This window comes from Lentzea aerocolonigenes (assembly GCF_000974445.1).
GTDB classification, from domain to species: domain Bacteria; phylum Actinomycetota; class Actinomycetes; order Mycobacteriales; family Pseudonocardiaceae; genus Lentzea; species Lentzea aerocolonigenes.
This window is the reverse complement of record NZ_BBOJ01000014.1, coordinates 112,320-169,820: the sequence shown is the minus strand read 5'-3', so window position 1 is coordinate 169,820 and position 57,501 is coordinate 112,320. Positions and strand designations below refer to the sequence as shown.

54 protein-coding genes, 1 tRNA gene and 1 riboswitch (2 of these 56 running past the window's edge) are annotated in these 57,501 nt (G+C 68.5%); of the genes, 18 read left to right on the top strand and 37 right to left on the bottom strand.

What is annotated here, in order from left to right:
* On the top strand, nt 1-425 hold the 3' portion of the coding sequence (pth, locus tag AOM45_RS26350) for an aminoacyl-tRNA hydrolase (protein WP_030467619.1). The gene continues 139 nt to the left of window position 1, outside the view; the window shows 425 of its 564 coding nt (coding positions 140-564); its start codon lies beyond the left edge, outside the window; the stop codon is at nt 423-425.
* Nucleotides 426-556: 131 nt separating this feature from the next.
* Here the strand turns inward: pth and AOM45_RS26345 are convergent, their stop codons facing one another.
* Nucleotides 557-2,170 carry a fatty acyl-AMP ligase gene (locus tag AOM45_RS26345; RefSeq protein WP_030467620.1) on the bottom strand — a complete coding sequence of 538 codons (1,614 nt, stop codon included), beginning with the start codon at nt 2,168-2,170 and terminating at the stop codon, nt 557-559.
* A 100-nt stretch (nt 2,171-2,270) separates the two neighbouring features.
* Here AOM45_RS26345 and AOM45_RS53665 point away from each other — a divergent pair, with 100 nt between their 5' ends.
* Nucleotides 2,271-3,560: a DivIVA domain-containing protein gene (locus tag AOM45_RS53665; RefSeq protein WP_304607982.1), complete on the top strand. Its 1,290-nt coding sequence runs from the start codon at nt 2,271-2,273 to the stop codon at nt 3,558-3,560.
* Nucleotides 3,561-3,605: 45 nt separating this feature from the next.
* Here AOM45_RS53665 and AOM45_RS26335 read toward each other — a convergent pair whose 3' ends face one another.
* The 10 genes from AOM45_RS26335 to metG form a co-directional block, all read right to left on the bottom strand.
* Complete coding sequence (locus AOM45_RS26335) at nt 3,606-5,378, bottom strand: ABC-F family ATP-binding cassette domain-containing protein (RefSeq protein WP_030467621.1); 1,773 nt, start codon at nt 5,376-5,378, stop codon at nt 3,606-3,608.
* Nucleotides 5,379-5,421: 43 nt separating this feature from the next.
* Nucleotides 5,422-6,426, bottom strand: coding sequence for a hypothetical protein (locus tag AOM45_RS26330; protein ID WP_030467622.1), 1,005 nt, complete (start codon nt 6,424-6,426; stop codon nt 5,422-5,424).
* 106 nt (nt 6,427-6,532) lie between these two features.
* A complete protein-coding gene (locus AOM45_RS26325; protein WP_174517931.1) occupies nt 6,533-7,498 on the bottom strand; it encodes a 4-(cytidine 5'-diphospho)-2-C-methyl-D-erythritol kinase in 966 nt (321 codons plus the stop codon).
* 54 nt (nt 7,499-7,552) lie between these two features.
* Nucleotides 7,553-8,344: a MetQ/NlpA family ABC transporter substrate-binding protein gene (locus AOM45_RS26320; RefSeq protein WP_030467624.1), complete on the bottom strand. Its 792-nt coding sequence runs from the start codon at nt 8,342-8,344 to the stop codon at nt 7,553-7,555.
* A gap of 92 nt (nt 8,345-8,436) precedes the next feature.
* Complete coding sequence (locus AOM45_RS26315; RefSeq protein ID WP_030467625.1) at nt 8,437-9,120, bottom strand: methionine ABC transporter permease; 684 nt, start codon at nt 9,118-9,120, stop codon at nt 8,437-8,439.
* Nucleotides 9,117-10,115, bottom strand: coding sequence for a methionine ABC transporter ATP-binding protein (locus tag AOM45_RS26310; RefSeq protein WP_030467626.1), 999 nt, complete (start codon nt 10,113-10,115; stop codon nt 9,117-9,119). Before AOM45_RS26310 ends, AOM45_RS26315 begins: the two co-directional genes overlap by 4 nt.
* Before the next feature lie 210 nt (nt 10,116-10,325).
* A riboswitch (SAM riboswitch) is annotated at nt 10,326-10,419 on the bottom strand.
* Between the two features lie 88 nt (nt 10,420-10,507).
* A complete protein-coding gene (gene rsmA / locus AOM45_RS26305) occupies nt 10,508-11,338 on the bottom strand; it encodes a 16S rRNA (adenine(1518)-N(6)/adenine(1519)-N(6))-dimethyltransferase RsmA (RefSeq protein ID WP_035910272.1) in 831 nt (276 codons plus the stop codon).
* A 154-nt stretch (nt 11,339-11,492) separates the two neighbouring features.
* On the bottom strand, nt 11,493-12,902 hold the full coding sequence (locus tag AOM45_RS53660; protein WP_035910238.1) for a resuscitation-promoting factor: 1,410 nt from the start codon (nt 12,900-12,902) through the stop codon (nt 11,493-11,495).
* A gap of 302 nt (nt 12,903-13,204) precedes the next feature.
* Nucleotides 13,205-14,029: a TatD family hydrolase gene (locus AOM45_RS26295; protein ID WP_030467629.1), complete on the bottom strand. Its 825-nt coding sequence runs from the start codon at nt 14,027-14,029 to the stop codon at nt 13,205-13,207.
* Nucleotides 14,026-15,816, bottom strand: coding sequence for a methionine--tRNA ligase (gene metG, locus AOM45_RS26290; protein WP_030467630.1), 1,791 nt, complete (start codon nt 15,814-15,816; stop codon nt 14,026-14,028). Before metG ends, AOM45_RS26295 begins: the two co-directional genes overlap by 4 nt.
* A 53-nt stretch (nt 15,817-15,869) precedes the next feature.
* Between metG and AOM45_RS26285 the strand changes: the two genes are divergently transcribed.
* The 3 genes from AOM45_RS26285 to AOM45_RS26275 are packed head-to-tail and all read left to right on the top strand — an operon-like array spanning nt 15,870 to nt 18,115.
* A complete protein-coding gene (locus AOM45_RS26285) occupies nt 15,870-16,421 on the top strand; it encodes a PadR family transcriptional regulator (RefSeq protein ID WP_030467631.1) in 552 nt (183 codons plus the stop codon).
* Nucleotides 16,422-16,479: 58 nt separating this feature from the next.
* Nucleotides 16,480-17,412 (top strand): ATP-binding cassette domain-containing protein, encoded by a 933-nt coding sequence (locus AOM45_RS26280; protein ID WP_030467632.1) that lies wholly within the window; start codon nt 16,480-16,482, stop codon nt 17,410-17,412.
* A complete protein-coding gene (locus AOM45_RS26275) occupies nt 17,402-18,115 on the top strand; it encodes an ABC transporter permease (protein ID WP_030467633.1) in 714 nt (237 codons plus the stop codon). The genes AOM45_RS26280 and AOM45_RS26275 overlap by 11 nt, the downstream gene beginning before the upstream one ends.
* Nucleotides 18,116-18,171: 56 nt before the next feature.
* On the opposite strand, the gene rsmI is transcribed toward AOM45_RS26275, so the two are convergent.
* Nucleotides 18,172-19,017: a 16S rRNA (cytidine(1402)-2'-O)-methyltransferase gene (gene rsmI / locus AOM45_RS26270; protein ID WP_030467634.1), complete on the bottom strand. Its 846-nt coding sequence runs from the start codon at nt 19,015-19,017 to the stop codon at nt 18,172-18,174.
* A 24-nt stretch (nt 19,018-19,041) separates the two neighbouring features.
* Between rsmI and AOM45_RS26265 the strand changes: the two genes are divergently transcribed.
* Nucleotides 19,042-20,580 (top strand): dolichyl-phosphate-mannose--protein mannosyltransferase, encoded by a 1,539-nt coding sequence (locus AOM45_RS26265; RefSeq protein WP_236703832.1) that lies wholly within the window; start codon nt 19,042-19,044, stop codon nt 20,578-20,580.
* On the opposite strand, the gene AOM45_RS26260 is transcribed toward AOM45_RS26265, so the two are convergent.
* Entirely contained in the window at nt 20,567-21,226 is a 660-nt protein-coding gene (locus tag AOM45_RS26260) for a hypothetical protein (protein ID WP_030467636.1), read from the bottom strand. The genes AOM45_RS26265 and AOM45_RS26260 overlap by 14 nt on opposite strands.
* Entirely contained in the window at nt 21,216-21,737 is a 522-nt protein-coding gene (locus tag AOM45_RS26255) for an RNA polymerase sigma factor (RefSeq protein WP_201780070.1), read from the bottom strand. The genes AOM45_RS26260 and AOM45_RS26255 overlap by 11 nt, the downstream gene beginning before the upstream one ends.
* 64 nt (nt 21,738-21,801) lie before the next feature.
* Between AOM45_RS26255 and AOM45_RS26250 the strand changes: the two genes are divergently transcribed.
* On the top strand, nt 21,802-22,392 hold the full coding sequence (locus AOM45_RS26250; RefSeq protein WP_030467638.1) for a hypothetical protein: 591 nt from the start codon (nt 21,802-21,804) through the stop codon (nt 22,390-22,392).
* A 144-nt stretch (nt 22,393-22,536) separates the two neighbouring features.
* Here the strand turns inward: AOM45_RS26250 and AOM45_RS26245 are convergent, their stop codons facing one another.
* Entirely contained in the window at nt 22,537-24,477 is a 1,941-nt protein-coding gene (locus AOM45_RS26245; protein WP_236703831.1) for a serine/threonine-protein kinase, read from the bottom strand.
* A 241-nt stretch (nt 24,478-24,718) separates the two neighbouring features.
* Between AOM45_RS26245 and AOM45_RS26240 the strand changes: the two genes are divergently transcribed.
* The 3 genes from AOM45_RS26240 (at nt 24,719) to AOM45_RS26230 (ending at nt 28,224) form a co-directional block, all read left to right on the top strand.
* Nucleotides 24,719-25,378: a Crp/Fnr family transcriptional regulator gene (locus tag AOM45_RS26240; protein ID WP_162185658.1), complete on the top strand. Its 660-nt coding sequence runs from the start codon at nt 24,719-24,721 to the stop codon at nt 25,376-25,378.
* An 81-nt stretch (nt 25,379-25,459) separates the two neighbouring features.
* Nucleotides 25,460-26,188 (top strand): hypothetical protein, encoded by a 729-nt coding sequence (locus tag AOM45_RS26235; RefSeq protein ID WP_030467641.1) that lies wholly within the window; start codon nt 25,460-25,462, stop codon nt 26,186-26,188.
* The gene (locus AOM45_RS26230) at nt 26,185-28,224 is read left to right on the top strand and encodes a hypothetical protein (RefSeq protein ID WP_030467642.1); all 2,040 of its coding nucleotides are present in this window, start codon (nt 26,185-26,187) and stop codon (nt 28,222-28,224) included. The genes AOM45_RS26235 and AOM45_RS26230 overlap by 4 nt, the downstream gene beginning before the upstream one ends.
* Here the strand turns inward: AOM45_RS26230 and AOM45_RS26225 are convergent.
* From AOM45_RS26225 to AOM45_RS26185, 9 genes are all read right to left on the bottom strand, one after another.
* Complete coding sequence (locus AOM45_RS26225; protein ID WP_156093818.1) at nt 28,212-28,766, bottom strand: hypothetical protein; 555 nt, start codon at nt 28,764-28,766, stop codon at nt 28,212-28,214. The genes AOM45_RS26230 and AOM45_RS26225 overlap by 13 nt on opposite strands.
* A 63-nt stretch (nt 28,767-28,829) precedes the next feature.
* Nucleotides 28,830-29,204: a cupin domain-containing protein gene (locus AOM45_RS26220; RefSeq protein ID WP_030467644.1), complete on the bottom strand. Its 375-nt coding sequence runs from the start codon at nt 29,202-29,204 to the stop codon at nt 28,830-28,832.
* A 71-nt stretch (nt 29,205-29,275) separates the two neighbouring features.
* Nucleotides 29,276-29,914: a DedA family protein gene (locus AOM45_RS26215; RefSeq protein WP_030467645.1), complete on the bottom strand. Its 639-nt coding sequence runs from the start codon at nt 29,912-29,914 to the stop codon at nt 29,276-29,278.
* Nucleotides 29,915-30,126: 212 nt separating this feature from the next.
* Nucleotides 30,127-31,113 (bottom strand): glycoside hydrolase family 5 protein, encoded by a 987-nt coding sequence (locus AOM45_RS26210; RefSeq protein WP_030467646.1) that lies wholly within the window; start codon nt 31,111-31,113, stop codon nt 30,127-30,129.
* Nucleotides 31,114-31,268: 155 nt separating this feature from the next.
* Complete coding sequence (locus AOM45_RS26205; protein WP_063757029.1) at nt 31,269-32,108, bottom strand: helix-turn-helix domain-containing protein; 840 nt, start codon at nt 32,106-32,108, stop codon at nt 31,269-31,271.
* 43 nt (nt 32,109-32,151) lie between these two features.
* Nucleotides 32,152-33,918, bottom strand: coding sequence for a copper resistance CopC/CopD family protein (locus AOM45_RS26200; protein ID WP_051783348.1), 1,767 nt, complete (start codon nt 33,916-33,918; stop codon nt 32,152-32,154).
* Between the two features lie 76 nt (nt 33,919-33,994).
* A complete protein-coding gene (locus AOM45_RS26195; protein ID WP_035910241.1) occupies nt 33,995-34,708 on the bottom strand; it encodes a YcnI family copper-binding membrane protein in 714 nt (237 codons plus the stop codon).
* Between the two features lie 54 nt (nt 34,709-34,762).
* Nucleotides 34,763-35,746 (bottom strand): multicopper oxidase family protein, encoded by a 984-nt coding sequence (locus AOM45_RS26190; RefSeq protein WP_081902119.1) that lies wholly within the window; start codon nt 35,744-35,746, stop codon nt 34,763-34,765.
* Between the two features lie 73 nt (nt 35,747-35,819).
* Complete coding sequence (locus AOM45_RS26185; protein WP_236703830.1) at nt 35,820-38,492, bottom strand: cupredoxin domain-containing protein; 2,673 nt, start codon at nt 38,490-38,492, stop codon at nt 35,820-35,822.
* A 604-nt stretch (nt 38,493-39,096) separates the two neighbouring features.
* Here AOM45_RS26185 and AOM45_RS26180 point away from each other — a divergent pair.
* Entirely contained in the window at nt 39,097-39,570 is a 474-nt protein-coding gene (locus AOM45_RS26180; protein WP_081902120.1) for an MmpS family transport accessory protein, read from the top strand.
* Nucleotides 39,571-39,894: 324 nt separating this feature from the next.
* On the opposite strand, the gene AOM45_RS26175 is transcribed toward AOM45_RS26180, so the two are convergent.
* The 5 genes from AOM45_RS26175 to AOM45_RS26155 form a co-directional block, all read right to left on the bottom strand.
* Nucleotides 39,895-39,967: transfer RNA gene (locus AOM45_RS26175), tRNA-Ala, on the bottom strand.
* A 58-nt stretch (nt 39,968-40,025) separates the two neighbouring features.
* Nucleotides 40,026-40,739 carry a divisome protein SepX/GlpR gene (gene sepX / locus AOM45_RS26170; RefSeq protein WP_030467653.1) on the bottom strand — a complete coding sequence of 238 codons (714 nt, stop codon included), beginning with the start codon at nt 40,737-40,739 and terminating at the stop codon, nt 40,026-40,028.
* Nucleotides 40,740-40,894: 155 nt separating this feature from the next.
* Entirely contained in the window at nt 40,895-41,548 is a 654-nt protein-coding gene (locus AOM45_RS26165) for a GNAT family N-acetyltransferase (protein ID WP_030467654.1), read from the bottom strand.
* Between the two features lie 13 nt (nt 41,549-41,561).
* Nucleotides 41,562-42,785, bottom strand: coding sequence for a molybdotransferase-like divisome protein Glp (gene glp / locus AOM45_RS26160; protein WP_030467655.1), 1,224 nt, complete (start codon nt 42,783-42,785; stop codon nt 41,562-41,564).
* Between the two features lie 30 nt (nt 42,786-42,815).
* Nucleotides 42,816-43,700, bottom strand: a complete 885-nt coding sequence (locus AOM45_RS26155; protein WP_156093819.1) for a UTP--glucose-1-phosphate uridylyltransferase — start codon at nt 43,698-43,700, stop codon at nt 42,816-42,818.
* A 38-nt stretch (nt 43,701-43,738) separates the two neighbouring features.
* Between AOM45_RS26155 and AOM45_RS26150 the strand changes: the two genes are divergently transcribed.
* From AOM45_RS26150 to mscL, 4 genes are all read left to right on the top strand, one after another.
* Nucleotides 43,739-44,305, top strand: coding sequence for a 5-formyltetrahydrofolate cyclo-ligase (locus AOM45_RS26150; RefSeq protein WP_030467657.1), 567 nt, complete (start codon nt 43,739-43,741; stop codon nt 44,303-44,305).
* 94 nt (nt 44,306-44,399) lie between these two features.
* A complete protein-coding gene (locus tag AOM45_RS49840) occupies nt 44,400-44,702 on the top strand; it encodes an FmdB family zinc ribbon protein (RefSeq protein ID WP_081902121.1) in 303 nt (100 codons plus the stop codon).
* A 72-nt stretch (nt 44,703-44,774) separates the two neighbouring features.
* On the top strand, nt 44,775-45,329 hold the full coding sequence (locus AOM45_RS53550; protein WP_051783352.1) for an SAF domain-containing protein: 555 nt from the start codon (nt 44,775-44,777) through the stop codon (nt 45,327-45,329).
* The gene (mscL, locus tag AOM45_RS26135; RefSeq protein WP_030467660.1) at nt 45,329-45,769 is read left to right on the top strand and encodes a large-conductance mechanosensitive channel protein MscL; all 441 of its coding nucleotides are present in this window, start codon (nt 45,329-45,331) and stop codon (nt 45,767-45,769) included. Before AOM45_RS53550 ends, mscL begins: the two co-directional genes overlap by 1 nt.
* A 539-nt stretch (nt 45,770-46,308) precedes the next feature.
* Here mscL and AOM45_RS54025 read toward each other — a convergent pair.
* The 8 genes from AOM45_RS54025 to AOM45_RS26100 form a co-directional block, all read right to left on the bottom strand.
* A complete protein-coding gene (locus AOM45_RS54025; RefSeq protein WP_081902122.1) occupies nt 46,309-46,500 on the bottom strand; it encodes a hypothetical protein in 192 nt (63 codons plus the stop codon).
* Nucleotides 46,487-46,987 (bottom strand): MogA/MoaB family molybdenum cofactor biosynthesis protein, encoded by a 501-nt coding sequence (locus AOM45_RS26130; protein ID WP_030467661.1) that lies wholly within the window; start codon nt 46,985-46,987, stop codon nt 46,487-46,489. Before AOM45_RS26130 ends, AOM45_RS54025 begins: the two co-directional genes overlap by 14 nt.
* Before the next feature lie 5 nt (nt 46,988-46,992).
* Nucleotides 46,993-47,892 carry a sensor histidine kinase gene (locus tag AOM45_RS26125; protein ID WP_030467662.1) on the bottom strand — a complete coding sequence of 300 codons (900 nt, stop codon included), beginning with the start codon at nt 47,890-47,892 and terminating at the stop codon, nt 46,993-46,995.
* On the bottom strand, nt 47,877-48,560 hold the full coding sequence (locus AOM45_RS26120; protein ID WP_428829541.1) for a response regulator transcription factor: 684 nt from the start codon (nt 48,558-48,560) through the stop codon (nt 47,877-47,879). The genes AOM45_RS26125 and AOM45_RS26120 overlap by 16 nt, the downstream gene beginning before the upstream one ends.
* Nucleotides 48,561-48,727: 167 nt before the next feature.
* The gene (locus AOM45_RS26115) at nt 48,728-50,218 is read right to left on the bottom strand and encodes a S1C family serine protease (RefSeq protein ID WP_063757031.1); all 1,491 of its coding nucleotides are present in this window, start codon (nt 50,216-50,218) and stop codon (nt 48,728-48,730) included.
* A gap of 63 nt (nt 50,219-50,281) precedes the next feature.
* Complete coding sequence (galT, locus tag AOM45_RS26110; protein WP_030467665.1) at nt 50,282-51,367, bottom strand: galactose-1-phosphate uridylyltransferase; 1,086 nt, start codon at nt 51,365-51,367, stop codon at nt 50,282-50,284.
* On the bottom strand, nt 51,364-52,161 hold the full coding sequence (locus AOM45_RS26105) for a DeoR/GlpR family DNA-binding transcription regulator (protein WP_030467666.1): 798 nt from the start codon (nt 52,159-52,161) through the stop codon (nt 51,364-51,366). Before AOM45_RS26105 ends, galT begins: the two co-directional genes overlap by 4 nt.
* A 1-nt stretch (nt 52,162) precedes the next feature.
* Nucleotides 52,163-54,145, bottom strand: coding sequence for a beta-galactosidase (locus tag AOM45_RS26100; protein WP_201780069.1), 1,983 nt, complete (start codon nt 54,143-54,145; stop codon nt 52,163-52,165).
* 239 nt (nt 54,146-54,384) lie between these two features.
* Here AOM45_RS26100 and AOM45_RS26095 point away from each other — a divergent pair, with 239 nt between their 5' ends.
* The 3 genes in view from AOM45_RS26095 to AOM45_RS26085 are tightly spaced (each overlapping or abutting the next) and all read left to right on the top strand, a layout consistent with a single transcriptional unit that may run on beyond the window.
* Nucleotides 54,385-55,692 carry an ABC transporter substrate-binding protein gene (locus AOM45_RS26095; RefSeq protein ID WP_030467668.1) on the top strand — a complete coding sequence of 436 codons (1,308 nt, stop codon included), beginning with the start codon at nt 54,385-54,387 and terminating at the stop codon, nt 55,690-55,692.
* Nucleotides 55,689-56,642 carry a carbohydrate ABC transporter permease gene (locus AOM45_RS26090; RefSeq protein ID WP_051783354.1) on the top strand — a complete coding sequence of 318 codons (954 nt, stop codon included), beginning with the start codon at nt 55,689-55,691 and terminating at the stop codon, nt 56,640-56,642. The genes AOM45_RS26095 and AOM45_RS26090 overlap by 4 nt, the downstream gene beginning before the upstream one ends.
* Nucleotides 56,639-57,501 carry the 5' portion of a carbohydrate ABC transporter permease gene (locus AOM45_RS26085; protein WP_051783357.1) on the top strand. Its footprint extends 43 nt past the window's final position, so 863 of the gene's 906 nt are visible here — the first part of the coding sequence; the start codon lies at nt 56,639-56,641; its stop codon lies beyond the right edge, outside the window. Before AOM45_RS26090 ends, AOM45_RS26085 begins: the two co-directional genes overlap by 4 nt.

The window sequence follows — 57,501 nt, the reverse complement described above, 5'->3', positions numbered from 1 at the left end:
GCGCCGAGATCGTCGAGGGCCGCCTGAGCGGCCACCGCGTCGTCCTCGCCAAGCCCCGCAGCTTCATGAACCTCTCCGGCGGCCCGGTGGCGAGCGCCGTGAAGTTCTTCAAGCCCACCACCATCGTCGTGATCCACGACGAGCTGGACCTCCCGTTCGCCGCCATCCGCATGAAGCTCGGCGGCGGCGACAACGGCCACAACGGACTCCGCTCCATCACGAAGTCCCTGGGCACCAAGGACTACCACCGCGTCCGCTTCGGCGTGGACCGCCCGCCGGGCCGCCAGGACCCCGCGGACTACGTCCTGAAGGACTTCTCCACGGTGGAGCGCAAGCAGCTCGCGCTGGAGATCGGCAGGGCGGCGGACGCGACCGAGGCCCTCGTGACCAAGGGCCTGGAAGCCGCGCAAAACGCCTTCCACTGAGCCGTGGGGTCGTGGCACGACCAATGTGCCGCGGTAAGCCCGCAGGCGGCTTGTGGGGCCCAGCCACCACACTGTCCGGGTGCCCTGGCCGGCGCGACTGCCGCTGAGATTTGCGCCGGCCAGAGACCCCGCTAGACCAGCGCGGCCGCCGCCGACCGCCGCAGCTTCCCGGAAGGCGTCTTCGGCAACGTCCCCGGCGGGTGCACCACCACCGCGAACGGCCGCAGCCCAACGGCGTCGACCACCCGCGCGGTCACTTCCTTCACCAGTGACTTCTCCGCCTCGGCGTCTCCGGCCAGCTTCGACTCCAGCACCACGGCGAACCGCTCGCGCTGCGTGCCCGCGTCCAGCCGGACTGCCACCGCGTTGCCCGCCCGCACGCCGTCGACCGAGCAGGCGGCACGCTCCACATCGGTCGGATAGATGTTCCGGCCGCCCATGATGATGACGTCCTTGCGCCGCCCGCAGACGACGACCTGCCCGTCCTCCACCAGGTACCCGATGTCGCCTGTGGACAGCCACCCCTCAGCGTCCTGAGTGGCCAGAGGGCCGGAAACAGTCAGGTAGCCCGGTGTCACGGCCTCACCACGGATCTGCAGCTCTCCGACGTCGCGGACGCCCAGCACGGCACCGGAGTCCGAGACCACCCGCAGCTCCAGGCCGGGCAACGGCGGCCCCAGCAACGGGAACGCGCGTCCCTCGGCGGAAGGCACGGCACGTCGGTCGGCCTCGACGGCGTCCGCGTCCACGACGTCCACGGACAGGCCCGTGAACAGCGGCGCGAAAGCCACACCCAGGGTGGTCTCGGCCATCCCGTACGCCGCCAGGATCGACTCGGGTCGCAGCCCGAACCGTGCTCCGGCCGACACGAAGGCCTCCACCGCGGCCGGGTCGATCGGCTCGGCCCCGTTCAGCGCCAGTCGCATCGAGGAAAGATCGAAAGTGTCCGAAGAGGAGGCCAGGCGCCGGGCCACGATCGCGTAGGCGAAGTTCGGCGCGGCGGTGATCGTCCCGCGGTACCGGGTGATCAGGTCCGCCCACAGGGTCGGGCGCGACAGGAAGTCGACCGGGGTGACCTTCACCAATTCCAGGCCGAACAGCATCGGCACGGTGAGAAAGCCCACCATCCCCATGTCGTGGAACAAGGGCAGCCAGGAAATCATCACGTCAGAGGACGGATCCAGCGCGGCCGCGATCCGCATTCCCTCTGCGTTCGCCATCAGATTGCGGTGGGTGATGCGAACGGCTTTCGGATCCGCCGTCGATCCACTCGTCAACTGCAGCAGTGCCGTGGCATCCTCGGGGGTGGGAACAGGGTGAGCGATCGGCTCCGCGTCGAGTTCGGACAGCTTGCGATAGGGGATTCCGTGCTGGTCCAGCACGGGAGCCAACGCGTCGAAGGGGCTGCCGAGCAGGACCAGACGAGAGTCGATCATGGCGAGCACCCGCAGCGTGTCCTCGGCCCACTCGGCCAGGTCGGTGCGTGGTGTGGGTTGATGCAACATCGTGACGCTGCCGCCGCACAGCCACGCGGCCTGCACGGCTGGGGCGATCACGGCTGGTTCGGCGGCGAGCACTGCGATCGCGGTACCCGGCGCCACGTCGAGCGCACCGGCCATCCGCCGGGCGCGTTCGTGCACCTCGGCCCAGGTCCGGCGGACGGGTGCGGCGGGTTCCCCCGTCGTCATGCCCCTGTCCCGGCCGTTGGCGGCCGTCGCCAGCATCACATCCACGAACTGACTCATGTTCGCGATCGTAGTGGCGGCCTTTGGTCCATCAGGACGAAACGTTATGCCACGCGAAACGCGATACTCCCCAGTACAGGTACGCAGGAGGAGGTCATTGGTGGATCGGGGCGGCCCCGGAGCGCAGCATCGTCTGCCCGCGCATCCGGCACCTCTGCTCTCCGCACAGGACGTGGCCGTGGTCGCGTTCCACCGTCCCCCGAGGGGACAACGCGGATACGACGCGGCTGAGGTGGACGCATTTCTCGACCGTGTCGAGGCAACCATGCGCAGCAGGGACATCCTCACGCGCGAGGACGTGCTCAACGTCAAGTTCAGCACGGCTACCCGTGATCCTGGCTACGACGTGAACGAGGTCAACGTCTTCATGGAGCTCGTGGCCGACACGTTGCGGTCCACTCCGCAACGTCAGCAGGCCACGGCGCCCGCCCAGGGCGCGCACGCCACGTCCCAGGCGCTGAGACCCGCGGTGCGGCTGTCGCCCGACGACGTCGCCGCCGTGCGCTTCCACAAGCCCAGACCTGGGACCCGCGGCTACCACGAGGGCCAGATCGACGCGTTCCTCGACCGCATCGAGAACACGCTGCGCGGCAAGGACAACCTGACCGCCCAGCAGATCCAGGACGCCGTGTTCGGCGAGACCGCGCCCGGCACGTTCGGCTACGACGAAGAAGACGTCGACACGTTCCTCGACCTCGTCGTGCTGATGTTCGAAACCGCACCACCGCCGCGTCAGGCCCCGCCGACGACGCAGCTGCCGCAGCAACAGCAACGGCCTCAGCAGCGCCGTCCACAGCCGCCGCCACGCCCCCAGCAGCAGCCACCGGTGCAGCAGCCCGCGACTCCAAGGTCCGTCGAGTCACCGAAGCTGACCGCCGCGGACATCCGCAACGTCGCGTTCCACCGTCCTCCCCGCGGCCGCCGCGGCTACCAGGAGTCCCAGGTGGACGCGTTCCTCGACCGCATCGAGGCGACGCTGCTCGGCCAGGACAACCTCACCGGCAAGGACATCCGCGACGTCCGGTTCTCCCGTCCGCTCATCGGACGGCGCGGCTACGACGAGACCGAGGTGGACGCGTTCCTCGGCCAGATCGAGCAGCAGCTCTCCGGACCGGTGCGCAGCATGCCGACGGTCAAGTCGTGGAAGGACCTGCGCCAGCTGCGCATCCCGCAGGCAGCGGCCGGCCAGCGCGGCTACCGCACCGCGCAGGTCGACCGGATGCTGGAGGAGATCGGCGTCGCACTCGACGGCATGCTGGGCGCCACCTCGGAAGAGGTCATGAAGGCGCGCTTCAGCTACGCGCTGCTCTCCGGCCAGGGCTACGACACGTCGTTCATCGACGAACTGCTCCCCCAGCTAGCGAACGAACTGCGCCGCCGCGGTCGATGAAGGGCGCCTTCATCCACCTCACGTGGATGAAGGCGCCCTTCGTCGTCAGCCCTCGACCACCTCGGCCGCGGCCATCCAGGCGGCCTCGACGTCGGACTCCTCCGCCAGCACGGCGCGGAGCTCGGCGTCGAGCTTCAGCAGCCGGTCGGGATCGGTCGCGGCCTCGGCCAGCGCGGCGTGCAGCTCGGCTTCCTTCTTGTGCAGCACCTCGAGGCGCCGCTCCAGCCGTGCCAGCTCCTTGCGGGCGGCGCGCTGGTCCGCGGCGTTCGACGGCGCCTTGTCCACGGCCGGGGAGGCAGCGGCGTTCTCCCTGTCGCGCAACGAGTCGCGGCGCTTGAGGTACTCGTCGATCCCGCCGGGCAGGTCGGTCAGCCCGCCGTCGCCGAACAACGCCACGACCTTGTCGCACACGCGCTCGACGAGGTACCGGTCGTGCGAGATCACCACGAGCGTGCCAGGCCACGAGTCGAGCAGATCTTCCAGCTGCTGCAACGTGTCGATGTCCAGGTCGTTCGTCGGCTCGTCGAGCAGCAGCACGTTCGGCTCTGCCATCAGCAACCGGCACAGCTGCAACCGCCGCCGTTCGCCACCGGACAGGTCCGAGACGGGCGTCCACTGCTTCTGCGACGAGAACCCGAACCGCTCGCCCAGCTGCGACGCCGACATCTCGTACTTGCCCAGGACAACGCGCCGCGCGACCTCCTCGATCGCCTCCAGCACGCGCATCGACCCGTCGAGGTCGAGCAGCTCCTGCGAGAGGTGCGCGATCTTCACGGTCTGGCCCTGGATCCGCTTGCCCGTCTCGGGTTCGCGCTCCCCCGCCAGCAACCGCAGCAACGTCGTCTTGCCGGAACCGTTGACGCCGACCAGACCGATCCGCTCACCCGGGCCGATGCGCCACGTCAGGTCGCGCACCAGCACGCGGTCCGGAATGGACAGTGTGGTGTCCTCGAGCTCGATCACCGTGCGGCCCAGGCGCTTCTTCGCGAACGCGAGCAGCTCCACGTTGTCCCGCGGCGCCGGCACGTCCGCGATCAACGCCTCGGCGGCCTCGATCCGGTAGCGCGGCTTCGAGGTCCGCGCGGGCGCGCCCCGGCGCAGCCACGCGAGCTCCTTGCGCGCCAGGTTCTGCCGCTTCTCCTCCGCCGCGTCCGCGAGCCGCTGCCGCTCGGCGCGCGCGAAGATCCAGTCGGCGTACCCGCCCTCGTACTGCTCGACCTTGCCCTGCACCACTTCCCACGTGCGGTTGCAGACGGTGTCGAGGAACCACCGGTCGTGGGTGACGACGACGAGCGCGCACTTGCGGGACAGCAGGTGTTCCGCGAGCCACCGCACGCCCTCGACGTCCAGGTGGTTCGTCGGCTCGTCCAGCACGAGCAGTTCGAGGTCCTGGATCAACGCGGCCGCCAGCGCGACCCGGCGGCGCTCGCCACCGGACATCGTGGAGACCACGGAGTCCAGGCCCAGCGCCGTGATCCCGAGTCCGTCCAAAATGGACCGAACGCGGGCGTCGGCCGCCCACTCGTGCTCCGCGTCGAAGCCGAGCGGGTCGATCACCGCGTTGCGCACGGTCGAGCCCTCCGGCAGCTCGGTCCGCTGCGTCACAACGGCCATCCGCAGATCACGCGACCGCGACACCCGGCCGTCGTCGGCGGTCTCCACTCCGGCCAGCACCTCGAGCAGCGTCGTCTTGCCGCCGCCGTTCAGGCCGACGACACCGATCCGGTCGCCCTCGTTGACGCCGAGCGACACACCGTCGAGCAGCGGCCGGACGCCGAACGACTTCGACACGGACTCCAGGTTGACCAGGTTGGCCATCAAAACCTCACGACTTCGGAAGAAATACCCCGGTGAAGGCTACCTACCAGGGCCAAAGCCCCTGCTCACCAGCCTCGAACAGGGACAAGGCCCACAACGCGTGCTCCCGGTGGCCGTGATGGCGGTACCGGTGTCGCGACACCGACGCCCACTGCGTGTCCCGGTCGCTCAGGTCCCAGACGTGCAGCGGCACGTGCCACGGCAGCGACCAGCTCAGCGGCCGGTCCAGCTGCTGGTCCTCGGTGATGACGAGAACCCGGTCGTGACGGCGGAAGAGGATCCGGAACCGCCGGCGGACGACCCTGTCGAGATCGTTCGAGCGGTGGTGCGGCAGCCTCTCCCTGCGCCAGCGGACGACCTCGACCCGTTCACACCGGCTCGCGGCCAGCTCGACGGTCTGACCGAACTCGTACCGCTCGACCGCGTTGAGGTCGGCCAGCACCAACGTGTGGCCGGCCAGCCGGGGCAGTTCCCGCGCCGGTGCGGGCCGCGGACGTGGCGGCTTCACGTTCTGGGCGTTCCGGTCGTACCGGCGTTCGACGATGGACCTGAACAACGCGGACTGGCGTTCGTCGACCGGCTTGGGGTGCACGCGGTTCAGCACGTCGCCGAACCGGAGTTCCATCCGGGTGCGATCGTCCTCGAGCACCGACTGCTCGGTGTAGAGACGGCGCACGGCGTCGCTGATACCGCGCTTCAGCGGCTTCGGCAACGTCCGGCCGTGGAAGTAGTTCCAGTAGTACAGCAGCCAGGTGGGGTCGAGAGGCTCCACGAGCACGGAGTCGATCACCTGCCGGGACATCCCGTGCTGACCGGCGGCGAGCCGGGCCGCGAGGAACTCGGCGGCACCCGCGTGGGCCGTGTAGGCGAGACCGGCCTCGTGGCGGGCCCAGCGCAGCAGCGCGGCGGTCCAGTCCGGGTGCTCGACGGTGCAGCGGCGAACGAGGTGGACGTAGCGGGCGAGGCGCGCCGCGTAGAGGTTCGGAGGATCACTGACCAGGTCTGACACGACCATCCGGAACAACTCGCGTTGCAGCCTTCTGCCCACGTCGTCTCCCCCGCCCGTGAAAGAACCACGCGTGCCCCGAGGATTCGAGATCGCCCGCGTTCGGGACGCGGGCTTCGCACCGGGGCACGCGTGGCGCCACGGGATCTTAAGCGTGCACCTCGGGCGGAATGGGCTTCGGTTCCTCAGTCGTGATCACCCGCGCACCGGGCACCGGCCCGTGCGCCACGCGAACCGTGCGGCACACGCCCGCGCCGGCGAGCTCAGCGGCCACGCGGACCGCGGTGTCGCCGTCCTCGCACAGGAACGCCGTCGTGGGACCCGAACCGGACACGATTCCCGCCAGCGCGCCCGCGTCCACGCCCGCACGGAGCGTACGGCGCAGGTTCGGCCGCAGCGACACGGCGGCGGCCTGGAGGTCGTTGCCCAGCAACAGGGCCAGCTGGCGGGGGTCCCCTGAGGACAGACCCTCCAACACCGCCTCGACCGCACCCACGCGCGGCGGATCACCCTCTGCGCGCAGGCGGTCCAGCTCGTCGAACACGTCCGGAGTGGACAGTCCACGGCGGTCGAACGCCAGCACCCAGTGGAACTGGTGGCGGCCCAGCACCGGGACGATCCGCTCGCCGCGGCCCGTGCCGAGCGCGGTGGCTCCGTACAGGGCGAAGGGAACGTCGGCGCCGAGCTTGCCGGCCAGCTCGGCCAGCTCGTCGCGGCTGATCTCCAACCGCCACAACGACGACAGGCCCACGAGCGTCGCCGCCGCGTCCGCACTGCCGCCCGCCATGCCTCCCGCGACCGGGATGGCCTTGCGGATGACGACGCGGACCTTCGGGTCGTCGGGGTCCTTGCCCACGTGCGCCGCGAGCAGGCGCACCGCGCGCCAGGCGAGGTTGGACGCTCCGGTCGGCACCTGGTCGGCGCCCTCGCCGTGCACCTCGACGCCGGGTTCGTCCGCGACCGCGACCGTGACCTCGTCGACCAGCGAGAGCGCCTGGAAGATCGTCACCAGGTCGTGGTAGCCGTCCGGGCGCACGTCACCGACGGCCAGGTGCAGGTTGACCTTGGCCGGGACGCGGACCGTGACCGGGGGTGGAACGACTGCGAGCACCATGTCAGCCTACGGGCGTTCTGGAGTTGCGGACTCCTCCCCCGGTCGCAGCGGATCTCACACCGGGATGACCGAACCGTTGAAGGTCTGCTTGATGTAGTCCTTGACCTGCTGCGATCCGAGCAGCTCCGCCAGGTCGCGGATCCGCTTGTCGCCCTTGAGCTCGGTGCGCGTGACCAGGCCGTTCGCGTTCGGGTTGCCCTCGGCCTTCTCCAGCGCGAGCGAGTCCGTCGCCGGCTTGAGGCCCGCGTCGATGGCGTAGTTGCCGTTGATCACCGACGCATCGGTGTCCTCCAGCGAACGCGGCAGCTGAGCGGCCTCCAGGGGCACGAACTGCAGGTTCTTGGGGTTCTCCGCCACGTCGCGAGTGGTCGGCTGGTCCACGGCCTTGAGCTTGATCAGGCCGTTGGCTTCGAGGAGCTTGAGCCCGCGGGCCTCGTTCGTGGCGTCGTTGGCCACGGCGACCTTGGCGTTCTGGGGCAGCTCGTCGAGCTTCTTGGCCTTCTTCGAGTAGAGGCCCAGCGGCTCGACGTGGACGGGCTCGACCCACTCGACCTTGGCGCCACTCTCCTTGGTGAACGTCTCCAGGTACGGGACGGTCTGGAAGTAGTTGGCGTCGAGCGAGCCGTCGACCAGCGCCGTGTTCGGCTGCACGTAGTCGGTGAACTCGACGACCTCGATCTTCAGACCCTTCTGCGACGCGAGGTTGTCGGCCACGTACTTGAGGATCTGGGCGTGCGGGACGGGCGAGACGCCGACCTTGAGCGTGTCCGAGGCGGACGCGCCACCGGACGAGCAAGCGGACAAAACAGTCAAAGCGACCGCGATCAGGGCAGCCTTAATACGCATTTCGTTCCTTTTGAGAGTTCCCAGTAGCTGAGATCTGGGTACGCGGGGCCCCCGCGTACCCGTCTGAGGTACGTGGGGCCCCCGCGTGGCGACTAAACGGAGGCGTGCCTGCGGCGGTCGGAGGCGCGGGCGGCACGGGTGAAACCGAGCTGGATCACGGTCGTGAGCACGGCTAGCCACGCCACGGTGCTCCACAGGATCCGGTCGTTGAAGCGCTGGTAGCCCTCGCGGATCGCGAGGTCGCCGAGGCCGCCACCGCCGATCACGCCCGCCATCGCGGAGTACCCGATGAGGGCGATCACGGTGACGCCGATGGCGTTGATCAGCGCGGGCAGCGACTCGCGGATCAGCACGCTCCTGACGATCCGCAACGTCGAGGCACCGGTGGTGATCGCGGCCTCGACCACGGTCACGTGCACCTCGGACAGGATGTTCTGCACGAGCCGCCCGACGAACGGGATGGCGCCCACGGCCAGCGGCACGATGACCGCCGTGCTGCCGATGGAGCCGCCGACGATCAGGCGGGTGACCGACGTGAGCGCGACGAGCAGCACGATGAACGGCATCGAGCGGCCCAGGTCGGTGACGAAGCTGAGAACGCGGTGCACCGCGGCGTTCGGCCGCAGCCCTCCCTTGGCGGTGAGCTGCAGCCAAACTCCGACGGGAACTCCGAAAACAGTGGCGATGACGGTGGAAACGCCGACCATGTACAGCGTTTCACCGGTGGCTTCGACGAGGTAGCTGACGACGTCGGGCCAGGGTGTAGCAGACCTCACGCAGCTACTCCCTGCGGTCCCTTCAGGGACCTCTGCACCGCACCGCCGGCCTCGCCGATCCACTCGAGCGCGGAGTCGGAGCGCTCGCCGTTCAGGCCGAGGCGGAACCGCGCGACCGGCGTCTCGCCCAGCCGCGTGAGGCCGCCACCGACGATGTTCAGCTCGACGCCGAACCGGTGCGAGGCCTCGGGCAGCAGCGCGCCGACCGCGGCGAACCCGACGAGCACGACGTCCGCGACGCGGTCGTAGGCGTTCTCGTTGATCGGGTTCAGGTCGACGGCGGGCAGCAGCGCGGAGCTCGTGCGGCTGGCGGCGTCACCGACCAGGTCGAGGACCTTGCCGTGCTCGACGACACGGCCCTGCTCCAGCACGGCGACGTCATCGCAGATCTTGCGGACCACGCCCATGTCGTGCGTGACGACGAGCACGGTCACACCGAGCTCAGCGCGCGCACGGTCGAGCACAGTCAGCACGGAACCGGTGGTCTCCGGGTCCAGGGCGCTGGTCGGCTCGTCGGCGAGGAGGACGGACGGGTTCGCGGCGAGCGCACGCGCCACGGCGATGCGCTGACGCTGCCCGCCGGACAGCTGGTCGGGGTACGCGGTGGCCTTGTCGGTGAGGCCGACGAGGTCCAGCAGCTCACCCACGCGGGTGCGGCGCTGCGGCCCGGGAACCCCGGCGCTCTCGAGGGGGAGGGCGACGTTGCCGGCGGCCGTGCGCTGACGGAGGAGCGAATCCCCCTGCGGCACAACGCCGATCTGCCGACGGGCGGCCCGGAGGGCACTTCCGTCAAGGCTCGTGATGTCGGTGCCGTCGACCCGGATCGCACCGGAGTCGGGACGCTCGAGCAGCGCGACGCAGCGCGCGAGCGTCGACTTGCCGGCCCCGCTCGGGCCGACGACGCCGAGCACGGTGCCCGCTTCGACGTCGAGGGTCACGCCGTTCAGGGCGTTGACACCCTGGAAGGACTTGGTGAGGTTTTCGACAGTGATCACTTCTGCTCCACGGCTGCGCGCGACGGCACACCCTTGTGGGGTGCGCGGTCGAGGTTCTGCTCAGGTGTGTGCGCCACTCGTTGACTGAGTGCGCGTCAAAGGACTTTGAGAAGGCGCCTTAGACGAGGTGGCGACGACATGCAGAAGCGGTGCGACGGCACTGGTCGACGACTCGACGGCGCGTCAGCATTCGCGAAGTGCACATGTGATCCTCCATCGGTCCTGGCGTTAGCACCTGCCCGCATCCAGCGGGTGGTTGCTGCGACGTCGTAGAGCCAGGTCTCTCGGTCGCTCCGGATGGCACTTAGCAGTCAACCGGACAGACGTTCGGTTGCGCAAGCCAGATTCGGATTCGTTCGACAGATCACACTGATGGCCGAAAGATCGCCGGGTCAGACCTCGGCGATCCGGACAAAGTCGATCACGCTGAGCTGTTCGCCCCTTTGCTGGGGGTCGATGCCAGCCTTCTGGAGCAGTTCGTCCGCCTGCTCGGCACCGCCGGCCCAGCCCTTGAGGGCGGCCCGCAGCGTCTTGCGGCGCTGGGCGAAGGCAGCGTCGATGATCTCGAACAGACGCTTGCGATCCACTGTGGACAACGGCTTTTCGTGGCGCTGGAACCACACCAGGCCGGAGTCGACGTTCGGCGCGGGCCAGAAGACGTTCTTGCCGATGGAGCCGGCCTTCCTGGCCTCTGCGTACCAGGCGAGCTTGACGCTGGGGACGCCGTAGATCTTGTTGCCGGGCTTGGCGGCCATGCGGTCCGCCACCTCCGCCTGGACCATGACCAGACCCTTCGTGAGGGTGGGGAGCTCGGCGAGGAGGTGGAGAACCACCGGGACCGCGACGTTGTACGGGAGGTTGGCGACGATCGCGGTCGGTTGCGCGGGGAGATCGTCCCAGGTGACCTTCATCGCGTCTTTGAGGACCACGTGCAGCTTGGCCGCGTTCTCCGGGTCCATCTCGTTGACGGTCTGCGGGAGGCGTTGAGCCAGCGGCGGGTCGATCTCCACGGCCACCACCTGCTTGGCGTTGGGGAGCAGGGCCAGGGTCAGGGATCCCAGGCCCGGGCCCACCTCCAGGACGATGTCGTCCTCGGTGAGCTCGGCGGCAGTGACGATCTTGCGGACCGTGTTGGGGTCGTGGACGAAGTTCTGGCCCAGCTTCTTGGTCGGGCGGATACCCAGCTCTTCGGCTAGGCGGCGGACTTCGGCGGGTCCCAGCAGGCTCACTCGGGCATTGTCGCAGGTCGGGATTTGTGGAGTGCGTGGTGCTGTCGTGGTGGGCTTGAGCAGGTCGGCTCGCCCTCTCCTGCCCCGAAAACGGCGATGGCCGCCCCCGGCGAACCAGGAGCGGCCATCGGCCGAGTCAGGTGCGGGCTTACGGCAGGCCCAGCTTCGCGCGGCAGCCCGGCCACGCCGAGTACGTGCCGCCGCGGCCGTCGCGCAGCTTGGTGGCCACCGCGATCTGCTGTTCGCGGGTCGCCTGGTGCGGGAGCGGGGCGTAGGCCTGGCCGCCGTACGCGCGCCAGGTGCCCGCGTCGAACTGGAGGCCGCCGTAGTAGCCGTTGCCCGTGTTGATGGCCCAGTTGCCGCCCGCCTCGCACTTGGCCAGGCGGTCCCAGACCTCGCCGTCGGGGAGGGGCTTGGTGCCCACGGTGATCTTCTTGGGCTTCGGCTCCTTGGTGACCTTGCCGCCGATCTTCTCGCGGCTGATTTCCTTGCCGTTCTTCACCGTCACGCGGTAGGTCGAGATCTGCTCGCCGGCCTCGCCCGGGTCGGTGACCTTCTGCTCGCCCGCGTTCATGTTCGGGTCGTTGGTCTTCTCGACCGGCGGGGCGACGGGCTCGTTCACGTTGATGACCGTGACGCCGGTGCGCGAGATGTAGACCTCGGCGCCGGTCGCGAGCTTCACGTCGGTGCCCGAGGCGACCGCGTCCTCGGGGCCGAGGGAGAGGTTCTCGTTCTTCAGGAGCTCGTCGACGGTGACCGCGGTCGTCTGGACCTCGCGGACCGGGTTCGCGCCGTCGAACAGCTTGATGTTCTTGCGGGTCTTGACCTCGAGGTTCATGCCCTCGAGCGGGATGTCCTGGGTGCCGGGGGCGGAGAACCACGCGCCCTCGGTCGGCACGCCCATCTGCTTCGCGGCCTCTTCGACCGTGACCGAGCGGACCCAGTCCTCGCGGGCCTGGCCGTCGACGCTCATCTTGAGCAGGCGGCCGCGGTCGAGGCTGATCTTGCCGCCGTCGGAGATCGGGGTGTTGAGCGACGGGGACAGCGCGTCGTGCTCGCCGACCTTGATGCCCTCTTCTTCGAGGACCTCGCCGACCGTGCCCTCGTACGAGTGGACGGTCTGCAGCGCACCGTCGACCTCGACGGTCAGCGACTTGTCCATCGCCATCGCGGTCACGCCGCCGCCGGAGATCGAGACGAGCACCGCGGCGACCGCGCCCTTGAGGAAGCGGCGCTTCCAGGACGAGACGGCCGTGACGAGCAGCTGCGGGTCGTTCTTCTCCTCTTCCTCCGACGGGAGGACGAGGGGCGGCATGATCGTCGTCTCGGCGTTGATGAGCCGGATCAGCTCGTCGACGTCGACGTTCGCGGTGGCGAGCAGCTCGTCGGCGTCCGGACCGAGCACCTCGAGCACGTCCGCGGGCGAGATGGTCAGCGCACCGGCGGGAAAGCTCGGGTGGGGGTCAACGACTCCGACCGCGGTGCCCCCGACCGGCGTGAACCAGTCGGTGTCCTCGTTGAAGTCGTACGGAGCGGCAGTTCTGTCGCTTCCAGACAAGGGTCGATACCTCCATTGCGGAAGCTCGAGGCCACCGCACAGTTGGCGCTGCAAAGATCATTCGAGGGTTGAGCTCGAAGGTTCCCGGCAACTCCTCCTACGTGGTCTCGCTTCTTCGCGCTTCTGGCTCCGGTCCCGCCCCGACTGCGGGCGTGCTCCGAACCGACTGGGTCGGTCCAGGTGGCACGGTCACGGGACAGTAACGGGGTCGCGCACGTTGCGCAAACACCCCCGCCAATGTTGTGACCTCAGTCACCCCATGGGGGTAGTAACCCTTTGCTCCGTTCGCTCTAAGTCGCATTTCAGTAGCCAAGCCCGAACACTCGTTGAGCAGTACGGGTGACAGCGGCACAGAGTTCAGAAAGATCTTCGCCACGGAGCGTGGCCAAATCCCGAACTGTGTAATTCACACAATAGGGTTCGTTTGGGCGTCCACGGTACGGATGGGGCGTCAGGAACGGCGCGTCCGTCTCCACCAGGAGCTGATCTTGCGGCACCAGCTGGGCCGCCTCCCGCAGCGCGCGGGCGTTCTTGAACGTCACCGGGCCCGCGAACGACAGCACGTACCCCGCGTCGACGCACCGCCGGGCGAAGTCCGCGTCACCCGAGAAGCAGTGGAAGACCACAGTGGACGGTGCGCCCTCGGCCTCCAGCACCTTGAGGATGTCCTCGTGCGCGTCCCGGTCGTGGATCATCAACGGCTTCCCGACGCGCTTGGAAAGGTCGATGTGCCAACGGAAAGCCTCGTGCTGCGCGGCCGGCGGCGAGTAGTCCCAGTAGTAGTCGAGACCGGTCTCGCCGATCGCGACCACGCGAGGCAGAACGGCCAGCCGCTCCAGCTCCGCCTTCTCGGCGTCGCCGAACGAGGCGGTGCGCGTCGGGTGCACGGCCACCGCCGCGTAGACCCGCGGGTCCCAAGTGGACGCCTCGGCGGCCCACTGCGCGGCGGCGAGATCGTCCGCCACGGTGATCACGTGCGAGACCCCGGCCGCCTGAGCCCGGTCCAGCAGCACCGCCACATCGGCGGCGTCGACGGCCCCACACGCGTCGAGGTGCGTGTGGGCGTCGATCACCGGTGCCGGAAGAGCTTCCGGCACCGGCGGTCGTTCACGCTTCTCGGACGTCACTTGACGATCGGAGCCCACTCGGGACCGACGTCGCCCAGTTCCGGGTCCAGCTTCGCGAACAGCGGCGACGGCTTCTGCAGCGGACGGCCGACCTCGATCGGCGTCGACTCCCAGCGAGCCTGTTCACCGGCGTAGTCACCGGTCAGCACCGGGTACGAGCGGTCCGGCACGTCCAGGTCGGTGACCTCGTCCATCGACGGCTGTGCGGCCCACACGCCCGTGCCGCCCAACGCCTCGTGCACCTTCTGCGCCGAGTGCGGCAGGAACGGCGTCATCAGCGTGTTCGCGTCCTGCACGACCTGCAACGCGGTGTGCAGCACCGAGTCGCGGCGGTCCGGGTCGTCCTTGAGCTTCCACGGCTCCTGGTCGGACAGGTACTTGTTCGCCGCGGAGATCACGCGCATGGCCTCACCGGAGGCCTGCTTGAACCGCGACCGGCGCAGGTGCGCGCCGACCGTCTCGAACGCCGCCTTGGACTGCGCGAGCAGCTCGTGGTCGGCAGGGGTCAGCGCAGTCGCCTTCGGGATCGCGCCGACGTTCTTGTGCGCCATCGAGACCGAGCGGTTGACCAGGTTGCCCCACTCGTTCGCCAGCTCGAAGTTCGTCCGGCGGACGAACTCCTCCCAGGTGAAGTCGGTGTCCTGGTTCTCGGGACCCGCGACGGAGATGAAGTACCGCAGCGCGTCCGGCCCGAACTCCTTGAGGAAGTCGCCGACGTAGATCACGGTGCCGCGCGAGGTGGAGAACTTCGAGCCGCTCATCGTCAGGTACTCCGACGACACGACCTCCGTCGGCAGGTTCAGCGTGCCGAACCGGCCGGGCTCACCGCCCTTGTCGCCCGCGCCGTTCTGCCCGAGCAGCAGCGACGGCCAGATCAGCGAGTGGAAGACGATGTTGTCCTTGCCCATGAAGTAGTAGCCCTGGGCATCACCCGTCCAGAACTCCTTCCACGCATCCGGGTCGCCGGTGCGCCGAGCCCACTCGACGGAAGCCGAGAGGTACCCGATCACGGCGTCGAACCACACGTAGAACCGCTTCATCGGCTGGTCGCTCCACCCGTCGAGCGGGATCGGCACACCCCAGTCGAGGTCGCGGGTGATGGCGCGCGGCCGCAGGTCCTTGATCAGGTTCTGCGAGAACTTGAGCACGTTCGGACGCCACTCGGTCCGCGTGCCCATCCACGAGCCCAGCGACTCGATGAACGACGGCAGGTCGAGGAACAGGTGCTCGGTCTCGACGAACTTCGGCGTCTCCCCGTTGATCCGCGAGCGCGGGTTCTTCAGGTCGATCGGGTCGAGCTGGTTGCCGCAGTTGTCGCACTGGTCGCCGCGCGCGCCGTCGTACCCGCAGATCGGGCAGGTGCCCTCGATGAAGCGGTCGGGCAGCGTCCGGCCGGTCGACGGGCTGATCGCGCCCATCTCGACCTTGGGGATGACGTAGCCGTTCTTCCACAACGCGGAGAACAGGTCCTGCACGACCTGGTAGTGGTTGCCGGTGGTCGTGCGGGTGAAGAGGTCGTAGGAGAGGCCGAGGCCCTGGAGGTCGGACGCGATCACACGGTTGTACTTGTCGGCGAGCTCACGCGCGGTGAGCCCTTCCTTCTCGGCCTGCACCTGGATGGGTGTGCCGTGCTCGTCCGTGCCGCTGACCATGAGCACCCGGTGTCCGGACATTCGCATGTAGCGGGAGAAGACGTCGGACGGGACACCGAAACCGGAGACATGACCGATGTGCCGGGGGCCATTGGCGTAAGGCCAGGCCACCGCGGTCAGTACGGAGGCACTCATGCGCATAGCCTACGGAGGCGGTGCCAGCCGCTTTTCACTGCATGGGAGGTCTGTTGTCCGCGACCCGGATGCTCGTCCTCGGCATCGTCGAGCTCGTCGGTGAGGCACACGGTTACGTGGTGCGCCGCGAGCTGCAGTCCTGGGCGGCGGACAAGTGGGCGAACGTGCAGCCGGGCTCGATCTACCACGCGCTGAAGTCGCTGGCCAAGGACGGACTGCTGGAGCCGGTCGGGGTCGAGTCCGGTGAAGGCCCGGCCCGCATCACCTACAAGATCACCGCGGCCGGCGAGCGCGAGCTGCGGAACATGCTCGGGCACGCGCTGGCCGACGCGAGCGCCGGCAACGACGAGGTCTCCGCGGCCATAGCGATGATCAACCTCATCCCCCGCAAGCAGGCCGTCGTGATGTTGAAGAACCGGCTCGCGGGCCTCGAAGGGCAGCTCGCGCCGACCAGGCACGGCATCGCGTCGATGCCGGAGATGGGCAAGCCCGCGCACGTCAGCGAGCTCTTTCGACTGTGGCTCGTCCATCTCGAAGGCCAGGTGCGCTGGACTCAGGAACTGATCGAACGTCTAGAGGCCGGTGCGTACGATCTAACCGACTAGTCAAACTTGATTAGTTCCCGCTAGCCTCTAGTCAAAGTTGACTAGAGGGGATGCAGTCATGATCAAGGCACGCGGCCTCGCGCGCCGTTTCACCACGAAGTCAGGCCCGGTGGACGCGGTGCGCGGGGTCGACATCGACGTCGCGGAAGGGGAGCTCGTCGGGTTCCTCGGCCCGAACGGCGCGGGCAAGTCCACGACGTTGCGCATGCTCACGACGCTGCTGCGACCGACGGCGGGCGAGGCGATCATCGCCGGGCACGACCTGCTCACCGACCCGGCCGGGGTGCGGCGCAACATCGGGTACGTCGGGCAGAAGAACGGCGCAAGCCTCGACCAGCAGGTCGGTGACGAGCTGGACTTCCAGGCCCGCTTCTACGGCCTGTCCAAGCACGACGCCCGCAGGAAGGTCGCCGACCTGCTCGAACGGTTCGAGCTGCAGGGCATGGAGAAGCGGGCGGTCATCACGTTGTCGGGCGGCCAGCAACGCAGGCTCGACATCGCGATGGGCATGCTGCACGACCCGCGGCTGCTGTTCCTCGACGAACCGTCGACCGCGCTCGACCCGCAGAGCCGCCGCAACCTGTGGGAACACATCAGGCAGCTGAAGGCCGACGGCACCACGGTCTTCCTGACCACGCACTACCTCGACGAGGCCGACTTCCTCAGCGACCGGCTGCTGGTGATCGACCACGGCTCGATCGTGGGCGAGGGCTCCCCGGACGAGCTGAAGAACAGCGTGTCCGGCGACCTGGTCGTGCTCGGCACACCCCAGGCCTCGATCGTCGCCACGAAGTTCGACAACGCGGTCGTGGACGGCGAGAAAGTCAGCTTCCGCGTCCCGAACGGCGACCGCGCCCTGCCGGGACTGCTGCGCGACCTCGGTGATCTCGGCGTCGAGCTGCATTCCGTGCAGGTCCACCGGCCGACGCTCGACGACGTGTTCCTGACCATGACCGGCCGTTCCCTGAGGGAGGAAGCTGATGCTGCGTGACACCTGGCTCGTCTTCTGCCGCGTGATGCTGCCGGTGCTGCGCAACCCGGTGGCGATCGTGTTCGGGCTCGCCCAGCCGTTGCTGTACCTGGGGTTGTTCGGGCCGTTGCTCGGCGACACCGGCTGGCAGTGGTTCGTGCCCGGCCTGCTGGTTCAGATGGCGTTGTTCGGCACGGCCTACGCGGGGTTCTCGCTGCTGCCCGAGGTGCGCACGGGCGTGATGGAACGGCTGCGGGTCACCCCGGTGAGCCGGGTCGCGCTCCTCGTCGGCAGGGTCGGCAAGGACGTGGTGCTGCTGGTCGTGCAGGGCCTGCTGATCATGCTCGCCGCGATGCTGTTCGGGTTCCGCGCGTCACCGGGCGAGATCCTGCTCGGGCTCGGGCTGGTGGCGTTGCTGGGCATCGCCATCGGGTCGGCGTCGTACGCGATCGCGTTGAAGGTGAAGCTGGAGTACGTCTTCGCGTCCGTGCTGTCGTCGACCATCGTGCCGTTGATGCTGCTCTCCGGCGTGCTGCTGCCGATGTCCAACGGCCCGAAGTGGCTCTACTGGCTGTCTCGGGTCAACCCTCTCGCGCACGTCGTCGACGCCGAACGCTCCATCTTCAACACCGGCTCGGCACTCCTCGGCCTCATCTCGGCGTCCGCACTGGTGCTGGTCGGCGTCTACTACGGCGTCCGCACCTTCCACCGCGAGTCTGCTTGACCGCACGCGGGGCCCTTTCGTGCGCTCCTGGTGAACGAAAGCTCCCCGCGTGCACTTCAGCTGGACTTGATCGCGGCGTCGTACAGGGTCTTCTTGCTGATCCCCGCCGCCTCCGCGACTTCGGCGGCGGCCGACTTCAGGCGTTCGCCGTCGGCGACGCGCTGCTTCACCTCGGCGACGAGCGTGTCCAGGTCCGGCTTCTCCTCGGCAGGAGCCGGACCGAGCACAACGGTGATCTCGCCGCGTGCGCCCTCCACGGCCCACTCGGCGAGTTCTGCCAATGACCCGCGTACGACCTCTTCGTACTTCTTCGTCAGTTCACGACACACGGCGGCGCGGCGGTCCGGTCCGAGCACTTCCACGGCGTCCGCGAGCGTGTCCGCGAGCCGATGAGGTGCCTCGAAGAAGACGACCGTGCGTTGTTCCGAAGCGAGCGGTGCGAACCAACGCTTGCGCTCGCCGGACTTGCGCGGCGGGAAGCCGTCGAACGCGAACCTGTCGCTCGGCAGGCCCGACACGGCGAGCGCGGTCGTCACGGCGGACGGGCCGGGCAGGCAGGTGACCTTCAGATCCTGCTCGACACACGCGGCCACGAGCCGGTAGCCGGGGTCGGACACGCTCGGCATGCCGGCGTCCGTCACGAGCAGCACGGTCTCGCCGCCCCGGAGCGATTCCAGTAGTCCCGGCAGGCGCGCGGTCTCGACCTGGTCGTAGAAGCTGATCACCCGCCCCGACGGCTTGACCTGCAACGCAGCCGCCAGACTGTGCAGTCTGCGGGTGTCTTCCGCGGCGATCACGTCGGCGGTCTCGAGGGCCTCGACCAGGCGCGCCGAGGCGTCGCGGATGTCACCGAGCGGGGTGGCTGCCAGGACAAGACGGCCTGAACCGGATACAGGACTCACAAGGTTCACCCTACGATCGGCGACGTGACAGTCCTCGTGCAGCCAGGAGAGGCGCCCGTCGTCGTCGAGGAACCGCGCACCGATCGTGCGGCCGCGCTCGACCCGCCTCCGTCCGGAGACCGCCTGCGCGGGTGGCTCGTCACGATCGTCGTGACGCTGGTCGGCGCCTTCGTCCGGTTCTGGAACCTCGGGTATCCGACCGACAAGGGCACACCGATCTTCGACGAGAAGCACTACGTGCCTCAGTCGGCGCAGGTGCTGCGCAACGGCGGCTACGAGGACAACCCCGGCTACGAGCTGATCGTCCACCCGCCGCTCGCCAAGCAGCTCATGGCGATCGGCCAGGACCTCTTCGGCTACGACGGCATCGGCTGGCGGTTCGCCTCGGCCCTCGCGGGCACGATCACGATCCTGCTGATCATCCGCATCGCCCGCCGCCTGACCCGCTCGGACCTGCTGGGCGCGCTGGCCGGCGTGCTGCTCATCGCGGACGGCGTGTCGCACGTCCAGTCGCGGATGGGCATGCTCGACATCTTCCTGGCGTTGTTCGTCGTCGGTGCGTTCGGCTGTCTCGTCGTCGACCGCGAACAAGTGCGAGAACGACTCGCAGTGGCCGTGCGCGAGGGTTTCATCAACAGCTCCGCGTTCGGCCCGTGGCTGGGCTTCCGCTGGTGGCGCTTCGGTGCGGGCGTGTGCCTCGGTCTGGCGTGCGGCGTGAAGTGGTCCGGCCTCTGGTACATCATCGCGTTCGGTCTGCTCACGGTCGTCTGGAGCGCATTGGCGCGCCGCGCGGCCGGTGTCGAGGAGCCGTGGCTCGGCGCGCTCGTGAAGGACGTGCTGCCGTCGTTGGGCGGTCTGGTCGCGATCCCGGTGCTCGTGTACGTCGCGACGTGGTTCCCGTGGATGGCGAGCGAGACCGGCATCGACCGGCACGTCGTCGGCGGCAAGGTCAAGGACGTCGCGTACATCCCGGACGTCCTGCAGTCGCTTTGGTACAACGCGAAGAACGTCTACAAGTTCCACGTCGAGCTGGTCACCTCGGAGACCAACCGGCACCCGTGGGAGTCGAAGCCGTGGACGTGGCCCATGGGCCTGCGTCCGATGCTCTACTACTACGACAACGGCGTCACGGGCTGCGGCGCGGCGTCGTGCCTCGGCGCGATCATGCTGATCGGCACGCCCGCGATGTGGTGGCTCGCGTTCCCGGTGATCGGCTGGGCGGTCTTCCGCACCGTCGGCAGGATGGACTGGCGCTACGCCGGCGTCCTGGTCGCGTACGCGGCGGGCCTGCTGCCGTGGTTCCTCAACCTCGACCGGCAGATGTACTTCTTCTACGTCACGCCGATGGCGCCGTTCCTGGTGCTGCTGATCGTGCTGGCGCTGGGCGAGATCCTCGGGCGCAAGGCCGCGGGATCGGAGCGCAGGGGCACCGGTCTGCTCGTCGTGGCGCTGTACGTCGGCATCGTGGTGGCGAACTTCGTGTGGCTGTGGCCGATCCTGAACGGCAACCCGATCACTCCGGAGATGTGGCAGCAGCAGCTGTGGCTGCCTAGCTGGCGCTGATCTCCAGCGCGCGTTCGCGGGTCACGTCGCCTTCGAGCCTCATGGTGACCTGACCTCGTTGCCACAGCAGGGTTTGCCCGGCGCCTCGCGGTGCCTCGTCGTGCCACACACCGTTGCGATCGATGTAGAAGAACACGTGCGGGTACGGGACCCAGATCTTGTCGCCGATCTGCTCGACGCCCTCCTGGTGGACGAGCTTGCCGATCGTCGAGGAGATGGTGCCGTCGAACTGGTCCAGCCTCAGGCCGCCGTAGTGCAGCGACACGAACCGTCCTTCGTGGACGGTGATCTTGTCCGGCGTGCCGAGCTGGGCCGGCAGGTGGATCTCGAACGGCATCTGCTCGCGGGCCTGGGCGAGCGAGACCTCCTGGCTGGGCAACGGTGGCGCGACGCTGTGCGGTGCCTCGGTGCGGAACTCGACGCCGGCGAACTCCAGCAGGTTCTGCACGCCCGCCCGCACCGCCGGTGACACGGCGAAGGCGACCGCGAACGCCGTGACGGCCGCGATCAGCGCCGCGAGCCAGCGGTTTCGCCTGCGCGGGGCGTTGATCCTCGTGAGCACGCTCGCGGTCAGGTCGGGCGGCTCCGGCACGTGGATCTGCCGGCCGAGGTCGCGGAGGGCGGCGCCCAGGTCGTCATCGATCACGGGCCACCTCCTCCAGCATCGGGCGCAGCTTGGCGAGCGCGCGGGACAGGCGTGACTTCACGGTTCCCCTGGCCAGGCCCAGGGTGTCCGCGGTCTCGGCCTCGCTCAGGTCCAGCAGGTACCGGCACGTGACGATCTGGCGGTCGTGTTCCGGAAGGCTCTGGACGGCTTTCAGCAGCTTGGCGCGGGAGTCGTCGACGAGAGTGCCCGGATCGTCGTGGTCGACGGTCTGGGTCATCGCGCCGATCTTGAGCTCCATCAGGTTGCGGCGCCGTCTGCCGCGGTGCAGGTTCTTGGTCTCGTTGGCGACGATCTTGAGCAGCCACGGCTTGAAGTCGGCGTCCTGCCTGAAGGTGTCGAGCTTGCGGTACGCCTTCACGAACGCCTCCTGCACCACGTCGCCGGCGTCCGCACCCGCCCCGAGCAGGTACGCCGTCCGGTGCGCGAGCGCGGTGTACCGGGTGACCAGCTCGCCGTAGGCCGCCTGGTCACCTGCGATCGCCCGTGCCACCGCTTCGTCCGTGATGCCCTTCCTACACCGGGAACCCCGGGGTGGTTCCCGGTGTAACCGCTCCATGAGGATTCTCGCGTTGGTATGCGCATTCCTGCTGTTCAGCACGCCGTCCGCGCACGCGGGTGGCTGGGCGGTCACGTACCTGGACCCGGCGCCGTCGATCGAACCGTCGGTCACCCACACCGTCGGGTACTGGGTGCTGCAGCACGGCACTCACCCGTACTTCGGTGACGACCTCGGCAAAACCGGGCTGCGCTTCAGGTCCGGGACGGACGAGCGGGTGTTCACCGGCGTGCCGCTCGGTCAGCCTGGCCACTACGCCGTGACGTTCACCCTGCCCAAGGGCTCGTACGAGGTGTTCGGCGTGCAGGGGCTCTTCCAGGACCACTCGCTCGGCACGTTGAACGTGCCCGGGACGTTCCTGGTCAAGCCACCGAACCCGGACATGATCGCGCCGGAGCCGAGCGGGGAGTCCCCGTGGCAGGAGATCGCGCCACCGCTGAAGAAACCGGCTGTGGCACCGGCGGCCGCGGTCGTCCCGGAGAAGCAGCCGGAGCCGGCGCCGGTGTGGCTCGTCGGGCTGGTCGTCGTCGGTGCGGCGGGGCTGTTCCTGGTGCTGCGCAAGCGGTTGCGGCCGTCCGCGCGAAGGTGAGTGGTGAGGCGATCGGCGGAAACCGCCTCACCACCCCTCGCAGGGCATCGCCTCCGATGCCGAAGCCATCCGGGTGAACCACGGCTTAGGTCGTTGAACGGTGAATCGCCGTTACCGCCTATGCCGAACGTTCACCCGGATCGCCTACATCGGCATGTGCCTCGTGGGCGGCGGCGTCGGCTTGCTGATGATCTTGGTGACCGGGCCTTCCTTGCTCATGCCGGCCTGGTCGAGGAACTGCGCGAGCTGACCGCGCACCTGGCCCAGCGACGGACGGCGGCCCGGTTCCGGGTCCATCGCGGCGAGCAGGAGCCTGGCGTGCGCGCTGTTCTGCGGCAGCTTGGTGATCGGTTCGCCCTGCGCGGCGGCCATCAGCGAGGAGATCGGGTTCTCGCGGGAGCCGCGCGGCGGGTGGCCGGTCAACGCGTAGGAGACCGTCGCGGCCAGCTGCCAGGAGTCCGACGCCGGGGAGGCCGTCTCGCCGCGAGCCGTCTCCGGGGCGAGGAAGTCGGGCGTGCCGACCATCATGCCGGTGGCCGTGAGGGTGCTGTCGCCCTTGGAGCGGGCGATGCCGAAGTCGATCAGGTGCGCGGTGCCCTGGTTGTCGACGATGACGTTGGACGGCTTCACGTCGCGGTGCAGGACGCCCCGGTCGTGGGCGGCGGCCAGCGCGTCGGCCATGTTCAGCCACAGCCGGGCGGCGAGCTTGTCGTCGATCAGGCCGTTCTTGAGCACGGTCTCGGACAGCGAGGCGCCCTCGATGTACTCCATGACCAGCGCCAGGCCGTCCGGGTCCTGGACGATGTCGAAGACCCGCACGCAGTTGGGGTGCCGGACCGCGGCCAGCGCGCGGGCCTCGCGGAGCATGCGCGCCTCGGTCTCGTTGTCCGGGGCGTGCGCGAGCTTCACCGCCACCGTGCGGTCGAGCTGCTCGTCGACGGCCAGCCACACCGTGCCGAAACCACCGGAACCGAGCTGGCGGACGCGGCGGAACCTGCCGTTGCCGGGGTTCCAGACCTTGCCGGACTTCTGCACGGGCGACGGCGCGTCGGCGTTCGCGGCACCAGGCCCGAACGGCAGCGGCCCTGGCGTGTCCGCGAGCACCGCGGGCTGCGAGGGCTGCGGAGGTCTGGGCTGCTGCACCTCGGCGACACGGGTCGGCGGGTACTGCGGCGGCGGCTGGTTCACGGGCCGCATCGGCCGGTTCATCGGCGCGGGCTGGTACTTCGGCACCTGAGCCGGCTGGTACGGCGGCGGCTGCTGCTGAGCCGCGTTGATGGGCTTGGTCGGCGCCTTCTTCTGCGGGCCCTGGGGGACCTGCGGCTGCGGCGTGCGCGCCACCGGCTGCGGTGGCGGCGGGTTCTGCGAGTTCCGGTCCTGTGACCGGTCGCGGCCGGGGCGGTTCAGCATGGCGGTAGTCAACCCGAAAATCCGCACGACGATTGAGCCGATTACCGCAATTGGCAGAAAGCCCAGCAGCACATGGCCCACAAGGGTCACGGGGAGTGCCGACGTGGCTGCGAGCAGCACCAGGAACGGCGGCCAGAACACGCGCCGCGGCCAGTTCGGCCCGAGCCGGAACGCCGAACCGGCCTGCAACATGACGAAGAGCAGGCACAACAGCGCCAGCACGACGGTGACGCAGGCCGCGACCAGGAACACGGGCTCAGCCAGCGGCCGCTGGAACACGCCGAGGATCGACGGAGTGCGGTCGACGAGGTAGCTGCCCTGTGTGAACGTCCCGAAGCAGGTGGCCTCGTCCAACGAGCCGGACCCGTCGATGGTCCGCCGGACCAGCCCCTGAACGGTCCCGCGCATGATGAGCCACGGCAGCACCAGACAGCTGGCGACGCCGAGCACGGCGAACACGGCACCCGTCACCGCGCCGTAGGAGTTGCCGACGATCCGGCGCACCACGATGGACAGCAGCGCCCCGATCGTGGGGAACAACCCGAGCACCGCGCCGAGCGCTGTGGTGGTCCACACCCAGTCACCGGGGCAGACACTGGCGCCCACGAAGCCGTGCAGCCACGTGAGCAAGGACTCCGCGAGCCCCACGACCCACACCACCCCTTCCGCGATCACCCCCAGCCTAGGCGTCTTGTCAGCCTACGGTGCGTAATTGGTCTGCGGTTGACGCCACAGCAACCCTTTCCTTGATCACTGCGTTGCACCTCCCGTCCTCACGCCTCTGACAGGCTCGAGACCATGAGAATCGCTGCCCTGATGACCACTACAACGCTTCGGTGGCCGATCCTGTTGAGCCTCATCGGTGATGTCGGTTCGCGCCGGGAAAGCGTCACGCCGGAAGTCGCGGTCCGCACGAATGGATGATTCTCCGGGTGCCCGAGGACGCGCCGCACTGCGGGCGGGAAGGAGGCCACGCCCGTTCCGCCGCGGCGAACACCTGATCACCGCCGGCACACCGAGCGACGAGGTGCTGCTGATCGAGTCCGGCCTGGTCAAGGTGGTGTTGCCGACCGGAGCCGCCCGCGAGCCGATCACCGGCCTCTACGGCCCCGGCGATCTGCTCGGCGAAATCGGGGTGACGAGCGGCGCCCCGCGCAGCGCACACGTGATCGCGCTGGTCGCGGGCGCGGCCTGGCACGTGGCGGGGAGCCAGTTCCTGGTGCTCCGGGACGAGAACCCCGCAGTCCGGCGACTCGTGGACGAGACCTGGCGCAAGCGGCAGCGCAACGCTGACGAGAACCAGCTGCGGCAGATGCGCGCCGGCGCCACACGAGTGGCGATGTGCCTGTTGTCGTGGGCGAGCGAGTTCGGCACGGAGATCGACGCCGGTCTCGAGCTGCGCGGCGTGAGCCAGCAGGACCTCGCCCACGCCGTCGCGATGTCGGTGAAGACGATCGAGCCGTTCCTGCACGTGCTGCGCGCTCGCGGACTGCTGAAGACGAGCAGGCTGTGCTACCGACTGCCCGACCCCGACGGTCTTGGCCATTTCATTGCCACCACCGATGGCATGAACTGACAACTTCTTGCCCCTGATTTCCGGGTGAGCGCGTTCGTTCGAGCCACCAGACTCGCTCTCCCGTGGAAATGGAGGCAGCGAGTGAATCCCGTTCCGCAGCACCGCGCGTTGCTCGGCGTCGACGTCATCGGTTCAGCCCGGTTGCCCGGTTACCTGATGAACGCCGTTCCGGGCACGATCTCGAATCTGGTCGACACCGCACTGACGCAGAGCGGGATCAAGCCGGACGACGTGCTCTCCCTCGAGTCTCCCGGCGACGGCGCTCTGATGGTGCTGCCGAGCGAGCAACTCGGCGCGGTCCTGGACGCGGCCGTGCGCCTCGACCAGCTCACCACAGATCACAACCGCTGGCACAAGCCGGAGGTGCGACTGCGCGTTGCGGTTCACGTGGGCCCGGTCGGCGACGACGACGGCTTCTACCGCGCCCGCATCACCCACACCCGCCTGCTCGACGCCCCCGAGTTCAAAGACCTGCTGAAGCGCTGCCACGAGGAAGCCTCCGAGGAGGCCGCGAACACCGCGTTGATCGTTTCGACCGAGGCCATGGACACGGCGTTCAGCGGCGATCACACACAGATCGCACGGCGGGGCGACTTCGCCTCATTGCCCGTCTCGCACAAGGAGTACCGGCACGACGCGTGGGTCCGCGTGGCGGGCTTCGACGCGCGCAGCCTTGCGGCGTTCACCAGTCCCGTCAGTGCTTCTGAACCCAAGGCGCGCGTGGTGAACCAGGTGAACGGTCCCATGCACGGCATCCAGATCGGACACTCGAAGGGGGACGTGAACTACTACGGAGGTCGGCGGCCGTGAGCGACGACAAGGAAGCAGCACCGGAGCCGAGCGGCGAGGAGAAGCCGCGCACTTCGACAGAAACGTCGCCGCTGTCACCGAACGAAGCGCGATACATCCCCGAGAAGAAGAACGTCGTGAACGGCGAGATGCGCGGCATTCAAGTCGGGGACGTGAACGGCAACATCAACTACTACGCCGAGATCACGTCCACCCCAGCAGACTTGATCGTCCGCTACGCGGCTGACCAGGACATCAAGGACGTGAAGCAGGAGTTCGTGCCTCCCGGCGGCTTCGCCGAGGCGGTGACCATCCTCCAGCGGGAAAGCGTGGTCATCCTGTGCGGAGCGGGAACCGGTAGAACGTTCGCCGCTCGCAGGATGCTGGCCCACGAGTCCGGCGTCACGAAGATCGCCGACATGAATCGCTCCCGCTCTCTCGGCAGCATCCGCGAGGCGGAGCTGGAAGAGGGCCTCGGCATCGTGCTGGACGTTCGGGACAGCCGTGACAGACCGTTCACCGACCGTGACTTCACCCAGTGCCTCGACGTCGTCAAGGACGCGCGGTGCCTCCTCGTCATCTTGCTCGACCACCTCGCCCAGACTCCGGCCAGCGCATGGAAGCACGCGGTAGTGCTCACCGCACCCTCACCGGTAGAGGTGGCGCAGGCAGCGTTGCGCCGGCGCGGTCACGTCGACGAGGCGGTACTGCACACGATCAAGAACGATCTGGCGGACGCGCTCGAGGACGCGTCACCCGACAAGGCGCTGCTCGCCGCCGATCTCGCGGTGCAGGTCCGGAACGGCGACATCGACCTCGTGAAAGCGATCTTCTCGCTCAAGGAAGAAGTCACCGAGGCCGTCGCACGCAGCTTCGAAGAGCTGGACGTGCGCGGGCACGCGTACTCGTTCGCGGTCGCGGTGCTCGAGAACCAGCCGCTGGAGCACGTTCTGCAGCGAGCCTGGGCACTGGACCAGGACATCAGGAAGGCACGCCTGCCGGAGGAAGGAAAGCTCCGCCCGCGCTGCAGGTTCGACGTGCCGTTGGACCAACTGCTGCGGGACATCCGAGCGAAGACCGAAAAGCGCGACCACCCCAAGCACAAGGATCTCTTCGAGGAAACCGTCCGGTTCGAGCGACACGATTGGGCGCGCGGTGTGTTCACGCACGTCTGGCGGCAGTACCCCGCGGCGCAGGAGATCCTGCGCGACTGGATGTGCGAGGACGCGACACTCAACCGGTTCCAGGCTGAGAGCGTCCAAGCCGTGTGTGAGGTCGTGCGGACCGTCCCCGCGCACGAACCGTTGGCGATCATCGAGAACCTGGCTTCCCAGCGCCAGTACGGCCGTCGGGAGTTGGCGGCGCGGGCGGTCGAAGTGCTGATGGACGACAACATCGTGCGTCCGCTCCTTGAGAAGACCATCGAGCGGTGGACGAAGTACGGCAACGCCTACGAGAAGTGGACGGTGGCGCGGGTTTACTCGTCGGAGTTCGGCAGACGGGACCTCACCGCGGCGCTGGCGAAGCTGACCGAGATCGGGAAGTCGGAGAAGTACACGCCGCAGAACGCGGTGGTGTTCGGGGTGCTGTCAATGCTCGCCGACAAGAAGATTCGCGGCATCGCCCTGGACACCGTCGTGTCGTGGACCGGAGCGAGGTACCGCCGCACCGGCCTTCAACCGATCACGCTCGCACTGGGGTTGTGGGTGATCGGTTTCTACGAGCACAGCCGCGACTACTTCATCGAGTTCGCCCAGGCGTTCCCGAAACAGGTCCGAGATCTGTTCAAACACGTTCTCGCAGATCCCGAGTTCGGCGAACTCGTCCTGGAACACCTCGGCGAGTTGGCCCTGCACGCCAGGTGGGACGCGGAGAAGGCCGCTGAACTGGTCAGACTGACCGCTCTCATCGCTCCGGACCTGACGTGGTGGCGGCGCCGGGACGCGGTCGAGGCCGTGACCTTCCAGCACCCGACCAAGCGCTCGGAGATCCACAGGATCTTCCGGATAGCCAGAAAGGTGCAGAAGGGCCAGGTGGAGAAGCGTCAGCCGTCGTAGACCGAGTGGTCGGCCTGCGCCCTCGAGGTGCCCCACCCGACCGACCCGCTGGACGACCTCACGGCCGGATCGACGGGCACCGGCAGCTCCCCGAGGCCCCCGACGAACTCGACGGTCCACAGGTGCCGCGCGGCCGGGTTCTGCTCGATGAACGAGTCGCCGAAGCTGTAGGTGGCGACGCGGGCGTCTTCCTGGTCGTACATCTCGACGGTGGTGCGCGAGCCGAGCAGGCCCTTCTCACCGGGGGCGCAGACCAGTTCCAGGCGGGCGCGGACCCACTGCGGCACGTCCGCGGGGTCCGGTTCCAGCTCGGCGGCGACCGCGGTGCACGAGGTGCCGTGGGCGCGGGCGGTGAAGGCGGCGCGGAAGACGACGAGCTCACCGGCCGTGCAGCCGGTGAGAACGCGTGCTTCTACAGCTGTCTCCGTGCCGGAGACGACGGGGCGGGCGGCCGCGCACCTCGCGACTGGGGGTGCGGCCGACGCCGCTGCTCCGCCGGAGGTGACGGCCAGGAGTAATAACGCGGCGGCCACTGATCTCATGCGGAAAACCTATTTGCGCACGCCGCGTTCCTGGCCGAACTTCACCCCACGGATGGGTGAGGGTCAGTGGTGGTGATCGTGGTCGTGCTTGGGCGCGAACGGTTGGTAGATGTAGAACATCGTGACCGGCTCGTCGCCCGCGACGGTCTCGTGGTCGACGCCCGGCGGCACGAACGCGTAGGAACCGGCCCTGGCCTCGACGCCCCCGATGCTCACCTGGCCGTCGATGACCCACGTGTGCTGCGTCGCCGACGGGTGGTTGTGGCCGACATCGCGCGCGCCCGGTGCCATCTGGATCAGGCCGACGATCGTGTCGCCGCTGGGCGACTTCCACAGGAGCTTGTTCTGCAGCCGTTCGTCGCCGTGCAGCGGGAACGCCTTCATCTGGGCGAGGTCTTCCCCTGAGACGACGGTGACTCTGTCGGGCGAACCGGTCATTGGGTGCGGCCTTTCGGAGGAGGGGCGCCGATCATTCCAGGACGGATGCGGGCCGACAACAGCCGCCCGAGTCAGGCGACTTCCTCCAGTTCCCTCGGCTGGGCGGCCTGCTTGCGCTTGCGCAGCACGACGACCACACCGACGAGCACCCCGACGCCCAGCACGACCCACATCGCTCCGTTGAAGACGGACTCGATGTACTTCGCGGAGGCGCCCGCGGCCGAGCCGATGCCGATGTGCAGCGCCGACCAGCACGCCGCGCCCGCGATCGAGGCGGGCAGGAACCGGCGGTACTCCAGTTTCGACGCACCCGCCGACGCCGGCACCAGCGTCCGCACGACGGGCATGAACCTGGCGACGAACACCGCCCACGCCCCGCGCCGCCGCAGCAGCTCGCCCGCCTTGTCCCAGTGCTGCTGACCGACCTTGCGCACGATCTTGCTGTCGCGCAACCGATCGCCGAACCGGCGGCCGAGATAGTACCCGATGCTGTCCCCCGCCACCGCGCACAGCGTGACCACCAGCCACATGGCCAGGAACCTGGGCACGGTGGTCACCGTCGTCGAGGCCAGCAGGAGAGCGCTCTCGCCCGGCGCCAGGAAACCGACGCCGAGCGTGCACTCCGCCAACGTCAACGCGCCCGTCACCGCCAGGACGGCGGGCTGCGGCAGGTTCGCGAGCCCTGCGAGAGCATCAGTCAACAAGGCCATGAACTCTCCCCAGCAGGACGACGAAGTGGCTTCGGCGAATGGGCTGTCACCACGACAACGCCCGCCTGCCAACCATTTCACCGCAACGGACAGAGCTCGCACATCGGACCTCGGTCGGATCCGTGTCAGACCTCAGGACTAAGGGAGATCCCCGATCGGCCCCGGCACGGCAGCCGGGTGGCCCGGTGATCCAGCCGGTCAGCGGGTCGACGTCAGCCGTAGACGGTGGCCTGCTTCGAGGTCTGCCGCACTCCGTTGGGGCCGTTGAGGAAGCGCTCACCCCACGGCGTGAGGTCGGCCGGGTTGAACGCGCGCACCAGGTCGAGGTACTCGACACCACCACCGTTGCCGCTCCACGACCAGCCGAGGTAACCGATGCCTCTGGCCTGCGACTGCGCCATGATCGTGTCCTCGTCCGGGTCGCCGTCGCTGTGCTTGTTCCCGAACTCTCCCACCACCAACGGCAGCCCTGCCTTGTGGAAGGCGTCGAAGTACGCGTTGACCTTCGCCGCCGTGTTGTAGACGCCGTACATGTGGACGGAGAACACCGTGTTGTGCTGCGGGTCGGCGTTGAGCACCGAGGCGGCGTTGTCGCGCATGATGTTCAGCCAGTCCTGGCCCCACATCGGCGCGTCCACCATCAGGAGGTGCTGCAACCCGGCTGCGCGCACACGCTTGATCGCGTTCTTCGTCGCGTCCGTCCACGCCCAGCTCACCAGCAGATTAGTGCCGAACGGCTCGTTGCCCAGGTTGACCACGACGTAGTTCTCCTGACCCTTGAGCACATCGGCGAGGCCGATCCAGTAGCTCGCCGCGTCGTCCAGGGTGGCGGCTCCGAGCTGATCGCCCCATCCGGTGGTGTCGTGGGCCTCCAGCACGCAGATCAACCGGTTCTGCTTGCACAGCGAGATGACGTTGGCGACGTCGGCGGCCGTGCTCGGCCCCCACCGCTTGCCGGTGCCCAGCACCACGCGAACCGTGTTGGCGCCGAAGGACTTGATGTCCGCGAACGCGCGGGTCTGCCCCTGGAACCAGACGTGCGGATGGTTCACACCCCGCATGACGAAGGCGCTTCCGTTCGCCTCGACGACCTTCGTGCCGCTCACCCTCAGGCCGGTGGCGGCCTCGGCGGGTTGCGTGCCGACCAGGATCGACGCCATCAACGCGAGCACGCTCGCGACACTCAGCCTTGTGGTCACAGCGGCAGATGCAACCGCACGCAGGTGACCTTGACAAGGGCTTCACTTCAACTGCAACACAGCCTGAAACCGTTGCAGCAGAACGCATTCCGCCGAACGGTCCACTTCGGATCAAATCGCGTCCGCCCATCCGAACCACGCCACCCGGCGGATCGTCACCGGGCATCTCCGCTCCTGGGCGCCGGACACGACACGTCCTCGACCGCGATCCGCACCGACACCTCACCGGCCCGCTGCTCGATCCACGCGGTGAGGACGCCGGCCCGGTGCGTCGGTTTCCAGCCCTGCACGATGTTGAGCCGGCGACCGCGCTGGCGCAGCAGTCTGTCGTAGAACTCCGTCAGCCGGACACCGTCGAAAGGGTCGTGCGAGCAGAGGAACAGCACCGTGCCGCGAGCGGACACCGCGTACAACATGGCACTCCCGTGACCGTCCGTCTCCGAGCAGGCGGACGCGCCGTCCGAGTGCAGCTGCGGACCGGTCAGCCAGTGGAAGGGCGCGCTGTGCATCCACAGCGTCTCCCCGCTCACCGCCGCGGCGCGCCCCGGATCCGCCTGACCTCCGCCAGACCTGTTGAAGAGGACGGACTCGGGGAGCACTCCCCACCTGATGAGGTAGTTGCGCACCGTCGTCGCCGACAGAGCGATCCGGAACCTGTTGTTGACCAGTTCCGCCAGCGCCTGGTTCGTCCACAGCCAGTAGCTCAGCCCGACCTCGTCCGGCCCGCAGGTCGTCACGGTCCGGATCGTCCACAGCTGCTGCGCGTACGACAGGGCGAGTTGCTCACCGCGCTGTCTGCCCCGTCGCCTGCTCCGCAACGCTTCTTCGCCCCGCGTGCGGTATTCGCGGTGCCAGACGCTGATCGTCTGCCGGGACACGCCGAGCATTCGCGCGACCTCCGCGCGGGAAAGGCCCGACTCGACCGCGGCGACGGCGCGCCGGCGCAGGGCTTCCAGCACGTCAGGAGATACCTTGCGGGCGTCCTGGGGGTACATGCCGTCACCATCCGTTCCTGCGGGTCATCACCGCTCGCGCGGTTCAGGGAATGCCCACGGAGACATGCACAGTGGCTTCATCGACATCTGATGTGCGAACTTTCAACGACATGTCCCAGCGGCCGGATACGGGCAGGGAGAGCGCATCTGAGATGTAATGTCCCGGCAAACCGCTGTAACGCAACGGCACGGTCAACGGCGCCGGTGACCGTTCGGGATGGCTCAGCGTCGCCCCCACCTCTGCGACGTCCTTCTGGCGCCCCCGCTCGTCCAGCACCGCCAGGTGCACCTCGTTGCCCCCGGACGCGCCGGGCGCGACGACGACCGCGATCTTGCCGCGTCCGGCCGCGCCACCGGTGTCGAAGTCCGCGATGACGGGCTCACCGGGCACGGGCTGCGCCACCTCGGTCGCCGGTTGTTCCCGCTCGGCCAGTTCCGCCGCGGCGGAGCTGGTGCCGACCAGGACCGCCGTGAGCCCCAGCACGAGGCCCGCGATGACCGCCTCGGCGACGACGACCGCCCCGAAGCGCCGCACCTGACGATCACCGGGCCCGCGCGCCGCCCGGCGCCGGTCGGAGGGCGAGACGACGGGGAAACCGTAGTGGCGCTGGACCCAGCGCCTGGCCAGCGCTCCCAGCGCGAGCAGCACCGCCGCCACCGCGACCTTGCCCAGCAGCACCCGCCCGTAGGACGTGCCGATCAGGGCCGACGGGGTGCCCACGAGCCGCCACGACTGGAACAGACCGGTGGCGACCAGCACGAACACAGACACCAGTGCCACCTGGGAGAAGCGTGGTACCGCCACGCGCATCGCCAACGCGTCGGCGGACCTCACGACGACACCGACCACGACGAGACCACCGAGCCACACGGCCATCGCGGTGAGGTGTGCCGCGTCGGCCACCAGGGCCAGCCAGGCCAGGTCACCGGCGCCGCTGTGCGAGGCGGCACTCCAGGTGAGGGCGAGCACGGAGGTCGCCCCCAGCACCGCCGCGCCTCGGCGCCGGCGTTGGCGATCGGTGGCTTCGCTCTCGTCGGCGCGGCGCAGGAACCTCAGGAGGACGACGCCCACCAGCCCGAGCAGCAGCAGGCGGGACAGCACCGCGAGGCCCAGCCGCGTGCCGGCCGTGTTCGCGACCAGCGACAGGTCGGCCGCGGCGGTGAACGGCCGGCCCGTGGCGTAAGGCCCGTACAGCAGCAGCACCAGCACCGTGGCGGCCAGCAGGCTCCACCACCCGCTCGACAGCAGCACGCGGACCCGACGGCCGGCCGCGGGCCGGGTCTGGCACCACACGACGAAGAACGCCGCTCCCGCCAGCAGCGCCAGCCCGGCGAAGGACAAGCACCGCGCCAGCCCGTACGACAACGTCACGGCCCGGTCGGCCTCGGTGTGCGTCTGGGCCGGTGCCGGCAGCGCCGCCGACGTGGACGGCTGTCCCACGCTGAACACGAAGGCGCCGTGCACCGGATGGGTGTCCGCGGAGGTGACCTGCCAGTTCACCGTGTAGGTCCCGTCGGACAACGCCCTCGGCACGGCGACCACGAGAACTTCGGGCCTGTCCGCGGCGTGCGCCGGGGCGGCGGTGGTGATCGTGTCCCCGGCCGGCCCGATCATCCGCACGGTCGCCAGCCCGAGCTCCACCGGCTCGCTGAAGGTCAGCGACACCTCGGCGGGCGACGTGCCGAGCACCGCCCAGCCCGCGGGACTGGTCGAGATGACGACGGCGTGCGCACCGGCAACGCCCTGAACTCCCAGCACCGGCAGCAATGCCAGGACGAACGCGATGCACACGCGCGCGAAGTTGTTCACCGCTCTTCCTCTCACCGGGATGACGTGACGGGCGCGAGGTCGACGGCGGGCGAAGAGCCGTCGACCTCGCTGGCTCTCAGACCCGTGCCGGCTCGTTCGCCGCCGGTTCCTTCTGCGGGGCAACGCTGTCCACCGGTGCGATCGGCCGCCTGCGCGCGACGACCGAAACCCCGAGCGCGACGAGACCGGCCAGGAGTCCCGCCCCGCCGAGCATCCGGCCGAGCACGTCGGTCCCGGCCGCGGGCGCCGCGGGCGGGGCGGCGACCGCAGGAGCGGCCACGGACAACGTCGGAGCCGGGTGCTCGGGACGCGGCCCGCCGTCGGCCTGGACGTCGATCCACCGCACGACCTCACCGCTCGAATAGGTCTGCAGGGCCTTGAACACCAGCTTGGTGTTCGTGGCCGGCAGCTTGCCCATCGAGACGCCGAATTCCTGGAACTGTCCGGGTTGGACGGTCCCGCCCTCCCAGACGATGCCCGTCACGACCTCACCGGAGGAGTCCTCGTCCGACTGGCCGGCCACGTCCGCCTTCTCCTTCCTGGTGGTCGCCGTCCAGCCGGGAACCGGTTGCACGGACACCGAAGCGAACCGGTGGTCGGCAGGGAAGGTCACCTCCAGCCGCGTCGTCGAGGCGTCCGCGCGCTCGTTCGGCACCCGGAACACCACCCTGGCCCAGCCGCCCGGTTCCGCGGTGCCCGGTGAGACGGTGACGTGGGCCGACGCGGTCGACGGGAACAGGATGATGAGCAACGCCGCCAGGGCGACGAGCGCGGTGCCGGGCCGGACCATCGTTTTTCCTTCCGCAGTGGGGATCGGGTCGCGATCGCGGGTACTCGTCATGCGTCAGCCGCCCAGAGGGAGGGGCAGGCCGACCGCGGGCGGGTCGACGTTGAAGATGGACACGAGCCCCGCCATCCCGGTGTGGGTCTCGGCGTGGGAGAAGATGTGGCAGTGGATCATCCACTTGCCGACCCTGGTCGGTGTCCAGACGATGTCGTAGGTCTGCCCGACACCGACGAGCAAGGTGTCCATCTGCTGCGGCAGCGGTAACCGTCTGCCGTCCTGCGCGACCAGTTCGAAGTAGCCGCCGTGCAGGTGGATGGGGTGGATCATCTCCGGACCGGAGCCGATCAACCGGATGCGCACCCGCTCACCCACCCGTGCCCGCAACGGCACGGTGGCGGGAAAGCTCTTGCCGTTGAACACGAAACCCAGCGGGCCGTCCCCGATGATCAGCCGGTAGTCGCGGGCGGCGGCGATGTCACCGAGTCTGGGCACCACCTCCAGCGAGCCGTAGAGGCCCCTGCCCTCCTGGTCGCCGTGCATGTGCGAGTGGTACCAATGGGTTCCGGTGCTGATCGCCTTCCACTCGTAGGTGAAGCTCTGCCCCGGCTCGATCTCGGGCTGGGTGAGACCGGGCACGCCGTCCTGGTCGTTGGGCAGGTCCATGCCGTGCCAGTGCAGCGAGGTGCTCTCCGGCAGGTCGTTCTGGACGATGAAGCGCACCGTGTCGCCCTCGTTGACCCGGATGACCGGGCCGGGCACGGTTCCGTTGTAGGCGAAGGCCTGCCGGACGTTGCCGGGCGAGACCTCCCACGACAGGGGTGCCGCCCGCAGGCGGAACACCTTGACCCCGCCGACCACCTCGTACTGGGCCAGGCGGGTGCCGTCACCGAGGTCGTCGCCCGCCGCTGCCGGCAACGCCGGGTCCGAAGTGGACTCCCTCAGGACGCTCGACGCCGTCACGCCCGCCAGGGCGATCAGGACGGACAGCAGAACCGTCAGCACCGGCAGGACTTTGCGCTGTCTAACCAACTCTGTGGACATGAGTCGCCTCCCGCTGGGAAGCCGCGGTCCGGGAAGCCGTCCTCGAACGGCTTCCCGTCCCGCGGTTGGGGTGTCAGCAATCAGTGGCGTAGGTGAGCGGGTACCGCTGACGACAGGTCAGCTGGTCGTTCACCGGATTGCTGGGCACCCTCTGCGCCCAGCCGTTGTAGACGAGCGGCACGGCGAGCACGCCCATACCGCCCATTCCCATGTGGTCGACGACCTGGTCGTCGGACGCGGTGGCCGACGTCGCGTCGAGCACCATCTTCCCGACCACGGCGGCGTCGGACGGACTGCCGTCGCCGTTCGGGTCGATGTCGACGACCGCGAGGGTGTTGGCGAACTTGCTGGAGACGTAGGCGTAGTAGCCGCCGCCCTTCTTCGCGCCGTAGTTGATGCCGTGGCAACCGGAGTCACAGGGCAACCACTTCACGATCTCGTCGGTCTTCGGGTCGATGACGGTGATGTTCGACGTCAACGTGTTGGCCACCAGCAGCGCGTTGCCGTCCGGGCTCACCGGCAGCTGGATCGGCAGGCCGCCGAACGAGCCGTGTTCACCTGCCACCGGGTCGTAGTTGCGCCACAGGTCGATCTGCTTGTTGTGCACGGTGGCGCCACCGTCCTTGCACGCGTCGGCTTTGAGCGAGATGCAGGACACCGTCCCGCCCATGAAGTTGGCCTCGTACGCCTTGGCGCCGTCGGGCGTGATGCCCGTGGCGATCGGCAGCTCACCGGTCGCCTCCTTGCGGATGTTGCCGGTCGCGATGTCCACGACGGTGGAGTCGTAGGTGTTGACGTTCGGCGTGACCATGGTCGTGCCGTCGCCGGTCATCCAGTGGGCGTGCGGGTGCGCGACCTTCTCACCCGGTCCCTGCACGGGAATGCGCCGGTCGATCTTCGTGGCGCCCGGCGAGAGCTCGACCACCGACGCGCCACCGTTGATCGCGACGTGCAGCTGGTCGGTGTCGGTCCTCGTCATCACGTGCGACGGGTCGGGCCCGACCTCGATCTGCCGGACGAACCTGCCGGTCGCCCGCTCGAAGACGTCGAGCTTGTTGCCGAACCACTCGGTTTGGTAGATGTACCGCTCGTCCTTGTCGGTCCACATGTTGTGCGGGTTGTTCATGTTGACCTCGGGCAACGCCACCTTGCGGTCGACCTTCCAGGTGGAGACGTCGACCTTCGTCGCGGTGCCGGACTTGGTCTTGCCCGCCGTCTTCTCGAGCTCGGTGTCGATCCACACCTCGCCCACGCCGGGAGTTCCCGGCCGCTGGTTGAGCGCCGGCAGGGTCTTCGGCAGACCGAACTTGTTCTTGAAGTAGGCGTCCAGCAACGGAACGAGCTGCGGCGATCCGTTCGAGTCGTACATCAGGATCGGCGCGGGCGGGAACGTCGGGTTCCACGTCTTCTGCTCGGTGTTGCTGAACTTCTGCCAGTTGTTCGGCGCGGTGATGTTGAAGAACTTCAGCACCAGCTGCGAGATGATGTCGGCGTCGGACGGGACGTTCAGCGCACGGCTGTTGATCTTGAGCTTCTTGCCGAAGTCGAGGCCGGGCGTGAGCGGGTCGTCCACGACGACCGCACCGAGCATGTACGGGTGGATCTTGCAGACGAACGCGTAGAGGCCGGGTTCGGTCAGCTGCGCGGTCGTGCTGCCGACGAAGGCGCCCGGCTGGTCGAACGGGAAGCCTTGCGCCCCTTCGGGCCAGATCAGGTTCGTGATCGTGTGCGCCGACTGCGCGTTCGGGCTCGAGATGTCGAAGTTCACCGTCACGGGCAGGCTGATCGTGGCGGTCTGCACGTACTTCTGGATGTCTGCCAGCACCTTCATCAGCTCCACGCCGACCGGCAGGTCGGTCAGCGCGGTCTTCGTGTTGGCAGGACGGGCCGCCATCTGCTGGGACAGCTGGGTGATCAGGGTGTTCGCCTTGATCGCCCGCAGGTCGAGCGGCGGCATCACCTTGCCGATCGCCGTGCGCAGCTTGTCCAGCCCGAGCAGCTTCTCCACGTCCACGCCGAGGCCTTGGAGCAGCGTGCCGTTGAGCGGCAGCTGCGTCAGCCGCGACAGGTCACCGTTGAGCGCGTTGCTCGCGTCCGAACCGAGCAGAGCGCCGTTGCCCAGCAGCGGAAGGCCGTTCAGCGGCACGCCGGGGATGAGCCCGCCGGTCTTCACCCGCGGCAGTTCGGCCACGGCGAGGGACTTCGTGCCGAACAGGTTCAGGTTCGTGTCGTACCAGGATCCCTGGTTGTCGGTGAGGTGGAACGACACCGGCAGAGGTCCACCACCGATCGGCGCCCCACCCGAACCGGTGGTCGTCGTCGGGGCGGGCGTGTTGGAGCTCGTGGTGCTCGTCGTCGTTGGCGGCACCGTCGTCGTTGTGGGCGCCGTGGTGGTGGTCGTCGGTCCCGTCGTGGTCGTGGGCGCAGTGCCACCGACCACGATCGACCCGAGCATGTCCGGGTGGAAACGGCAGTGGTAGTTGACGGTGCCCGTGGACGTGAAGGTGAACGAGTAGGACTCGCCGGGGTTCACGTCCGAGGACAGCGGACCACCGGTCACGCTGTGCACGACACCGTTGGTCTCGTTGTTGGTCCACTTGACGGTGTCACCGACGTTCACGTTCAAAGTCGCCGGGTTGTACTGCAGGTTCTGCATCGACACCGAGAACGTGGCCGCGGTGGCCGCCGGCGTGTTCAACCCGATCGCGGTCAGGGCGACCACCAGCGCGGAGCCGAACGCGAGCACTCGCGCCCCGCGCCGTCGCCTCCCCGACGAGAACATCCGTGATAGGTGTGGAGAGCGCATCGATTTCCCTTCTGACACCTGCTTGCGGCACATCGGAAAACTCCACGCATGACAAACAACACCCCGTTGAGGTTTCGTTTCTCCGCATTAGCGTCCAACAGCGCTGCGGTTCACATCCGCGGGTGGTGCACCGGCCGTCACGTGAAGACACCTAAATCGTCGTGCGGCCAATGTCCGAGGAATTACCTGAACGTAAACGGTCTGTCAACTGAGTCGCACTCGCGACCGTCCCGTGATGTGACCAAGACCTAACGAGATATTCGGCGCCACCCTATGCACGACATTGCGCCCAACACCATTCGGCACGTATATGCGCAGTTCAACGGACCATCAGGCAGGCCGCGGGCCTGCATGCCAAGCGACAGGTGTTTGCTTTTCAAAGTTGACACCCGACAGTTTCGACACCATTCGACAACGCAGAACCAAGAAACTTCTTCCCCGAATGGACCTGGCCGAAACATCCGCACAGCTGCCACCATGACCCGGCGCAACAACGACCAACGCAGCAATACCGGAATCCACCGACAAGAGAGAGTGGTGGGATATGCCGTCAGTCACGAGCAGCCGCAAAGCCGCCCCACTCGCGCCTCCCACCAGCGGCCGAGGCCGCCGGCGAGCCCGGTGGGCAGCGGCAGCCGGCCTGGCCGCGGCCGTGGTCCTCGCGGTGACGGCCCTGATCCTCACCGGCGAAGAACCCGCGCCCGTTCCGACCACCCACACGGTCGTCTACGAGGTCACCGGCCCGGGAGGCAGGGCACCGGAGATCAGGTTCGCGGTCGAGGGGACGAACACCGTCGAGAAGGCGGAAGCCGTCGGCCTGCCGTGGCGCAAGGAACTGACCATTCCCGCACGGCCAGGTCTCGCCGTGGCACAGGTCATGGCGACCAACGGCCAGGGCGAGTCGATCTCGTGCACCATCACGGTCGACGGCCACGTCGTCGCCAACAACACGGCCAAGGGCGAGTACACGACCGTGTCGTGCTCGAACATGATCGCCCCGGCGGTGCAGGAGGGATGACACCGTCCGATGTGGACGGAGTTGTCAGCGAGACCCGAGCCGACACTCAGCTGCGTTGCTTCTTGCCATCGAGATGACGGTCCATGACGGACAGCGGTCCCGCGGAACGCTGCTGGTCGACCTCGGCGCGCATGATCATGGCGATCCTGTGCAACGCCACGTGTATCTCGTCTTCTGTGGCGGGGCTTGCGCGTAGATCTCCATCGTCACGGAGAACTCGGCAAGACAAGAGGCTTGGCAAGAGCCTTGATCAGCAGCACGTTGCCGCTGTGCCGGCAAAGAAAGAGGCCGTCCACTTTGGAGTGGACGGCCTCTGACGTGCTGTGGAGCTGAGGGGAATCGAACCCCTGACCTTCTCGATGCGAACGAGACGCGCTACCAACTGTGCTACAGCCCCTTGCGGTGTTACGAGAGAACTATAGCAGGGCCGGAGGGGGTGTTTTCACCACCCCCTCCTAAGCCCCCACGGCACCTCGGTACCGCAGCGACTCCAGTCCGTCCAACTCGACGAACACCGGGTCCTCGTCGTCGGAGTCGACCGGAATGGTGCCCGGTCGCACGTGGTGCTCGTAGCGCGGCAACGGTGGCAGCGCCGGCTTCTCGTCGACCACGACGACCTCGACCTGGGTGGTCTCGGCTTCCGCGGCGACGACCGGTTCCGCTGCCGGGGCCTCCTGCTGGGGCTGCGGGCCCGTCGCCCGGCGGCGGCGGACCTGCTGCAGGCGGGCCAGCCGGCGGGCGCGGATCTCCTCCTCGATCCGCACCTGGCGGCGCAGGTACGTCAGGTAGCCCACGATCACCAGGTCCAGCGCTGCGTGGCCGTACCAGAGCGGCGTGTAGAACACGCCGGCCACCACACCGGAAGCCACGGCGGCGACCAGCAGGAACGCCACGACTCTGCGGCGGAACGCGTACTTCGCCTGGGCGACCAGTGCGGCCGTCTCCGGGTCGTAGCCACCACGGCCGCGCCGGAACGGGCGTTCGACGTACTCCTCCTCGTCGAAGTAGTCGTCGTCGATGTCGTGGATGTCGTCGTACTCGGCGTCGGGCATGGCGTCGTACTCCTCCCCCACGCTGCGCGCACTCTCCTGGCGCTTGCGGGCCATCATGGGGACGAGGACCACCAGCCACGCCACGACCAGCGCAACGATGATCAGCGAACTCGGCATTCCCCGTTCACCTCCCCCGGCCCACGCGTGGTGCTGTCACCACGCTAGTCACAACAGTCACACCAGTGTCGGAGGCTCGCCGAGCGCTGTGCGTACCAAAGTGTGGTGTATCACCCACTTTTGGGTGAAGCGATTACGGCGAACGGAAGCAACCGTCAGGGAAGACGGGCCTCTCCGCGTGCGACCAAACGGCGCACTAGGCCATCCGGGACCTCTTCGACCGTCAGCGCGAAGCAGAGGTGGTCGCGCCACTGTCCGGCAACATCCAGATAACGCTTGAAGAGGCCTTCCTCGCGATATCCGGATTTCGTGAGCACGCGGATCGAGGCGGCGTTCTCCGGGCGGACGGTGGCTTCGAGGCGGTGCAGACCAGCCTCGCGGAACGCGTGATCGGTGAGCAACGCCACGGCGGCCGTTGCGACGCCGCCGCCCGCCCGATCAGCGGCCACCCAGTAGCCGATCCAGGCGGACAGCAGCGAGCCGCGCACGATGTTGCCGACCGTGATCTGACCGGCCACCTCGCCGTTGACCATGATCATGAACGGCAGCGTGCTGCCGCGCCGGGCCATGGCGCGCAGCGAAGACCACTGGGCGGGCCAGGACAGCGTCGCGTTGCGCTCGTCCCAGCCCTCCTGCGCCGTGGGCTCCCACTGCTCCAGATACGCGCGGTCGCGGATCCGCAGCTTCGACCAGCTCGAGCCGTCGAAGAGCCGGGGCCCGCGCAAGGTGACGGTTCCCGCGCGCACCTCGACGGGCCCCAGCCGGACCGGCCAGCCGGGGTGACGTCCCAGATCGGAGAAAGCGCTCATCCCCCGCCGCTCGTCAACCGCGTTGGGCGAGGAAGCTGACGAGAACCTCTTCGCCGACCGAAACCTCAGTGACGTCCTCTTCGACCATGATCAGGCAGTTCGCCTCCGCCAGCGAGGCCAGCAGGTGCGACCCGGACGTGCCGAGCGGCTGCACCAGGTACTCGCCGTTGTCCGCGTCGCGCAGCAGCTGGCCGCGCAGGAAGCCCCGGCGGCCCTTCGTTGAGGACAGCGGCGACAACAACCGGGCCGACACGGCGCGACGGTACGGGTTCTTCTTGCCCAGCGCTGCCCTGATCAACGGCCTGACCAGCACCTCGAACACCACGAGCGCGCTCATCGGGTTCGCCGGCAGCAGGAACGTCGGCACGGCGTCCGGCCCGAGCCGCCCGAAGCCCTGCGCGGAGCCGGGGTGCATGGCGACGCGGCTGACGTCCATGTCGCCGAGCTCCGCCAGCGCCGCCTTGACCTCGTCGCCGATCGTGCCGCCCACGCCGCCTGCGATGACCACGATCTCGGAGAGCAGCAACCGTCCCTCGACGACCTCGCGCAGCCGGCGCGGATCGGCCGACATGATGCCGACCCTGCTGACCTCGGCGCCCGCGTCACGTGCGGCGGCGGCCAGCGCGTACGAGTTCACGTCGTAGACCTGGCCCTGTCCGGGCGTGCGGTCGACGTCGACGAGCTCCTCGCCGAGCGAGATCACGGACACCCGAGGACGCGGGTGCACGAGCACCTTGTTGCGCCCGACGGCGGCCAGCAGCCCCACCTGAGCAGCGCCGATGGACGCGCCGCGGCGCACGGCGACGTCACCGGTCTGCACGTCCTCGCCGGTGCGGCGGACGAACCCGGCGGACGGCACGCTGCGGTTCACCGTCACCTTGGCGTGGTGGCCGTCGGTGTAGCCGAGCGGCACGACGGCGTCGGCCAGCGTCGGCAGCGGCGCACCGGTCGCGACCCGCACCGCCTGGCCCGGCTGGAGCCGCCGCGGCTGCCGGGAGCCGGCCGGGATCTCGCCCACGACCGGCAGCTGCACGGGGTTCGCGTTCGCGCCGGACACGTCGACGCTGCGCACCGCGTAGCCGTCCACCGCCGCCTGGTCGAAGCCGGGCAACGCGCGTTCCGCGACGACCTCCTCCGCGCAGAGCAGGCCCTGCGACTCCGAGATCGCCACCCGCACGGGCGCGGGCCGCACCGCGGCCGCGATCACCCGAGCGAGCTGCTCGTCCACTGACCTCATGTGTTGGTCCTCGCGCGCAGAAGGTGTCGATCAGGAGTTGTCGAGGCGTTCCCGCAACCACTCGCGCAGGTCGGGTCCGTACTCCGGGGTCTTGAGTGCGAAGTCAACCGCAGCGCGCAGGAATCCGGCGGGATTGCCGAGGTCGTGTCGCCCGCCGCGGTGCACCACGACGTGCACGGGGTGACCCTCGTTGATCAGCAGCGCGATGGCGTCGGTCAGCTGCAGCTCACCGCCCGCACCAGGCGTGATGCGCTTGAGAGCGTCGAAGATGGCCCGGTCGAGCAGGTACCGGCCGGCCGCGGCGAACGTCGACGGCGCCTCCTCCGGCTTCGGCTTCTCGACCATGCCGACGACCTGCTTGACGTCGTCGCTGCCGGTGTCGCGGACGTCGAACACGCCGTACGCGGAAATCTGCTCGCGCGGGATGTCGAACGCCAGCAGGACGCTGCCGCCCTTCTCCTCGCGGACCTTCGCCATCTTCTTGAGCGCGTCGGTCGGCAGCACGATGTCGTCGGGCAGCAGCACCGCGACGGCCTCGTCGTCGCCGGTCAGGTTGCCCTCGGCGCACCCGACGGCGTGCCCGAGGCCGAGCGCCTGCTCCTGGATCGCGGTCTCGGCCTTGATCAGCTGGGGCGCCCGCCGGATCTTCTCGACCAGGTCGGTCTTGCCCTTGTCGGTGAGCGACTGCTCGAGCTCAGGGCTCTCGTCGAAGTAGTTCGCGACGGACGCCTTCGTCGGCGAGGTGACGATGACCAGCTTCTTCGCGCCGGCCTCGGCCGCTTCCCTCGCCACGTACTCGATGGCGGGGGTGTCGACCAGCGGCAGCAGTTCCTTCGGCACGGCTTTGGTCGTGGGGAGGAAACGGGTGCCCAGACCGGCCGCGGGCACGATAGCGGTGTGGAAGGCGCTGCTCATGGGCTGCGATGCTAACGACATACCGAGGGATACCCAGCATGACGTCCGATCTTCGTGACCGGAAGGCCACACTGCGTTCACGGTTGCTGGCCGCGCGCCGGTCGTTGTCGCCCGAGGTCCGCGCCGTCGAGGCCGCAGCGCTGGCGGCTCACGTCGCCGCTCTGGACGTCGGCCCTGATCAGACGGTGTGCGCGTTCCTGCCGGTCGGTTCGGAGCCCGGTGACGCGTCGTGGCTCGACGGCCTGCGGTGCCGGGTGCTGCTGCCGATCGTGACGGGCGACTCGCCGCTCGACTGGGCGGTCCACACCGGACCCTCCGGACTGGTGCCGGCGGCGTTCAAGCTGCTCGAACCGTCCGGGCCCCGGCTCGGTGCCTCGGCGATCGCTGGAGCCTCGCTGGTGCTGGTGCCCGCGCTGGCGGTGTCGGTGTCCGGAGTGCGGCTCGGAAAGGGCCAGGGGCACTACGACCGGTCGTTGCCGCTGGTCACAGCGCCGCTGGTGGCCGTCGTGAGAGATTCCGAGGTGCTGGAAGAGGTGCCCGCCGAGCCTCACGACGTGCGGATGAACGGCGTTCTGACCCCCTCGGCAGGGCTGCGGTGGCTGTGACTTTGACCGGGGGTGTTTGCGCTTCGGGAAGGTCCTGGGCGAAAATCGTGTTGGCACTCACAACGGTCGAGTGCCAGATCTAGGAGCGAACCCAGTGCCTACGTACCAGTACGCCTGCACCGCTTGTGAGCACCGGTTCGAGGCTGTGCAGTCCTTCAGCGACGCCTCCCTCACCGAGTGCCCGGAGTGTTCGGGCAAGCTGCGCAAGCTCTTCGGCGCCGTCGGTGTCGTCTTCAAGGGCAGCGGTTTCTACCGGACGGACAGCCGGTCGGGCTCGTCCAAGAGCACGTCGTCCACTTCCGCGGCGTCCTCTTCCACGTCCTCGTCCTCCACGACTTCGTCGTCCTCCTCGGACTCGAAGCCCTCGACGAGCGCTCCGGCGGCCGCGGCCTCCTGAAGATCGCGAGTTGTCCACAACTTGCGGCTGAGCCCCGTTTGACATGCCTCCGACGGCCCTACCGTCGGAGGCATGACTCTTTCCAGCACCTTCCTCGACCGGCTCCGCTCGCTGTCGCGCCGCCGCCCTCCCGTCGCGTGGCGCAGGTTCCTGGCCGGCGCACTGGTCCTGCTAGCCGCGTTGACGGCCTTCTGGCCGGACGTGGGCCATCCCGCCGTGACAGCCGCACGAGATCTACCCGCCGGAGTGCCCCTCACGGCTGACGACGTGCGCGTCGTGTCGTTGAGTGCGCCTTTGCCGGGGTCGTTCGCGAGTGCTTCGGACGTGCTGGGCCGGGCGTTGTCGTCGCCGGCGCGGGCGGGCGTTCCGTTGACGGACTTCGATCTCGCCGGGGCGTCGGACGATCTCGCGTCGGTGGCCGTGCGGGTGGCTGACCAGGGCCTCGCCGACGTGGTGCGGATCGGCAGCCGGGTCGACGTGGTGTCGGCGTCGGCGGAGGTGCTGGCGGAGAACGCGTCGGTGCGGGAGACGCGCGGCCAGGTCGTCGTGCTGACGTTGCCGAGACTTAATGCAAATCGTGTGGCCGCGATGTCACTGGATCATTCATTAGCCGTTACTCTCCGCTGATGCTGAAGGGATTCAAGGACTTCCTGATGCGCGGGAACGTCGTCGACCTGGCCGTGGCCGTGGTCATCGGCGCCGCGTTCGGAACGATCGTCACCGCGTTCACCTCGAACATCATCAACCCCTTGGTGGCGCTGTTCGGCGGCAACAACGTCGAGGGTTTCGCGTACCAGCTCCTCGACTCCAACGAGAAGACGAAGATGGACTTCGGTGCGCTGATCACCGCGGTCATCAACTTCGCGATCGTCGCGGCCGTCGTGTACTTCGTGTTCGTGCTCCCGATGAACAAGATCAAGGAGCGCCGCAAGAAGGGCGAGGAGCCGGGCCCGTCGGAGCCCACCGACGTCGAACTGCTGAAGGAGATCCGCGACCTGCTGGCGGCGCAGCAGAACGGGCAGCCGCAGGTGGTGCAGGGGACGGACGTGCGCAACCCGAAGGTCTAGGTGGTGGCCCGGAACGTTGCCGGGCGGGTTCGCGGTCAGTCAGGGAATCGTGGTGTCGCCAGGTGCCCTTGCTGGACGTGAGTCGCCCGGCCAACGTTCCGGGGCCGCTCCAGCAGGCTCAGGCCATCGCGGGTACCGCGCAGCGATGCCGGGCCAGCTCACCAGGCCGGGGAATCGTGGCGGCGCCCGCGACGTCGCCAGCCAGACCCAAGGCCTGACAGGGAGCTGCGGCACCAGGCGAACCCACAGCCCAACGCGCGGGCCAGGCGAACCGAGAGCTCGCCGCGGCATCAGGCGAACCTACGACCCCAACGCGCGGCCAAGCGAACCCACGGCCTATCTCGGCACCAGGTGAACCCGCAGCCCAACGCGCGACCGGGCGAACCCTCAGCCCGACGCGCGGGCCAGGCGAATCCACAGCCCACCGCGGCACCAGGCAAACCTACGACCCCACCACGCGGGCCAGGCGAGCCCACGGCCCACCGCAATTCCGCGGCCGAACCTCGAACCACCCAACGCCCCAGACCCGAGCACAGGCGTCAGCCACCGTGATGCGGCGGCCTGTTCTCCCGGTACCAGTCCTCACGGTCCCCAGAACCGTCCCCAGAGCCCCCACCGCGCTCGTCCGACGTCGTCTCCGGGAGCACGTCGCCGAACACCTCAGCGAGCCGACGACGGCGCTTCACAGCAGCGTCGTCGTCGGCCGGCTTCGGCGAATCACTCTTCGTCAAGACCGCTCAGCTGCTCGATGACGTAGGGCACCAGCGAAGACAGCGTCGCCATGCCGTCGCGGACCGCGGAGCGCGAGCCCGCGAGGTTCACGACGAGCGTGCTGCCGGAGACGCCCACCAGGCCTCGCGAGATGCCCGCGTCCACCGCGCCCGCGGCCAGCCCCGACGCACGAAGTGCCTCGGCGATGCCGTGGATCGGGCGGTCGAGCACACCCTGCGTGGCGTCGGGAGTCACGTCGCGGGGGGACACGCCTGTGCCGCCCACGGTGACCACGAGGTCGACGCCACCGATGACGGCCGTGTTGAGCGCGGCCCGGATGTCGACCACCTCACCTTCGACCGCGACGGTGCCGTCGACGATGAAGCCCGCTTCTTCGAGCAGTTCGGTGACGAGAGGGCCGGAGTTGTCGTCCTGCTCGCCGTGCGCCACCCGGTCGTCCACGATCACGACCAAAGCGCGGCCAAGGCGCTGCGCGCTGCGTTCCATACCGATCACCGTAGCGGGAGTCTGACTTCGAAGCGGCAGCCAGGACCGTGGTTCTGGACGCCGATCCGCCCGTGGTGCGCGTCGACGAGCCCGCGAGCGATCGAAAGTCCCAGTCCCGCACCGGTCGGGTTGCGGGCGACGCTGCCGCGGAAGCCCACGTCGAAGACGTGTGGCAGCACGTCGTCGGGGATGCCGCCGCACCCGTCGTCCACCCGCACCACCGCTTCGCCTCCGTCCACATCGACCTGAACGGAGACCGCGCCGCCCTCCGGTGTGTGCCGTATGGCGTTCGACACGAGGTTGCGCACGACACGCATCAGTTCCGGATCTGACCCGCGCACGACCGGCCACTCGCGAGCGGCCGCGCGCAACTGGACGCCCTTCAAAGCGGCCACGGGCCGGGACGCGGCGACCACGTCGCTCACGACGTCCGTCAGCCGCACGTCGTGCAGCGTCAGGTTCAACGCGCCGGCCGTGATCCGCGAGAGCTGGAACAGGTCGTCCACCAGCTTCGAGAGGTGGTCCGCCTCCAGCGCGATCTGCTTGGCGTAGACGGCGACCTCACCCGGTTCGGAGACGACACCGTCCTCCAGGGCCTCGGTCATCGCCCGGATGCCGGCCAGCGGCGTCCGCAGGTCGTGACTGATCCACGCCACCAGCTGCCGCCGGGCGGACTCGGCCTCGCGCTCCCACATGGTCCGCCGCGCGATCGCCCGTCCGAGCATGATCGAGAACGGCACGGTGACCACGCCGACGACCACACACGCCATCAGGGCGGCGTTGAGCATCGGCGTGAACATGAACCCGCTGACGATCAGCACGCCCGCGATGGTCGCCACCACCGGCACGATCACCATGACGGTCATCACGGTGGTCAGCGACACCTTGCTCAGTCGATCGAACATTTGTCATACCTGTAGCCGACGCCCCAGACAGTGCTGAGGCGCTTGGGTTTCGCCGGGTCCTGCTCGATCTTCTCGCGCAACCGTCGCACGTGGACGGTCACCGTCGACTGGTCGCCGAACTGCCAGCCCCACACCCGGTCGAGCAGCTCCGCCCGCCCGAAGGCCTTGCCCGCGTTCGCGATGAAGAACGCCAGCAGGTCGAACTCGCGGGTGGTGAGCTGCAACGGCATGTCGTCGAGTGTCGCGGTGTGCGCGGCGACGTCGAGCACCAGGTTCCCGTCGCGCACCATCCGCGGTTCGTAGGTCCTGCCCGCCCGCCGCAGCACCGACGAGACGCGCAACGCGAGCTCGCGCGGGCTGAACGGCTTCGTGACGTAGTCGTCCGCGCCGATCTGCAACCCGGCGATGCGGTCCTCCTCCTCGCCCAGCGCCGTCAGCATGACCACGGGGGTGCTGCCTCGTTCGCGGATGCGCCGGCACACCTCCAGGCCGTCGACGCCGGGCAGCATCAGGTCCAGCACGACGATGTCCGGCTCGTTCGCGGCCAACAGCCGCAACGCCTGCTCTCCGTCACCGGCCAGCTCGACCTCGTACCCGGCGTGTTCGAGGTAGCGGCGCACCACGTCCCGCACCGTTGTGTCGTCGTCGACGACCAGAACCCGTTCCACCACGTCACCACGCTAAGCCACGAACGCCCTCAGGGCCCCTGACCGTCACGAGGACGTAAGAAGGGGCTGTACCTGAGAGCGGGGCAGGTGCGCTCAGGTACAGCCCCTCAGGGGTCGTCACGTCCGGTTCTGGCGGGCGGCGGATGCCAGAACCGGACGCCCCCGACCTAACCCACCTCGACACCTCCGAGGGTGGCTTCCACGGTCCGGTTGTCGGACAGCGTGATGGTCACCTTGTCGCCGGGCGCCTTGGAGCGCACGGCCGCGACGAGGGTGTCCGAGCTGTCGATGCGACGGTCGCCGAACTTGGTGATCACGTCGTTCTCCTTCAGGCCGGCTTGCTCCGCGGCACCGCCGGGGGTGACCTTGCTGATCACGGCGCCACCGTTCTCGGCCTCCTTCACCTCGACGCCGAGGACCGTCTGCTTGGCCTTGCCGGTCTTGACGATCTCGTCGATCGTGCGGCGCGCCTGGTCCATCGGGATCGCGAAGCCGATGCCGACGGAGCCCGCCTGGCCGCCCGCCTGGTTCGGGCTGTAGATCGCGGAGTTGATGCCGACGACCTGGCCCTGCATGTTCACCAGTGGACCGCCGGAGTTGCCGGGGTTGATGGCCGCGTCGGTCTGGATGGCGTTCAGCACGGTCGCCTGCGAGTTGCGGGCGTCGCTGCCGGCGGAGACCGGGCGGTTCACCGAGCTGACGATGCCGGAGGTCACGGTGCCGGACAGCTCGAACGGCGAGCCGATCGCGACGACGCCCTGGCCGATCTTGAGGTCACCGGAGTTGCCGAGCTGAACGACGGGCAGCCCGGAGACGCCGTCGGCCTGGATGACCGCGATGTCGGAGCTCGGGTCGCGGCCGAGGATCTTGGCGGTGGCGGTCTTGCCGTCCTGGAAGACCACCTTGATGTTGCCTCCGGCCGCGGCACCCTCGATGACGTGGTTGTTCGTCACGATCTGGCCGTTGCTGGAGATGATGAACCCCGAGCCCTCGCCGGCGCCGGTCCGCGTCACGACCTGGATCTGGACGACGGACGGCAGCAGCTTGTTCGCCACGTCCTCGACCGAGCCCGCGGGGGCGTTGCTGGTCTGCGAGGCCGGGCGGGGCGTGTCGAGCGAGCTCACGGCGGACGAGTCGTTGGCGAAGTTGTAGCCGAGGTAGCCGCCGAGGCCACCGGAGACGCCGCCCACGAGCAGCACGAGGGCCGCGACGCCCGCCACGACCTTGCCGCGGCCCTTGGGGCGCGGTGGGACGGGCGGCGGCTGGTAGCCGGGCGGGAGGTAGTACTGACCCGTCGAGGGCGGTCCGGCGGGCGGCTGCTCCGCACCGAACTGAGCGCCAGGACCGAGCGGGTGAGGTTGGCCGGACCCAGGAGGAGGAAGCTGCTGGCCGGGTCCGGACCCGCCGAGCTGCGCCTGGCCCGCGTCAGGTGCGTGCACCTGCGGCTGGGCCGGAGAGAACGAGGCGGGCACGTCGCCCAGGCCGGCAGGGGCGTGTGCAGCCCCGGCCTGGCCGGATCCCCCCTGCAAAGGATCCGGCTGGCCGGGTTCCGGCGGCTGCGGGCCCTGCTCCCGCGCGCCGGAGTCGGTCTGACCGGCGTTCGGCGGCACGGAGTGGGGCTGTTCCGGCTGCTGCGCTGGCTGGTTGCTCTCGGTCATGGCCACAGTCTCTCGGCCCGTCCTGAGAGAACCCTTAAACCAGCCTTGGAGGTCTGTGAGGGTTCAGCCGAGCCCGCGCAGCCGCTCCGCGATCTGTTCCGGGGTCACGTCGTTGATCCACACGGCCTCGCCCGACTCGGAGCCCGCGAGGTACTTCAGCTTGTCCTTCGTCCGGAGCACCGAGAAGACCTGCAGGTGCAGCCACATCTCGTCGCGGCCGACGTTCACGGGCGCCTGGTGCCACGCCGCGATGTACGGCAGCGGGCGGTCGTACAGGGCGTCCAGGCGGTGCAGGACCTTCAGGTACAACGAGCTGAAGTCGTCACGTTCCACAGAGGACAGACCGGCCAGGTCCGCGATCTGCCGGCGGGGCGCCAGCACGACCTCGACGGGCCAGCGCGCGGCGGCCGGCACGAAAGCCACCCAGTGCGGGGACTCCTCGACCACGCGCGCGCCCGCGCGGAGCTCGGCCTCCAGCACGTCGCCGAACAACGGACGCCCGTGGGCCGCGTAGTGCTCCAGCGCCGCTTCGAGCATCCGCTCGGTGCGTGGCGTCACGAACGGGTACGCGTAGATCTGGCCGTGCGGGTGCGAGAGCGTCACGCCGATCTCTTCGCCGCGGTTCTCGAACGGGAAGACCTGCTCGACGCCTGGCAACGTTGACAGGAAGGCGACCCGGTCCGCCCAGGCGTCCACGACGGTGCGCACGCGCTCCTCGGAGAGCTCGCCGAACGACTTGTTGTGGTCGGAGGTGAAGCACACGACCTCGCACCGTCCACGGCCCGGCGCGCGCACGAACAGCTCCTCACCATCCACAGTGGACGGCACATCCGGCACGTTCTGCGCCAGCGACGGGAATCTGTTCTCGAAGACGACGACGTCGTAGTCGGCCTCGGGGATCTCCGTGGGCCGGCCGGGCGTCGACGGGCACAGCGGGCAGAGGTCCGCCGGCGGCTTGTAGGTGCGTGTCTGACGATGAGCCGCCATGGCGACCCATTCGCGGGTCAACGGGTCCAGCCGCACTTCGGACATCGGCTGAGACTCCGGAAGGTCCCGGGTGTCCACCGCGACCCGCGGTGGAGCTTCAGCGCTGTCGTCGAAGTAGATGATCTCCCGGCCGTCCGCCAGCTTTCCCGCGGTACGCCTCACGCCAACTCCTCGCCACTTCCTGGTACGTGTGCCAACACCAACTCGCCGACCTGCTCGGTGAGGATGGCCCGTGCGTCGTCCGGCAACCCCTCGTCGGTCACCAGGACGTCTGCCTCGTCGAGGTCGGCGATCGTGGAAATGCCCACGGTGCCCCACTTCTCGTGGTCCGCGACCACGACCACGCGTCCCGCGGCGTCGACGAGCGCGCGGTCCGTTTCACTCTCGTTGAGGTTCGGTGTGGTGAAGCCGGAGCGCTCGGCCATGCCGTGCACGCCCAGGAACACCACGTCGAGGTGCAGCGACCGCAACGCCTGCACGGCCACAGGTCCCACCAACGCGTCGGACGGGGTGCGCACGCCACCGGTCAGCACGACCGTGCGGTCGGTGCGCCCGCTCTGCTGCAGCACGTCCGCGACGCGGATCGAGTTCGTCACGACGGTCAGGTCCGGGATGTCGTCGAGGAAACGCGCCAGCGTCCACGTCGTCGTGCCCGCGGACAGACCGATGGCCGTGCCGGGACGCACGAGGCCCGCGGCGGCGGCCGCGATCGCCTCCTTCTCGGGCAGCTGCCGGACCGACTTGGCCTCGAAGCCGGGCTCGTCGGTCGAGCGCCCGACGACGGACGTGGCGCCGCCGTAGACCTTCTCCACCAGTCCGCGCGAGGCGAGCACGTCGAGGTCGCGGCGCACGGTCATGTCCGAGACGCCGAGCCGCACGACCAGGTCGCTCACGCGCACCGCGCCGGTCCGCCGGACCTCCTCGATGATCACCGCTTGCCGTTGACGTGCCAGCACCTCACACCTCTTCCCTGAGGACTACGACGTCCCCGGCGCGCACGGTGAGGCGTCCGGAGACCTGCTCGCCGGACAACACGTCGACACCGGACGCATCGATCTGCGCGTCGGTGTCGGTGTGGTTGACGGCGAAGAGCCACGATACGTCGCCCTTGCGCCTCACAAGCTCGATCCCGGGACTGGACACCGCCACGCCCGCACCGGAAAGCGCGTTTTCCACCGTTCGGCCGAGACCGCCCTCATCGAGGTCGCACGCCACGTACCAGGCGACACCGCTGCCGAACGCGTTCCGCGTCACCGCGGGCACTCCCGGCAACGGTCCGTCGGCGTAGGAAACGACGACGTCAGCGCTGCGCACGTGGAGGTGCTCGGTCCACAGCGTCGCGGTCGAGCCGTCCGTCAGCGAAACGGTTTCGTCCTGCCGCAGCGGGAAGAACTCCTCCGACCACACGCCCAGGACGTCGCGGAACGCACCGGGGTAACCGCCCAGTCGCACTCGCGTGTGCTCGTCGGCAACACCGGACAAGTACGTGACCACGACATGACCGCCGCCTGCCACGTAGTCCGCGATCACCGCGGCGTGCGCGTCGGACACCGTGTAGAACGCCGGCACCACGACCATCGAGTACTTCGACAGGTTCGTGCCCGGAGCCACGAAGTCGACGGTGACACCGGCCTGCCACAGCGCCTTGTAGTAGCCCAGGACGTGCCGGTAGTAGTCGAAGTCCTGCGTCGGGTGCGCGTCCTGGCGCAACGCCCAGCCGGACTGGAAGTCGAACAGCACGGCCACGGAAGCGTCCACAGTGGAGCCCATGACCTCGCGCAGCTTCGCGTACTCACCACCGACCCCGCAGACCTCGCGGTACACCTTCGTGTCCGTGCCGGCGTGCGGGACCATCGCCGAGTGGTAGCGCTCGCCACCACCGCGCGACTGCCGCCACTGGAAGAACAACGTGCCGTCCGCGCCGCGGGCGATGTTCTGGAACGAGTGCCGCCGCATCTCCCCCGGCAGCTTCGCGATGTTGCGCCGCTGCCAGTTCACCGCGGAGGTCGAGTTCTCCATCAGCAGCCACGGCTTGCCGCCCGCCAGGCCGCGCACGAGGTCCGCGGACATCGCGAGCTCGACGTGCCGGTCGGGTGACTGGGCCTCGGTGTAGTGGTCGTTCGAGACGAAGTCGACCTCGCGCGCCCACTTCCAGTAGTCCAGGTCGCGGAAGGTCCAGTTGGCCATGAAGTTCGTGGTGACCGGCACGTCCGGCGTGATCATCCGCAGCACGTCGCGCTCGGCCTTGTACTGCGCCAGCAGCGCGTCGTCGCTGAACCGGTCGTAGTCGAGGACGTGGGCCGGGTTCGCGTACGTCGGCGTCACGCGCGGCGGCAGGATCTGCGCGAAGTCGGTGTAGCCCTGGCTCCAGAACGCCGTCGACCAGGCCTCGTTGAGCTGGTCGAGCGTGTAGCGGGCGGCGAGCCACTCGCGGAACGACTCGGCGCACGTGTCGCAGTAGCAGCGCGCGACGTGGCACCCGTACTCGTTGCCGACGTGCCACGCGGCGAGCGCGGGGTGGTCGCGGTAGTGCGAGGCCATCTCGGCGGCCAGCGCCGTCGCCCGGTCGCGGTAGATCGGCGACGACGGGCAGTAGGCCTGCCGTGAGCCGTGCGAGAGCCGCACACCGTCGGCGCGGACGGGCAGCATCTCGGGGTAGGAGGTCGTGAGCCACGGCGGAGGCGCGGCGGTGGCGGTCGCGAGGTCGACGCGGATGCCTCCCGCGTGCAGCTGGTCGAGCACCCGGTCGAGCCAGTCGAACCGGTACTCACCCTTGCTGACCTCGATCTTCGCCCAGCTGAAGATCCCCACGCTGACCAGGTTCACCCCCGCCCTGCGCATGAGCTCGACGTCCTCGGCCCAGACGTGTTCCGGCCACTGCTCGGGGTTGTAGTCAGCTCCCCAGGCGAGCCCTTGCATGCCAGTCGGCCAAGTCGTCACGGCGGCAAGCGTGGCCGACAAACCCCCCAACGTCAACACAAGCAAACACAACTTCACGTTTGGGTCTGTTCGGCGGTTGACCGGCACAAGGACCGGGATCGTGCTAGAAACCCGCTGTGCACGGGTTTAACAGCTGAGTAACGGGACTTGACATGATGTGTGCCTGGGACCACATTGTGCGCAACTTTGTTGGAGTCCTGTTCGGTTCGTTCGAGCGAGTGTCACCCGTAGGAGCGATGATGGTTCGGTACACGCCTGGTTCCTCTCCGTTGCCCCACTTCGGCAGGCGCGCGATGCTGCGGATCATGCTGGCCGGCGCAGGTGTCGCCGCGACCGGTGGCCTCGCGGCGTGCGGCGGCGGCTCCAGCTCTGGCGGCGACTCCAAGGTCGTCACCTTCGGCAACAACCTGTCGGACCAGGTGCCGAAGGACGCGATCACCGCGGCGCTGAAGGGCTTCGACGCCCAGTCGGGCGGCTACTCCGTCACGATCAACACGAAGCAGCACGAGCAGTACCAGGAGCAGATCAACAACTACCTGCAGGGCAAGCCGGACGACGTGCTCGCGTGGTTCGCCGGCTACCGCATGCGGTTCTTCGCCGACCAGGGTCTCACCGGTGACCTCAGCGACCTGTGGGGCAAGATCGGCGGCAACTACTCCGACGCGCTCAAGCAGGCGTCCACGGGTTCGGACAAGAAGCAGTACTTCGTGCCGTTCATCCAGTACCCGTGGGGCATGTTCTACCGCAAGAGCGTCTGGCAGGAGCGCGGCTACACGGTCCCCAAGACCCTCGACGAGCTCGTCGCGGTCTCCACCAAGATGAAGGCCGACGGCCTGATCCCGATCGCGTTCGCCCAGAAGCAGGGCTGGCCGGGCATGGGCACGTTCGACCAGCTGAACTTCCGCATCAACGGCTACCAGTTCCACGTCGACCTGCTCGCGGGCAAGGAGAACTGGCAGGACAAGAAGGTCAAGGACGTGTTCGACACCTGGAAGCGGCTGCTGCCGTTCCACCAGGAGAACGCCCTCGGCCGCGAGTGGCAGGAAGCCGCTCAGGCGTTGCAGCAGAAGAAGGCCGGCATGTACCTGCTCGGCTCGTTCGTGGGCCAGCAGTTCCCGGACGCCGACAAGGACGACCTCGACTTCTTCCCGTTCCCGGAGATCAACCCCGAGCACGGCACCGACACGGTCGAGGCGCCGATCGACGGCTACATGATGGCGAAGAAGCCGGCGAACAAGGACGGCGCGCTCAAGCTGCTCGAGTACCTGGCGAGCCCCGAGCCGCAGCTCGCCTACCTCAAGGCGGACCCGAACTCGATCGCGACCAACACGAAGGCCGACACGTCCGGCTACAGCGCGTTGCAGAAGAAGTCGGCCGAGGTCATCAAGAGCGCCAAGCACATCACGCAGTTCCTCGACCGCGACACCGACCCCGGCTTCGCGAGCGAGGCGGCGACCAACGGGCTCATCGCGTTCATCAAGAACCCCGATGACATCGACTCCGTGCTCAAGGGCATGGCCGACCAGGCGAAGAACATCTTCAAGTGACCGCGTTGCAGGAGAAGCCGAAGGCGGTGGCCCCCAGCGGGCCGCCGCCTCGTCGGCGTGGAAAACGTGCCACCGCCCTCGCGGGCACGGACAAACTCGTGCTCGCGATCATGCTCGGCATCCCCACGATCGTGCACCTGCTGTTCGTGTGGATCCCGACGCTGGGCTCGATCGCGTTGTCGTTCAGCAGGTGGAACGGCATCGGAGGGTTCGAGGACATCGAGTGGATCGGTGTCGAGAACTACGTCGAGATCTTCACCGAGTACCCGCGGTTCTGGCCGGCCGTGCAGCACAACCTGATCTGGCTGGCGTTCCTGCTCGTCGTGCCGACGTGCGCGGGCCTGCTGCTGGCCGTGCTGCTCGACCGCGAGCTCAGGTTCAGCCGCATCTACCAGAGCGCGCTGTACATGCCGATGGTGCTGTCGCTCGCGCTGATCGGCTTCATCTGGCAGCTGATCTACACTCCCGACGGCGGTCTGCTGAACTCGGTGCTGGGTCTCGACAAGCCGGTCGACTGGATCGGCGACTCGGACATCAACCTCTACGCGGTGCTCGTCGCGGCCGCGTGGCGGCACACCGGCTACATCATGCTGCTGTACTTGGCGGGCCTGAAGGGCGTCGACCCGTCGCTGAAGGAAGCCGCCGCGCTCGACGGCGCCTCGGCGACCCAGACGTTCTTCCGCGTCACCTTCCCGGTGATGAAGCCGGTCAACATCGTCGTGGCCGTCGTGACGGTGATCGAGGCGCTGCGAGCGTTCGACATCGTCTACGTCATCAACAAGGGACGCAACGGGTTGGAGCTGTTGTCGGTGCTGGTGACCGACAACATCATCGGTGAGGCGTCGCGCATCGGCCGCGGCTCGGCGGTCGCGGTGATCCTGCTGACGATCTCGCTCGGCGTCATCATCCCGTACCTGTACCAGACGTTCAGCAAGGAGAACCGGACGTGACGGCCACCTTGGAACGGCCCTCGGCGCCGGTTGTGTCGAAGAAGCGGACGATCACCCCGGCGCGGGCCGCGTTGCACGCGTTCCTGATCCTGACGTGCCTGATGACGCTGGCACCCCTGCTGTGGGCGGTCTACGCGTCGTTGCGCACGTACGAAGACACGTCGGTCAACGGCTACTTCTCCGTCGCGAAGTCCCTCACCCTGGCGAACTTCGCGAAGGCGTGGGAGATCGGCGACCTGCCGCACTTCTACCTGAACACGTTCCTGATCACCGTCCCCGCGCTGGTGCTCACGCTGCTGCTCAGCTCGATGGTGGCGTTCGGCGTGTCCCGGTTCAGCTTCAAGCTCAACCTCGTGCTGCTCATGATCTTCACCGCGGGCAACCTGTTGCCGCAGCAGGTGATCGTGACGCCGCTGTGGAGGCTGTACCGGCTGATCGAGGTGCCGGAGTGGATCTCCGCCAGTGGGTCGTTGATCGACTCGCAGCTCGGCGTGATTCTGATCCACATCGCTTTCCAGTCCGGTTTCTGCACGTTTGTCCTGTCGAACTACATGAAGACCATCCCGTACGAGTTGACCGAGGCTGCTCGGGTGGACGGGGCTTCGGTGTTTCGGCAGTACTGGCAGTTGACCCTGCCGCTGTGCCGGCCGGTGCTGGCTGCTCTGGCCACTCTTGAGTTCACCTGGATCTACAACGACTTCCTGTGGGCGTTGGTTTTGATCCAGGACGGGGACAAGATGCCGGTCACGTCCGCGTTGCAGAACTTGAAGGGGACGTTCTTCACCGACAACAACCTCATTGCTGCCGGGTCGTTGTTGGTGGCGTTGCCCACGTTGGTCGTGTTCTTCGTTTTGCAGCG

Excerpts from the sequence above, each read along its gene's own strand:
- AOM45_RS26280 (WP_030467632.1), top strand. The coding sequence starts at position 16,480 with ATGATCAAGGCACGCGGCCTCGCGCGCCGTTTCACCACGAAGTCAGGC.
- metG (WP_030467630.1), bottom strand. The coding sequence starts at position 15,816 with ATGAGTGCCTCCGTACTGACCGCGGTGGCCTGGCCTTACGCCAATGGC.
- AOM45_RS53550 (WP_051783352.1), top strand. The coding sequence starts at position 44,775 with ATGACTCTTTCCAGCACCTTCCTCGACCGGCTCCGCTCGCTGTCGCGC.
- AOM45_RS26180 (WP_081902120.1), top strand. The coding sequence starts at position 39,097 with ATGCCGTCAGTCACGAGCAGCCGCAAAGCCGCCCCACTCGCGCCTCCC.
- AOM45_RS26225 (WP_156093818.1), bottom strand. The coding sequence starts at position 28,766 with ATGAGATCAGTGGCCGCCGCGTTATTACTCCTGGCCGTCACCTCCGGC.
- AOM45_RS26325 (WP_174517931.1), bottom strand. The coding sequence starts at position 7,498 with ATGGTGCTCGCAGTCGTTCCACCCCCGGTCACGGTCCGCGTCCCGGCC.
- AOM45_RS26215 (WP_030467645.1), bottom strand. The coding sequence starts at position 29,914 with ATGGCCTTGTTGACTGATGCTCTCGCAGGGCTCGCGAACCTGCCGCAG.
- AOM45_RS26130 (WP_030467661.1), bottom strand. The coding sequence starts at position 46,987 with ATGGAACGCAGCGCGCAGCGCCTTGGCCGCGCTTTGGTCGTGATCGTG.
- AOM45_RS26205 (WP_063757029.1), bottom strand. The coding sequence starts at position 32,108 with ATGTACCCCCAGGACGCCCGCAAGGTATCTCCTGACGTGCTGGAAGCC.
- AOM45_RS26275 (WP_030467633.1), top strand. The coding sequence starts at position 17,402 with ATGCTGCGTGACACCTGGCTCGTCTTCTGCCGCGTGATGCTGCCGGTG.
- AOM45_RS26240 (WP_162185658.1), top strand. The coding sequence starts at position 24,719 with ATGGATGATTCTCCGGGTGCCCGAGGACGCGCCGCACTGCGGGCGGGA.
- AOM45_RS26095 (WP_030467668.1), top strand. The coding sequence starts at position 54,385 with ATGGTTCGGTACACGCCTGGTTCCTCTCCGTTGCCCCACTTCGGCAGG.
- AOM45_RS26195 (WP_035910241.1), bottom strand. The coding sequence starts at position 34,708 with ATGGTCCGGCCCGGCACCGCGCTCGTCGCCCTGGCGGCGTTGCTCATC.
- AOM45_RS26335 (WP_030467621.1), bottom strand. The coding sequence starts at position 5,378 with ATGGCCAACCTGGTCAACCTGGAGTCCGTGTCGAAGTCGTTCGGCGTC.
- sepX (WP_030467653.1), bottom strand. The coding sequence starts at position 40,739 with ATGCCGAGTTCGCTGATCATCGTTGCGCTGGTCGTGGCGTGGCTGGTG.
- mscL (WP_030467660.1), top strand. The coding sequence starts at position 45,329 with ATGCTGAAGGGATTCAAGGACTTCCTGATGCGCGGGAACGTCGTCGAC.
- glp (WP_030467655.1), bottom strand. The coding sequence starts at position 42,785 with ATGAGGTCAGTGGACGAGCAGCTCGCTCGGGTGATCGCGGCCGCGGTG.
- AOM45_RS26250 (WP_030467638.1), top strand. The coding sequence starts at position 21,802 with ATGAGGATTCTCGCGTTGGTATGCGCATTCCTGCTGTTCAGCACGCCG.
- AOM45_RS26150 (WP_030467657.1), top strand. The coding sequence starts at position 43,739 with ATGACGTCCGATCTTCGTGACCGGAAGGCCACACTGCGTTCACGGTTG.
- AOM45_RS26165 (WP_030467654.1), bottom strand. The coding sequence starts at position 41,548 with ATGAGCGCTTTCTCCGATCTGGGACGTCACCCCGGCTGGCCGGTCCGG.
- AOM45_RS26320 (WP_030467624.1), bottom strand. The coding sequence starts at position 8,344 with ATGCGTATTAAGGCTGCCCTGATCGCGGTCGCTTTGACTGTTTTGTCC.
- AOM45_RS26155 (WP_156093819.1), bottom strand. The coding sequence starts at position 43,700 with ATGAGCAGCGCCTTCCACACCGCTATCGTGCCCGCGGCCGGTCTGGGC.
- AOM45_RS26125 (WP_030467662.1), bottom strand. The coding sequence starts at position 47,892 with ATGTTCGATCGACTGAGCAAGGTGTCGCTGACCACCGTGATGACCGTC.
- AOM45_RS26115 (WP_063757031.1), bottom strand. The coding sequence starts at position 50,218 with ATGACCGAGAGCAACCAGCCAGCGCAGCAGCCGGAACAGCCCCACTCC.
- AOM45_RS26220 (WP_030467644.1), bottom strand. The coding sequence starts at position 29,204 with ATGACCGGTTCGCCCGACAGAGTCACCGTCGTCTCAGGGGAAGACCTC.
- AOM45_RS26345 (WP_030467620.1), bottom strand. The coding sequence starts at position 2,170 with ATGAGTCAGTTCGTGGATGTGATGCTGGCGACGGCCGCCAACGGCCGG.
- AOM45_RS26190 (WP_081902119.1), bottom strand. The coding sequence starts at position 35,746 with ATGTCCACAGAGTTGGTTAGACAGCGCAAAGTCCTGCCGGTGCTGACG.